The sequence below is a fragment of the Candidatus Limnocylindrus sp. genome, assembly GCF_040397215.1.
Taxonomy (GTDB): domain Bacteria; phylum Chloroflexota; class Limnocylindria; order Limnocylindrales; family Limnocylindraceae; genus Limnocylindrus.
In genome coordinates, this window is sequence record NZ_JBBAWK010000005.1 from 1 (window position 1) to 56,401 (window position 56,401).

Annotated in this window: 59 protein-coding genes, 1 tRNA gene and 1 pseudogene (1 of these 61 cut by a window edge); 54 read left to right on the forward strand and 7 right to left on the reverse strand. The window is 63.3% G+C overall.

Annotated features, from left to right (window positions below; translation table 11 throughout):
- Positions 1-45 precede the first annotated feature (45 nt).
- The 29 genes and pseudogenes from rplR to AC3LCN_RS02645 all read left to right on the forward strand — a co-directional run bounded on the left by rplR (position 46) and on the right by AC3LCN_RS02645 (position 22,986).
- Entirely contained in the window at positions 46-411 is a 366-nt protein-coding gene (gene rplR, locus AC3LCN_RS02505; RefSeq protein ID WP_488648516.1) for a 50S ribosomal protein L18, read from the forward strand.
- A 12-nt stretch (positions 412-423) separates the two neighbouring features.
- Positions 424-957 carry a 30S ribosomal protein S5 gene (rpsE, locus tag AC3LCN_RS02510; protein WP_488648517.1) on the forward strand — a complete coding sequence of 178 codons (534 nt, stop codon included), beginning with the start codon at positions 424-426 and terminating at the stop codon, positions 955-957.
- Positions 950-1,126, forward strand: a pseudogene (gene rpmD / locus AC3LCN_RS02515) (50S ribosomal protein L30); the annotation flags it as partial. The gene rpsE and the pseudogene rpmD, both read left to right, overlap by 8 nt.
- Positions 1,127-1,230: 104 nt before the next feature.
- Complete coding sequence (rplO, locus tag AC3LCN_RS02520; RefSeq protein ID WP_488648518.1) at positions 1,231-1,824, forward strand: 50S ribosomal protein L15; 594 nt, start codon at positions 1,231-1,233, stop codon at positions 1,822-1,824.
- Between the two features lie 56 nt (positions 1,825-1,880).
- The gene (secY, locus tag AC3LCN_RS02525) at positions 1,881-3,170 is read left to right on the forward strand and encodes a preprotein translocase subunit SecY (RefSeq protein ID WP_488648519.1); all 1,290 of its coding nucleotides are present in this window, start codon (positions 1,881-1,883) and stop codon (positions 3,168-3,170) included.
- On the forward strand, positions 3,167-3,823 hold the full coding sequence (locus tag AC3LCN_RS02530; RefSeq protein WP_488648520.1) for an adenylate kinase family protein: 657 nt from the start codon (positions 3,167-3,169) through the stop codon (positions 3,821-3,823). Before secY ends, AC3LCN_RS02530 begins: the two co-directional genes overlap by 4 nt.
- A gap of 2 nt (positions 3,824-3,825) precedes the next feature.
- Positions 3,826-4,581 (forward strand): type I methionyl aminopeptidase, encoded by a 756-nt coding sequence (gene map / locus AC3LCN_RS02535; RefSeq protein WP_488648521.1) that lies wholly within the window; start codon positions 3,826-3,828, stop codon positions 4,579-4,581.
- Positions 4,582-4,702: 121 nt separating this feature from the next.
- Positions 4,703-4,921, forward strand: coding sequence for a translation initiation factor IF-1 (infA, locus tag AC3LCN_RS02540; protein WP_488648522.1), 219 nt, complete (start codon positions 4,703-4,705; stop codon positions 4,919-4,921).
- A gap of 37 nt (positions 4,922-4,958) precedes the next feature.
- Positions 4,959-5,072 carry a 50S ribosomal protein L36 gene (gene rpmJ, locus AC3LCN_RS02545; protein WP_445823272.1) on the forward strand — a complete coding sequence of 38 codons (114 nt, stop codon included), beginning with the start codon at positions 4,959-4,961 and terminating at the stop codon, positions 5,070-5,072.
- A 3-nt stretch (positions 5,073-5,075) separates the two neighbouring features.
- The gene (gene rpsM, locus AC3LCN_RS02550; protein ID WP_488648523.1) at positions 5,076-5,453 is read left to right on the forward strand and encodes a 30S ribosomal protein S13; all 378 of its coding nucleotides are present in this window, start codon (positions 5,076-5,078) and stop codon (positions 5,451-5,453) included.
- A gap of 8 nt (positions 5,454-5,461) precedes the next feature.
- The gene (gene rpsK / locus AC3LCN_RS02555; RefSeq protein WP_488648524.1) at positions 5,462-5,863 is read left to right on the forward strand and encodes a 30S ribosomal protein S11; all 402 of its coding nucleotides are present in this window, start codon (positions 5,462-5,464) and stop codon (positions 5,861-5,863) included.
- 12 nt (positions 5,864-5,875) lie between these two features.
- Entirely contained in the window at positions 5,876-6,502 is a 627-nt protein-coding gene (gene rpsD, locus AC3LCN_RS02560) for a 30S ribosomal protein S4 (protein WP_488648525.1), read from the forward strand.
- Between the two features lie 14 nt (positions 6,503-6,516).
- The gene (locus tag AC3LCN_RS02565; protein WP_488648526.1) at positions 6,517-7,521 is read left to right on the forward strand and encodes a DNA-directed RNA polymerase subunit alpha; all 1,005 of its coding nucleotides are present in this window, start codon (positions 6,517-6,519) and stop codon (positions 7,519-7,521) included.
- Positions 7,521-7,877, forward strand: a complete 357-nt coding sequence (gene rplQ, locus AC3LCN_RS02570; protein WP_488648527.1) for a 50S ribosomal protein L17 — start codon at positions 7,521-7,523, stop codon at positions 7,875-7,877. The genes AC3LCN_RS02565 and rplQ overlap by 1 nt, the downstream gene beginning before the upstream one ends.
- Positions 7,878-7,886: 9 nt before the next feature.
- Complete coding sequence (gene rplM, locus AC3LCN_RS02575) at positions 7,887-8,318, forward strand: 50S ribosomal protein L13 (protein WP_445844429.1); 432 nt, start codon at positions 7,887-7,889, stop codon at positions 8,316-8,318.
- 17 nt (positions 8,319-8,335) lie between these two features.
- On the forward strand, positions 8,336-8,734 hold the full coding sequence (gene rpsI / locus AC3LCN_RS02580) for a 30S ribosomal protein S9 (RefSeq protein ID WP_488648528.1): 399 nt from the start codon (positions 8,336-8,338) through the stop codon (positions 8,732-8,734).
- Positions 8,735-8,752: 18 nt separating this feature from the next.
- Entirely contained in the window at positions 8,753-10,099 is a 1,347-nt protein-coding gene (locus tag AC3LCN_RS02585; RefSeq protein WP_488648529.1) for a phosphohexomutase domain-containing protein, read from the forward strand.
- Positions 10,100-10,108: 9 nt separating this feature from the next.
- Entirely contained in the window at positions 10,109-11,932 is a 1,824-nt protein-coding gene (gene glmS / locus AC3LCN_RS02590) for a glutamine--fructose-6-phosphate transaminase (isomerizing) (protein WP_488648530.1), read from the forward strand.
- Positions 11,932-12,471 (forward strand): holo-ACP synthase, encoded by a 540-nt coding sequence (gene acpS / locus AC3LCN_RS02595; RefSeq protein WP_488648531.1) that lies wholly within the window; start codon positions 11,932-11,934, stop codon positions 12,469-12,471. The genes glmS and acpS overlap by 1 nt, the downstream gene beginning before the upstream one ends.
- Positions 12,468-13,679 carry an alanine racemase gene (alr, locus tag AC3LCN_RS02600; protein ID WP_488648532.1) on the forward strand — a complete coding sequence of 404 codons (1,212 nt, stop codon included), beginning with the start codon at positions 12,468-12,470 and terminating at the stop codon, positions 13,677-13,679. The genes acpS and alr overlap by 4 nt, the downstream gene beginning before the upstream one ends.
- Positions 13,676-15,346, forward strand: a complete 1,671-nt coding sequence (locus tag AC3LCN_RS02605) for a hypothetical protein (RefSeq protein ID WP_488648533.1) — start codon at positions 13,676-13,678, stop codon at positions 15,344-15,346. Before alr ends, AC3LCN_RS02605 begins: the two co-directional genes overlap by 4 nt.
- A complete protein-coding gene (tsaE, locus tag AC3LCN_RS02610; RefSeq protein ID WP_488648534.1) occupies positions 15,343-15,849 on the forward strand; it encodes a tRNA (adenosine(37)-N6)-threonylcarbamoyltransferase complex ATPase subunit type 1 TsaE in 507 nt (168 codons plus the stop codon). Before AC3LCN_RS02605 ends, tsaE begins: the two co-directional genes overlap by 4 nt.
- On the forward strand, positions 15,842-16,369 hold the full coding sequence (locus AC3LCN_RS02615; protein WP_488648535.1) for a hypothetical protein: 528 nt from the start codon (positions 15,842-15,844) through the stop codon (positions 16,367-16,369). Before tsaE ends, AC3LCN_RS02615 begins: the two co-directional genes overlap by 8 nt.
- Positions 16,369-16,887 carry a ribosomal protein S18-alanine N-acetyltransferase gene (gene rimI, locus AC3LCN_RS02620; protein WP_488648536.1) on the forward strand — a complete coding sequence of 173 codons (519 nt, stop codon included), beginning with the start codon at positions 16,369-16,371 and terminating at the stop codon, positions 16,885-16,887. Before AC3LCN_RS02615 ends, rimI begins: the two co-directional genes overlap by 1 nt.
- Positions 16,880-17,998: a tRNA (adenosine(37)-N6)-threonylcarbamoyltransferase complex transferase subunit TsaD gene (gene tsaD / locus AC3LCN_RS02625; protein WP_488648537.1), complete on the forward strand. Its 1,119-nt coding sequence runs from the start codon at positions 16,880-16,882 to the stop codon at positions 17,996-17,998. The genes rimI and tsaD overlap by 8 nt, the downstream gene beginning before the upstream one ends.
- Positions 17,995-19,911, forward strand: a complete 1,917-nt coding sequence (gene rsmA, locus AC3LCN_RS02630; RefSeq protein WP_488648538.1) for a 16S rRNA (adenine(1518)-N(6)/adenine(1519)-N(6))-dimethyltransferase RsmA — start codon at positions 17,995-17,997, stop codon at positions 19,909-19,911. Before tsaD ends, rsmA begins: the two co-directional genes overlap by 4 nt.
- Positions 19,908-20,297 carry a Rid family detoxifying hydrolase gene (locus AC3LCN_RS02635; protein ID WP_488648539.1) on the forward strand — a complete coding sequence of 130 codons (390 nt, stop codon included), beginning with the start codon at positions 19,908-19,910 and terminating at the stop codon, positions 20,295-20,297. Before rsmA ends, AC3LCN_RS02635 begins: the two co-directional genes overlap by 4 nt.
- A complete protein-coding gene (gene glmU, locus AC3LCN_RS02640; protein WP_488648540.1) occupies positions 20,294-21,667 on the forward strand; it encodes a bifunctional UDP-N-acetylglucosamine diphosphorylase/glucosamine-1-phosphate N-acetyltransferase GlmU in 1,374 nt (457 codons plus the stop codon). Before AC3LCN_RS02635 ends, glmU begins: the two co-directional genes overlap by 4 nt.
- A 2-nt stretch (positions 21,668-21,669) precedes the next feature.
- On the forward strand, positions 21,670-22,986 hold the full coding sequence (locus AC3LCN_RS02645) for a hemolysin family protein (protein ID WP_488648541.1): 1,317 nt from the start codon (positions 21,670-21,672) through the stop codon (positions 22,984-22,986).
- Here the strand turns inward: AC3LCN_RS02645 and AC3LCN_RS02650 are convergent.
- On the reverse strand, positions 22,983-24,032 hold the full coding sequence (locus AC3LCN_RS02650; protein WP_488648542.1) for a polyprenyl synthetase family protein: 1,050 nt from the start codon (positions 24,030-24,032) through the stop codon (positions 22,983-22,985). The genes AC3LCN_RS02645 and AC3LCN_RS02650 overlap by 4 nt on opposite strands.
- 71 nt (positions 24,033-24,103) lie before the next feature.
- On the opposite strand from AC3LCN_RS02650, the gene recO reads away from it, so the two are divergent.
- Together recO and AC3LCN_RS02660 are read left to right on the forward strand one after the other, a co-directional pair.
- Positions 24,104-24,853, forward strand: a complete 750-nt coding sequence (recO, locus tag AC3LCN_RS02655; RefSeq protein WP_488648543.1) for a DNA repair protein RecO — start codon at positions 24,104-24,106, stop codon at positions 24,851-24,853.
- Positions 24,850-25,227: a fluoride efflux transporter FluC gene (locus tag AC3LCN_RS02660; RefSeq protein WP_488648544.1), complete on the forward strand. Its 378-nt coding sequence runs from the start codon at positions 24,850-24,852 to the stop codon at positions 25,225-25,227. Before recO ends, AC3LCN_RS02660 begins: the two co-directional genes overlap by 4 nt.
- A gap of 40 nt (positions 25,228-25,267) precedes the next feature.
- On the opposite strand, the gene AC3LCN_RS02665 is transcribed toward AC3LCN_RS02660, so the two are convergent.
- A complete protein-coding gene (locus AC3LCN_RS02665; protein ID WP_488648545.1) occupies positions 25,268-25,603 on the reverse strand; it encodes a hypothetical protein in 336 nt (111 codons plus the stop codon).
- A gap of 78 nt (positions 25,604-25,681) precedes the next feature.
- Here AC3LCN_RS02665 and AC3LCN_RS02670 point away from each other — a divergent pair, with 78 nt between their 5' ends.
- The 6 genes from AC3LCN_RS02670 (at position 25,682) to murI (ending at position 32,692) form a co-directional block, all read left to right on the forward strand.
- Positions 25,682-26,185, forward strand: a complete 504-nt coding sequence (locus tag AC3LCN_RS02670) for a DUF4446 family protein (protein ID WP_488648546.1) — start codon at positions 25,682-25,684, stop codon at positions 26,183-26,185.
- On the forward strand, positions 26,182-29,376 hold the full coding sequence (locus AC3LCN_RS02675) for an ATP-dependent helicase (protein WP_488648547.1): 3,195 nt from the start codon (positions 26,182-26,184) through the stop codon (positions 29,374-29,376). Before AC3LCN_RS02670 ends, AC3LCN_RS02675 begins: the two co-directional genes overlap by 4 nt.
- On the forward strand, positions 29,373-29,888 hold the full coding sequence (locus tag AC3LCN_RS02680) for a hypothetical protein (RefSeq protein ID WP_488648548.1): 516 nt from the start codon (positions 29,373-29,375) through the stop codon (positions 29,886-29,888). Before AC3LCN_RS02675 ends, AC3LCN_RS02680 begins: the two co-directional genes overlap by 4 nt.
- A 94-nt stretch (positions 29,889-29,982) precedes the next feature.
- Positions 29,983-31,041: an agmatinase gene (speB, locus tag AC3LCN_RS02685; protein WP_488648549.1), complete on the forward strand. Its 1,059-nt coding sequence runs from the start codon at positions 29,983-29,985 to the stop codon at positions 31,039-31,041.
- Positions 31,023-31,790, forward strand: a complete 768-nt coding sequence (locus AC3LCN_RS02690; RefSeq protein ID WP_488648550.1) for a class I SAM-dependent methyltransferase — start codon at positions 31,023-31,025, stop codon at positions 31,788-31,790. Before speB ends, AC3LCN_RS02690 begins: the two co-directional genes overlap by 19 nt.
- An 11-nt stretch (positions 31,791-31,801) precedes the next feature.
- A complete protein-coding gene (murI, locus tag AC3LCN_RS02695) occupies positions 31,802-32,692 on the forward strand; it encodes a glutamate racemase (RefSeq protein ID WP_488648551.1) in 891 nt (296 codons plus the stop codon).
- Here murI and mtnN read toward each other — a convergent pair.
- Positions 32,689-33,444, reverse strand: coding sequence for a 5'-methylthioadenosine/S-adenosylhomocysteine nucleosidase (gene mtnN / locus AC3LCN_RS02700; RefSeq protein ID WP_488648552.1), 756 nt, complete (start codon positions 33,442-33,444; stop codon positions 32,689-32,691). The genes murI and mtnN overlap by 4 nt on opposite strands.
- Before the next feature lie 23 nt (positions 33,445-33,467).
- Here mtnN and AC3LCN_RS02705 point away from each other — a divergent pair, with 23 nt between their 5' ends.
- A complete protein-coding gene (locus tag AC3LCN_RS02705) occupies positions 33,468-35,069 on the forward strand; it encodes a CapA family protein (RefSeq protein ID WP_488648553.1) in 1,602 nt (533 codons plus the stop codon).
- A gap of 16 nt (positions 35,070-35,085) precedes the next feature.
- Here AC3LCN_RS02705 and AC3LCN_RS02710 read toward each other — a convergent pair whose 3' ends face one another.
- The gene (locus tag AC3LCN_RS02710; RefSeq protein WP_488648554.1) at positions 35,086-35,502 is read right to left on the reverse strand and encodes a hypothetical protein; all 417 of its coding nucleotides are present in this window, start codon (positions 35,500-35,502) and stop codon (positions 35,086-35,088) included.
- A gap of 70 nt (positions 35,503-35,572) precedes the next feature.
- On the opposite strand from AC3LCN_RS02710, the gene AC3LCN_RS02715 reads away from it, so the two are divergent.
- On the forward strand, positions 35,573-35,977 hold the full coding sequence (locus AC3LCN_RS02715; protein WP_488648555.1) for a hypothetical protein: 405 nt from the start codon (positions 35,573-35,575) through the stop codon (positions 35,975-35,977).
- 6 nt (positions 35,978-35,983) lie between these two features.
- On the opposite strand, the gene AC3LCN_RS02720 is transcribed toward AC3LCN_RS02715, so the two are convergent.
- The gene (locus tag AC3LCN_RS02720; RefSeq protein WP_488648556.1) at positions 35,984-37,516 is read right to left on the reverse strand and encodes an aminobutyraldehyde dehydrogenase; all 1,533 of its coding nucleotides are present in this window, start codon (positions 37,514-37,516) and stop codon (positions 35,984-35,986) included.
- A gap of 60 nt (positions 37,517-37,576) precedes the next feature.
- Here AC3LCN_RS02720 and AC3LCN_RS02725 point away from each other — a divergent pair, with 60 nt between their 5' ends.
- On the forward strand, positions 37,577-39,136 hold the full coding sequence (locus AC3LCN_RS02725; RefSeq protein ID WP_488648557.1) for an aldehyde dehydrogenase family protein: 1,560 nt from the start codon (positions 37,577-37,579) through the stop codon (positions 39,134-39,136).
- A 2-nt stretch (positions 39,137-39,138) separates the two neighbouring features.
- The gene (locus AC3LCN_RS02730) at positions 39,139-40,077 is read left to right on the forward strand and encodes an aldehyde dehydrogenase family protein (protein WP_488648558.1); all 939 of its coding nucleotides are present in this window, start codon (positions 39,139-39,141) and stop codon (positions 40,075-40,077) included.
- Positions 40,078-40,118: 41 nt separating this feature from the next.
- On the opposite strand, the gene deoC is transcribed toward AC3LCN_RS02730, so the two are convergent.
- A complete protein-coding gene (gene deoC / locus AC3LCN_RS02735) occupies positions 40,119-41,054 on the reverse strand; it encodes a deoxyribose-phosphate aldolase (protein WP_488648559.1) in 936 nt (311 codons plus the stop codon).
- Positions 41,055-41,132: 78 nt separating this feature from the next.
- Between deoC and add the strand changes: the two genes are divergently transcribed.
- The 7 genes from add to AC3LCN_RS02770 all read left to right on the forward strand — a co-directional run bounded on the left by add (position 41,133) and on the right by AC3LCN_RS02770 (position 49,655).
- Entirely contained in the window at positions 41,133-42,179 is a 1,047-nt protein-coding gene (add, locus tag AC3LCN_RS02740; protein ID WP_488648560.1) for an adenosine deaminase, read from the forward strand.
- A 150-nt stretch (positions 42,180-42,329) separates the two neighbouring features.
- Entirely contained in the window at positions 42,330-43,436 is a 1,107-nt protein-coding gene (locus AC3LCN_RS02745) for a BMP family lipoprotein (RefSeq protein WP_488648561.1), read from the forward strand.
- A 114-nt stretch (positions 43,437-43,550) separates the two neighbouring features.
- Positions 43,551-45,059, forward strand: coding sequence for an ABC transporter ATP-binding protein (locus AC3LCN_RS02750; RefSeq protein ID WP_488648562.1), 1,509 nt, complete (start codon positions 43,551-43,553; stop codon positions 45,057-45,059).
- Positions 45,056-46,252, forward strand: a complete 1,197-nt coding sequence (locus tag AC3LCN_RS02755; RefSeq protein WP_488648563.1) for an ABC transporter permease — start codon at positions 45,056-45,058, stop codon at positions 46,250-46,252. Before AC3LCN_RS02750 ends, AC3LCN_RS02755 begins: the two co-directional genes overlap by 4 nt.
- Before the next feature lie 17 nt (positions 46,253-46,269).
- Positions 46,270-47,601: an ABC transporter permease gene (locus AC3LCN_RS02760; protein ID WP_488648564.1), complete on the forward strand. Its 1,332-nt coding sequence runs from the start codon at positions 46,270-46,272 to the stop codon at positions 47,599-47,601.
- A gap of 12 nt (positions 47,602-47,613) precedes the next feature.
- Entirely contained in the window at positions 47,614-48,633 is a 1,020-nt protein-coding gene (locus AC3LCN_RS02765; protein ID WP_488648565.1) for a nucleoside hydrolase, read from the forward strand.
- A complete protein-coding gene (locus AC3LCN_RS02770) occupies positions 48,630-49,655 on the forward strand; it encodes a nucleoside hydrolase (RefSeq protein WP_488648566.1) in 1,026 nt (341 codons plus the stop codon). The genes AC3LCN_RS02765 and AC3LCN_RS02770 overlap by 4 nt, the downstream gene beginning before the upstream one ends.
- 2 nt (positions 49,656-49,657) lie before the next feature.
- On the opposite strand, the gene AC3LCN_RS02775 is transcribed toward AC3LCN_RS02770, so the two are convergent.
- Positions 49,658-50,131, reverse strand: coding sequence for a low molecular weight protein-tyrosine-phosphatase (locus AC3LCN_RS02775; RefSeq protein ID WP_488648567.1), 474 nt, complete (start codon positions 50,129-50,131; stop codon positions 49,658-49,660).
- Positions 50,132-50,218: 87 nt separating this feature from the next.
- Here AC3LCN_RS02775 and AC3LCN_RS02780 point away from each other — a divergent pair.
- The 6 genes from AC3LCN_RS02780 to AC3LCN_RS02805 all read left to right on the forward strand — a co-directional run.
- A tRNA-Met gene (locus AC3LCN_RS02780) sits at positions 50,219-50,293 on the forward strand.
- Between the two features lie 36 nt (positions 50,294-50,329).
- Positions 50,330-52,300 (forward strand): ATP-dependent zinc metalloprotease FtsH, encoded by a 1,971-nt coding sequence (ftsH, locus tag AC3LCN_RS02785; RefSeq protein WP_488648568.1) that lies wholly within the window; start codon positions 50,330-50,332, stop codon positions 52,298-52,300.
- The gene (locus AC3LCN_RS02790; RefSeq protein WP_488648569.1) at positions 52,300-53,706 is read left to right on the forward strand and encodes a dipeptidase; all 1,407 of its coding nucleotides are present in this window, start codon (positions 52,300-52,302) and stop codon (positions 53,704-53,706) included. Before ftsH ends, AC3LCN_RS02790 begins: the two co-directional genes overlap by 1 nt.
- 6 nt (positions 53,707-53,712) lie before the next feature.
- A complete protein-coding gene (locus AC3LCN_RS02795; protein WP_488648570.1) occupies positions 53,713-54,621 on the forward strand; it encodes a prephenate dehydrogenase in 909 nt (302 codons plus the stop codon).
- The gene (locus AC3LCN_RS02800) at positions 54,618-55,265 is read left to right on the forward strand and encodes a hypothetical protein (protein ID WP_488648571.1); all 648 of its coding nucleotides are present in this window, start codon (positions 54,618-54,620) and stop codon (positions 55,263-55,265) included. The genes AC3LCN_RS02795 and AC3LCN_RS02800 overlap by 4 nt, the downstream gene beginning before the upstream one ends.
- A 44-nt stretch (positions 55,266-55,309) precedes the next feature.
- Positions 55,310-56,401 carry the 5' portion of a YifB family Mg chelatase-like AAA ATPase gene (locus AC3LCN_RS02805; RefSeq protein ID WP_488648572.1) on the forward strand. 348 nt of this gene lie beyond the right edge of the window, so the window shows 1,092 of its 1,440 coding nt (coding positions 1-1,092); its start codon is at positions 55,310-55,312; the stop codon falls past the right edge of the window.

Sequence of the window (56,401 nt, forward strand, 5' to 3'; positions counted from 1 at the left end):
GGTCATCCGCCGCAAGGCCGGTAAGGCCGGAAAGGTTGGTGCCAAGTGAGCCGCGCAACGACACGCGTCGCGTCGCGTAAGCGTCGCCACTTCGGAATTCGACTCACCGTTGAAGGCTCAGCCGCACGACCGCGACTCGCGATCTTCCGCAGCCTGAACCACATCTACGCGCAGGTGATCGATGACGCAACCGGGAAGACCCTGGCGGCGGCCTCTACCCTGGACGCAACGGTGAAGGGCGACGCGAAGCGCACAAAGGTGCAGGAGGCTGCCGAAGTTGGAACCCTCGTTGCTGAGCGAGCAAAGACCGCTGGAGTGGCGAAGGTTGTCTTTGACCGCGCTGGGTTTAAATATCATGGGCGCCTTAAGGCGCTCGCAGACGCTGCCCGGGCTGCCGGGCTTGAGTTCTAGGAGGGCACTGAGATGGCGAGAATTGACGCGTCGAAGCTGACCCTCGCGGAGAAGGTCGTGCAGATTAATCGCGTAGCGAAGGTAGTCAAGGGCGGACGACGCTTCACTTTCTCCGCGCTCGTCGTCGTTGGCGATGGCCAGGGTCACGTTGGCGTGGGCATCGGCAAGGCCGGCGAAGTGCCAGAGTCCATCCGCAAGGGGACCGAAGACGCGAAGAAGAACCTCATCCGCGTGCCGTTCCTTGGCACCACAATTCCGCACCAAGTTTCGGCCGAGCACTCCGCCAGCCGCGTGATGCTCAAGCCAGCCTCGCAGGGAACTGGCGTGATCGCCGGCGGCGCAATTCGCGCGATCATTACCGCTGCGGGCATTCACGACATCCTCTCCAAGGTCTACGGCTCGTCAAATCCCGTGAACGCAACCCGTGCCGCGATCGAGGCGCTCTCGCAGTTGCGCACGGCTGAGCAGATCTCAGCCGCACGCGGCAAGCGCGTCCGCATCCGCGTCGGCGGCCAAGAGTCGACGCCAGAGGTGCACCATGGCTGAGAAGTACATCAAGGTCACTCAGGTCAAGAGTGAGCTCGGGCATGTTGCGCGAAACCGCGGCACGATTCGTGCACTCGGCCTCGACCGCATCGGTGACACCAACCTTCTCCCCGACAATCCTGCCGTTCGCGGCATGGTGCGCCAGGTGAACTTCCTCGTCTCGGTCGATGAGTTGACTGGCGCAGAGGCTGCTACTGCGGCAACCGCAGTCGCAACGAAGAAGGCACAGAAGGCGAAGAAGCCTGCCAAGGTTAAGAAGGCGAAGGTGACCAAGTGAAGCTCCATGATCTGCAGCCAGCACCAGGGTCAAAGAAGAAGCGAATTCGCGTCGGCCGCGGTATTGCGGCTGGGCGCGGTAAGACTGCCGGTTACGGTACGAAGGGCCAGACCTCACGAAGCGGTGGGAGCATCCCAGCGTGGTTCGAAGGTGGCCAGACGCCAATCCATCGCCGCATTCCTAAGCTTCGCGGCTTCCGCAATGTTCTGCGCGTCGAAGTCGCGGTCGTCAATGTTGGTCGCATTCAGCAGTGGATCGACGCTGGCCGCTTGAAGGGCGAGAGCCCACTCAGCGTGAACGCCGACATCCTTGCCGCAGCGGGCCTCCTCAAGACTCGAGGGAAGCCGTTGAAGGTGCTCGGCACCGGTGAGATTTCGACGAAGATCCTCTTTGCCGCCAATTCGTTTACCGACAGTGCCGTGGCCAAGATCAAGGCTGCTGGCGGTGACATCACGGTGTACGAGAGCGCGACGCCTTCCTCTGCCGCCCCAGTAGGGGTGAAGGCGGGAAAGAACGCTCCAACACCAGGCAAGAGGGCTCCAGCAAAGCGCGCCACCAAGGCCGCAGGGGCCGACGGCGCAGGCGCCTAAGGTTAAGTCGCACGTAGGCACAGTGCGCCTACACACAGCGGTGGAGGAGACGAACGATGATTGACACCCTAGTGAACGCGTTCCGAACCCCCGAGATTCGACGCAAGCTCTTCTTCGTCGCCGCGATGCTCGTCGTCTTCCGCCTGTTGAGCCATGTACCAGTGCCAGGAGCCGATCCAGCGGCCCTCTCGAACTTCTTCAAGGACAACGCCCTCTTCGGCCTCCTTGACCTCTTCTCAGGCGGCGGCCTGGCACGATTCAGCGTCGTCGGCCTGGGTCTAAACCCGTACATCAACGCCTCGATCATCATGCAGCTCATGAGCGGCGTGGTGCCGCGCCTGATCGAACTCAGCCGCGAGGGTGAGTACGGTCGCAACAAGATCAACCAGTACACCCGCTACCTGACCGTGCCGCTCGCGGCGCTGCAGAGCTACGCCTTCCTCGCACTGCTGAACAGCCAGAACGTGCTGAAGACGCGATTCGACCTGGCCAGCCCAGAGACCCTCGTGCAGATCGTGATCCTCACGACCGGTTCGTTGCTGTTGATGTGGATCGGCGAGCTTGTCACCGAGCGAGGCATCGGCAACGGGATCAGCTTCATCATCTTTGCGGGCATCATCGGCCGCGTGCCGGGCGCCATTCAGGAGTTCTTCAGCGCACCAGATCTCGCCGTGCTGCTCGCCTTCGCCGTCGTCGGCGCTGCGGCTGTTGCAGCGATCATCTTGATCACCGAGGGGCAGCGCCGCATTCCGGTTGAGTATGCGAGCCGCGTCCGCGGCAATCGCGTCTACCAGGGTGGCCGCACCTTCCTTCCATTGAAGGTCAATCAGGCTGGCGTGATCCCAATCATCTTCTCAATGAGCATCCTGCTCTTCCCAGCACAGATCGCCGGCTACTTCACCGCGTCGGAGGTGACGTGGGTCAAGGCTGGGGCACAGTGGATCGTGGACACACTCGGGCCACAAAACAAGTTGGTCTACCTGCCGTTCTACTTCACCCTCACGGTCGCGTTCACCTACTTCTATACGGCCTTCACATTCAAGCCTGACGAAACTGCAGACCAGCTGCGCAAGAACGGTGGCTACATCCCAGGCATTCGCCCAGGGATGCCAACGCAGGAGTATCTCGGCAAGGTGGTCACGCGTATCACCCTGCTTGGATCGCTCTTCTTGGGACTCGTTGCAGTCTCGCCGTATGCGCTCGGCACACTCTTTGGCGATCTCGGCGGCCTTGGCGTCAGCCTCGGCGGTACCGGACTCCTGATTGCAGTGAGCGTTGTGGTGGAAACGATGAAGCAGCTCGAGGCGCAGATGTTGATGCGAAATTACGAGGGCTTTATTAAGTGATCCTCGTCCTTCTCGGCGCCCCAGGCGCAGGGAAGGGGACGCAAGCGGAGGCACTCTCCGCAGCAACGGGCGCAGCCCACGTTGCAACTGGCGACCTCTTCCGTGCTGAAATTTCCGCTGGCTCGCCGCTCGGCCTCGCCGCACAGCGGTTTATTGATGCTGGTCAGTTGGTCCCCGACGAGGTCACCATCAACATGATCCAAGCGCGTCTTGCCAAGGCAGATGCAGCGAACCGCGTCATCATTGACGGCTTTCCGCGCAATCCTGCACAGGCAACCGCACTTGATGCGGCGTATGCGGCGAGCGGTCGGTTGATTACCGCCGTACTGCTGCAGGTGGACGACGCGATCCTTGCAGAGCGCCTCACCGCGCGACGAGTCTGCCCGTCATGTGGGCGCTCGTATCACCTCCTCAGCCGCCCGCCGCAGAGCCATGGGGTGTGCGACGTGTGCGCCACGGCGCTGGTTACCCGGAGTGACGACGCGCCCGAGACCGTTGCGCTCCGACTGGCAAATCAGCTGGCTGCCCTTGGCTCGGTTGTTGAACTCTATCGCGCAACTGGCCGCCTTACGGAGGTGAGCGGCGTTGGAACCATTGATGAGGTCCAAGGTCGGCTAGCGGCGGCTGCCGCTTCCGTCGGGCTGACGGCCTAGCGATGGGCGCGATCACCCGCAAGAGCCCAGCCGAGATCGCGTTGATGCGGCGGGCCGGCGCCATCGTTGCCGAGATTCATGAGCTCGTACAGGCCGCGGCTGTTCCCGGTGCGAGCACCGCCGAGCTGAACGCGATCGCGGAGCGCTGCATTGAGCGCCACGGGGCAACGTCGAATTTCAAGGGCTACCACGGCTTTCCGTCCGTCATCTGCATCTCGCTCGATAGCGAGGTGGTGCATGGCATCCCCGGCGACCGCGAGATCAAAGAGGGGATGCTCGTCTCCATTGACGCAGGGGCCATCTGGGATGGCTGGCATGCCGACGGGGCGCGTAGCTTTGTGGTCGGCGAAGGGTCTCCAGAGGCGAAGCGCCTGGTTGCAGTGACCCGCGAGGCCCTGGATGCCGGCATCGCCGCCGCCCACCCAGGGGCGACCATTGAAGAGATCTCTGGGGCAATTGAGGCTGTCGCCCTGCGGGCAGGGTACGGGATCGTTCGCCCTTACGTTGGCCATGGCATCGGCCGTGCCATGCATGAAGCCCCACAGGTACCCAACTACCGCACCGGCCGCAAGAGTCTGACCCTGGCGGAGGGGCACTGCCTGGCGATTGAGCCGATGCTCACCTTCGGGTCGCCTGAGGTGGGGGTCATGGACGACGAGTGGACAGTTGTAACAATTGACGGGAGCCTCGCGGCACACTGGGAAGAGAGCATCGCCATCGTGGCGGGGGGCTCCACCATCCTCACGAGGGGGTCATGAACGCCCCGTTCGTGCGTGGATCGTGGGGCTCTGCTACTCTCTCCCCTCTCGCGTCTGCGGACTCCGTAGCGCGCCGTCTCGGTCTTCCGAGACCCAGTAACGCGTTCTGATCGGGGGTTTGTTGGCGAAGAAAGATTCGATCGAGGTCGAGGGGACCGTTGTTGAGCCGCTACCGAACACATCGTTCGTGATCGAGCTTGAAAATGGCCACCGGATCCGCGCCTATATCAGTGGAAAGCTTCGGACGAATTTCATCCGAATCCTTCCAGGTGATCGGGTGAAGGTCGAACTCTCGCCATACGATCTGACCCAGGGTCGGATCACCTACCGGTTGAAGTAGCAGCACGAGCGGTGCGCCGCTCACAGCAGGAGAACGAGTGAAAGTATCTGCGTCAGTCAAGGTTCGTTGCGACAAGTGCCTCGTGATTAAGCGGCACGGTCGCGTCATGGTCATTTGCGAAAACCCGAAGCACAAGCAGCGACAGGGTTAGCTGATGGCTCGTATTGCAGGCGTCGATATTCCGCGCGAGAAGCGTGTTGAGATCGCCCTTACCTACATCTTCGGCGTTGGCCTGACCACCAGCCAGAAGATCTTGGCGCAGACCTCCATCAATCCCGACACGCGCGTGCGCGATCTCACCGAAGACCAGGTCAACCGACTTCGCGAAGTCATCGACAAGGGCCGCAAGGTCGAGGGTGACCTCCGCCGCGAGATTGCCATGAACATCAAGCGACTGATCGAGGTTGGCACCTACCGTGGTACCCGACATCGCAAGAACCTCCCGTCACGCGGACAGCGCACGAAGACCAACGCACGACAGCGCCGTGGCGCTCGCAAGACCGTCGCCGGCAAGAAGATTGAGAAGAAGTAGGTAGAGAGATGGCTGAAGAGAAGAAGAAGCGCGCACCGAAGACTCGACGTCGCGAGAAGAAGAACGTGCCGGTCGGGCATGTGCACATCGCCGCCTCGTTCAACAACACCCTCGTATCAATCACCGACCTAACGGGCGCGGTGCTTTCGTGGGGATCGGGTGGCGTCGCTGGCTTCAAGGGCTCACGCAAGAGCACCCCGTACGCCGCATCGCTCGGAGCTGAGGCAGCCGCACGCAAGGCGATGGAGCACGGGCTTCGCTCGGTTGCCGTCTTCGTGAAGGGGCCTGGCGCAGGACGCGAGCAGGCAATCCGCGGTCTACAGACGGCGGGCCTCGACATCACCGCAATCACCGATGTGACGCCGCTGCCTCACAACGGCTGCCGTCCTCCGAAGAAGCGCCGAGTCTAGGGGAGTAGAAGCATGGGTCGAGATACCGGACCAGTCTGCCGCCAGTGCCGCCGAGAGGGCGCAAAGCTCTTCTTGAAGGGTGCGCGCTGCTATACGAAGAAGTGCTCGTTCGAGAAGCGCCCTACCCCTCCAGGCATGCACATGATGCGCCGCCGCAAGGTTGGCGACTACGGCCTGCAGCTGCGCGAGAAGCAGAAGATGCGCCGCGTCTATCGCATTGGCGAGACCCAGTTCCGCCGCCTCTTTGAGGCCGCTGAGCGTGGCACCGACGTGACCGGTGAGAATCTGCTCCGCCTCCTTGAGCTTCGATTTGACAACGTCGTCTACCGTCTTGGGCTCGCCAGCTCGCGAGACCAGGCACGCCAGTTGATCACCCACGGCCACCTCTCCATCAATGGTCAGGCTGTCAACATTCCGTCGTACTCACTGAAGCCAGGCGATGTCATCTCGGTCCGCGAAGGGCGAGCTGACATTGGGCCATTCAAGGAGGCCGCAGGCACTCTTTCAGGAAATGGCATCCAGGAGTGGCTCCGCGTGGATGCCACCAAGTTGACCGGTACGGTGGTCGCTGCTCCGCGGCGCGATCAGATGCCGGGCGACTTCAATGAACAACTCGTCGTCGAGTTCTACTCGCGGTAAGAGGGAGAGAGAATATGTCCGATGCACTGACCACCAAGATCGCCCCGCTCGAGGAGCTCGGCTCGTACGGCAAGTACGAGGCTGGCCCATTCGCGCCAGGCTACGGCGTTACCCTCGGCAACGCGCTGCGCCGTGTCCTCCTCGGATCGCTGGAAGGTGCCGCAGTCACCGCCGTGCAGATTGACGGTGTCATGCAGGAGTTCTCCTCGCTGCCAGGGGTCCGCGAAGACGTCGTGCAGATCCTCCAAAACGTCAAGAAGATTCGCCTTCGCAGCTTTGCGAAGGAGCGCATCGAGCTCACCCTTTCGAAGAAGGGGGCAGGCCCGGTCACCGCTGGCGACATCAAGCCGAACGGCCAGATTGAGATCGTCAATCCAGAGTTGGTTCTTGCAACGCTCGACTCCGACAAGGCGTCCATTGAGGCCACCCTCGTCGTTGAGACCGGAGTTGGCTACGTCTCCTCAGACCGCGTTGATGCGGACCCTGAGGGCGAGGTACGTCCGCGTGGCGTGATGAGCGTTGACGCCATCTTTACCCCAGTTCGCAAGGTCAACTTCACTGTTGAGAACACGCGCGTCGGCCAAGATGTCGACCGCGAGAAGCTCATCCTTGAGATTGAGACCGACGGCACGATTACGCCAGAGGCTGCTGTCCGCAAGGCTGCGGCAATCCTCGTCAGCCAGTTCACGGCCTTCTCCGGCCTCGGCGAGGTCCCAGCGGCTGCGCCAGCGGCAGAGGCTGGCGGCAACCTTCTTGACGTTTCGATTGAGGATCTTGATCTGCCGATGCGCGCCTATAACGCGCTGAAGCGCGCTGGCATCCTCAAGGTCCGCCAGCTCCTCACCGCCCTTGATGGCGGAGAGATGGAGCTCCTCAAGTTGCGCAACTTTGGCCAGAAGAGCCTCAACGAGGTTCGCGAGAAACTCGTTGAGCGCGGGTTCGATGTGCCTGAGAGCACCATCCCTGCCGACGCCATTTTTGACGAGGATGAGAGCGCCGACGACGAGGAGAAGCCCTAATGACCTCGCACGCGATTGGCGGACGCAAGCTCTCCCGCAAGCAGGGGCCGCGCCTCGCCCTTTATAAGAACCTCATAGTTTCCGTATTGCGGTACGAGCGTATCCAGACGACTGAGGCCAAGGCCAAGGAGATTCGTCCGCAGGTTGAGCAGATCATTACGCTCGCCAAGAAGGGTGGCCTCTCGGCCCGACGCGCAGTGATTGCAGCCCTCCCGGAAGAGCCGCTCGTCGTTGAGAAGCTCTTTGATGAGATCGTGCCGAAGTATGCGAACCGCAAGTCAGGCTACTGTCGCATCACCAAGATTGGCATCCGCCAGGGTGACTCGGCGCCGCTTGTGCAGCTTGAGTTGGTCTAGGGGGATCAGATGAACACGAAGACCTGGACACCTCGCGCCGCAGAAATCGAGCGCCGCTGGTTCGTGATCGATGCCGAGGGTCAGACCCTTGGCCGACTCGCGACGAAGGTGGCCTCAACGCTGATGGGGAAGGGGAAGCCAACCTTCGCTGACCACCTCGATTCGGGTGACTTCGTGATCGTGATCAACTCCGCGAAGCTGGTTGTTACCGGCGACCGACTCCTTTCGAAGAAGTACCACTCGCACTCTGGGCAGCCAGGTGGTTACCGCATGGAGGTCCTCGGCGACCTGCTGAAGCGCAAGCCAAACGAGGCGATTCGCCGAGCCGTTAAGGGGATGCTCCCAAAGACGAAGCTCGGCAATGCACAGATCCGGAAGTTGAAGGTCTATGCCGATGCGGATCATCCGCACGCTCCACAGAAGCCGGAGCCCCTCGCGTGAGCCCGAAGGAGAAGAGCGTGGCCAGTCTGCCGTACTACCAGGGAACCGGTCGACGCAAGACCTCCGTTGCGCGCGTTCGCCTCGTTGCTGGTGAGGGCCAGATTGTCATCAATGGACGCACCTATGAACAGCACTTTGGCGGCGCCATTCCGCAGTCTGAAGTGTTCGCGCCATACCGAGTCACCGGCACCGAGGGTCGCTTCAATGCGATGGTGAAGGTTGAGGGCGGCGGCATCTCTGGCCAAGCAGGCGCAATTCGCCACGGCATCTCACGCGCACTCCTCTCCGCTGATCCAGAGGCGTACCGACTACCACTCCGCCAAGCTGGATTCCTGACGCGCGACCCGCGCGCCAAGGAGCGCAAGAAGTACGGTCTCGTCCGCGCACGCAAGGCGAAGCAGTTCACCAAGCGCTGATCTAACGCAAGGACGCCCGTGACCACGGTTCGCTTCGGCACCGATGGGATCCGCGGGATCGCTGGCGACACACTTACCGTTGAGATGGCTGCCGCACTCGGTGTCGCCCTGATGCAGCAGCACCCGGCGGGTCTTGTTCTTCTTGGGCGCGATACCCGACCGAGCGGAGCCGAGCTCTCCGCCGCGCTCGCAGGCGCGATTGAGGCGCACGGCGGAACCGTCATCGATGTTGGCGTTATCCCAACGCCTGGACTCGCCTCACTCGTTGCAGGCGAGCCACACGCTGCCTGCGGCGTGGTGGTGACGGCATCACACAATCCCGTCGAGTACAACGGCTTGAAGGTGCTCGCACGCGATGGGCGAAAGATTCCTGATGCGCAGGAGCGAGCGCTTGAGGCAGCAATGGAGCGTGCTCTCGCAGGAGGCCTGCGGGTAGTTGCCCCATCAGCGTCACACGCAGAGGAGGCCCAGGCATATCGCGAGCGATACGAACGAACGTTGGCCGATCTTGCCCACACAGTGAGTGCCAGCGCCATGAGCGTGGTGATTGATGCGGCACACGGCGCCGCCTCACCATTTGCCGTTGCGGCACTCGCCGCCACAGGGGCAACAGTTGTGCCATTTGCGATGGGTGATGGCGTGATCAATGATCGTGTTGGTGCCACCGACCCCGCGGCACTCGGCGAGCAGGTGCGCGCGCACGGCGCCGATCTCGGCATCGCGCTTGACGGTGACGCTGATCGCTGCGTCGTCGTCGACGCGAGTGGGCGAGCCATTGATGGTGACGTCTTGATCGCCCTCATCGCACTCGATCGGAAGGGGCGAGGAGTTGCCGGATCTGACCGCGCCGTCGCCACGGTGCTGACCAACAGTGGCGTGGAGCGCCATCTTGCCGCTCACGGGATAGCCCTGGAGCGCACCCCCGTCGGCGACCGACACATCGCTGAACGACTCGCCGCTGGCGCGGGCGGATTCGGTGGCGAGAAGAGTGGTCACCTCCTCTTCAGGGAGCTCTCACCGACCGGTGATGGGCTCCTCAGCGCGATTACCGTGCTCGGGCTCGTCGCCCGCGCGGGGATCCCCGTTGGGGAGATGGCAGACGCCATCCCCCTTGACCCACAACTCCAGCGCACGGTGCCGGTGCCCCCAGGTGAGGGGGAGCGACTGCTCGCGGAGCCTGATCTTCAGAACGCCATTCGCCAGACTGAGGTGGCACTTGCACAGACAGGCGGACGCGTACTTGTGCGCCTCTCTGGGACCGAGCCCCTGCTCCGAGTGATGGGCGAGGGCCCCGATCACGCAGCGGTCAGCGCCGCCGTTGAACGCCTGCTTGAGGTCGCCGCGAGCCTCGTACGCGGGCGGTAGACTACCGCTATGTGCGGGATCGTCGGCTACATCGGCTCACGCGACGTCTCGACGACGTTGATTGAGGGGCTGCGCCTTCTTGAATACCGCGGCTACGACTCCGCAGGGATCGCCGTTGCGGCCACAGGGGGCGAGATCTCCATGCGCAAGCGTGCGGGTCGCCTAGCCAACCTTGAGGGTGTCGTTGGCGAGCTGCCAACCGGCTCTATCGCCGGGATCGCCCACACGCGCTGGGCCACCCATGGTGCGCCAACTGACCTGAACGCCCACCCCCACATGGATGAGCACGGCGAGATCGCCATCATCCACAACGGGATCATTGAGAACTACGCCGAGCTGCAGCGGGAACTGGCGGGGAAGGGGCACACCCTTTCGAGCGACGTCGACACCGAGGTGATCGCCCACCTGATTGAAGACGCCTACCAGGGGGACATTCGCCTTGCGGTTGCGGCCATCCTTCCCCGACTGCGCGGGCAGTGGGCGCTCGTGGTGATGCACCGCGGCGAACCAGGTCGGATTATTGCCGCCCGCCGCGAGGCGCCGCTTGCCGTTGGCATCGGTGAGGGGGAGCAGTTCCTCGCCTCCGATCCTGTCGCCATGCTGGAGCACACCAACAAGATCATCTTCCTTCGAGACGGCGACCTTGCCGACCTACAGCGCGACGGGGTCACCCTCTACGATGCAACTGGGGCAATGTTCGTCCCAAAGATTGAAACGATTAACTGGGATGGTGCTGCGGCGCGCAAAGAGGGGTACGACCACTTCATGCGCAAGGAGATGGATGAGCAGCCACGCGCACTCTCGGCGGCAATGCTCGGTCGAGTCTCGGCCGCCGGAATTGCCATCATTGAACTTGATCCTTTGAGCGAAGTGCTCGAGGCGACTCGCTCCATTGAATTCGTGGCCTGCGGCTCGGCGTATCACGCCTCGCTCACCGCGGCGACGCTGGCCGAACGCCTGCTGCGCATTCCAGTGCGCGTCACTGTAGCGAGCGAGTTTCGCTACGATCCGCCCGCACTCGGGTCAACTAGCCTTGTGATCGCCGTCTCGCAGTCTGGGGAGACCGCAGACACGCTCGGTGCCGTGCGCATCGCGAAGGCTGCTGGTGCATCAGTGCTTGCAATCGTGAATGCGGCCGGCTCATCGCTCACGCGTGAGGCGGATGCCGTGGTGCTGCTGCAGGCTGGAACAGAGATCTCCGTAGCCGCGACAAAGAGCTACACCTCGCAAGCGCTCGTCAGCCTTCTTGTAACGCTTGACCTAGCGCGGCGCGCGGGCGCGCTGACCGCTGCAGATGCACGCGCATGGGCGGAGGAGCTCCTCCGCGTCCCTGCGATGGCCTCAGCCGCACTCGATGCCTCAGATGCGCTGCCAAGCATCGCCGCGAAGTACTTCGGCGCGAGCGGGTTCATGTTCGTCAGTCGCGGTGCAGGGATCGCAACGGCACTAGAGGGGGCACTCAAGCTGAAGGAGATCTCCTACATCCATGCTGAGGGGATCGCCGCCGGTGAGATGAAGCACGGCCCGATCAGCCTTCTCGGTGCCGATCACCCTGTGGTGGCAGTGGTGCTGAACTCGCCAGTCCTGCCAAAGCTTGTGAGCAACCTGATGGAGTCACGCGCGCGCTCGGCGCCAGTGATCGCGATCCTCTCTGGCGTCGATGATTGGTCTAGCTTCACTACGGATGCAATCGTGATCCCTGCGGCGCGACCTGAGATTGCCGCGTTGATTGCAACGATCCCGTTGCAGCGCTTCTCCTACGAGATGGCGCTGCTCGCCGGTGCCGATATTGATCAGCCGAAGAACCTCGCGAAGTCCGTCACCGTCGAGTGATGGACGGGGGAGAGCACTCCACGAGCACGCCGGAGATCGGCATTGACATCATTCGTGTGGACCGAATTGCGAACGTCTTACGTCGTCATCCGGAGCGATTTGAGCTCCGAGTACTGACCGCCGCAGAGCGTTCATACGTTCGTGGTCGCCCTGAGACGATGGCTGGGCGTTGGGCCGCAAAGGAGGCCGTCTCAAAGGTGCTTGGCCTCGGCGTGCGTGGCATCGGCTGGCAGGAGATCGAGGTTGAGCGCCTACCTACTGGGCAGCCTTCGGTGCGCCTTCATGACCGCGCCGCGGCGCGAGCGACGCAGCTCGGCATCCAGCACATCGCGCTCTCGATCAGCCACGAGCGCGAGTATGCGATTGCGATCGCCTATGCCGTACGCACAGCTGGCGGGCGGTACCTCTTTTCGCCGCAAATCGGCGCAGACCTCGATGCCACCGAGACGGCACTCCTGGCACGGATCGAGCGCATCAAGGCACTTCGGCGCGAGGAGCTGGCCCTGTTGGCGGAGCCGGCTGGGAAGGCCCAAGGATGAGCGGGCTCCCCGAACGTATCCAGAAGGTTGGCCTGCCTGCGCTCGGGCGTGATGCCTGGGTAGAGGTGCGGCTCGACGCGATCGCAACGAATGTCCGTGCCCTTAAGGGGAAGCTTCCAGCTGGCGGCCACCTTGATGTGGTGCTGAAGGCAGATGCCTACGGCCTGGGCGCCGTGCCCGTCGCGCGTGCCGCACTCGACGCTGGCGCGCGAGCCGTTCTTGTCGCCACCTTTGATGAGGCGCAAGAGTTGCGCGACGTCGGAATCACTAGCCCCGTCCGGGTCCTCTGGCGTGTGGCGCCTGCGCACCTGCGCGACGCCGCCGCTACAGGCATTGGCGTTACCGCATCGTCGTCAGCAGTGGTTCGCGAGCTGATCGGCGCCGATCTGGCTGGGCTCTCCCCACTGAGCGTCGATATTGAAGTGGATACTGGACTCGGTCGCGACGGCATCCTGCCGGGCGATCTCGCCAACCAGATCGCTGCGCTGCGCAGTAACCCGAACATTCTGCTGCGGAGCATCTGGAGCCATCTCAGCGCAGCCGAGAACGTTGATCGATCACGACTGCAAGAGGAGGTACTCGAGCAGGCTGCAGCCCAGGCCCCCGAGCTCGAAGCTCATCTAGTCGGGTCGGGAGGGCTGCTCACCATGGGAGAGACTCAGCAGGTTGCGCGCGTTGGCATTGCGCTCTTCGGCGTTGTGCCGAACGCGCTGCGACCTACGATGACCGCTGCAACGATCGGCATTGAACGGGTATATGGACTCGCCGCACGGCCTGTGCGCATCGCGACACTCCCCGTCGGTCATGGCGTGGGGTACGGGCCAGCATTCACCGCAGAGCGCGCATCAAGGATCATCACCCTGCCGATCGGCTACGCCGATGGCATCTCGTATCACGAACGGGGAGTCGCCGAGGTGTTGATACGCGGCGTGCGCCTGCCAGTTGTTGGCACGATTGCGATGGACTCCATCACCATTGATGCCACAGATCACCCGGCCACCGACCTGACCGAAGCCGATGAGGTGGTTTTCATCGGTGACTCTGGTGCTGATCTGATTGAGCCCGTGGACGTTGCCAAACGCCGAAAGACGATTACCAATGAGGTCTCAACGAGCTTCACCAGTCGACTTGCGCGGGTGTATACGGTGAGCGGCAAACCGGTGGCGCTGCGCGACCTGCGCGGGTATCACTACGTGAACCAGAAGTGACGCGATCATCGTATCTCTTGATTCGCGAGGATCTCGATCGCAGCTTTTATGCACTGATGTCTGACGCGGAGCCTACACGGCTGCTCAGTAGCATCACGCTGCCTACGGGAGCTGATAGCAAGGCGGCAGAGACGATGTTGCAGAGCTCTGCTGGAGCGGAGCAGAGCGGTGCGATCTCTACCTCGCTTCGCGGTGATCCGAGCTCCCTCGGCCGTGCGGCGAGCCGCTGCGCAGAGGCGCTCGGCGTCCCCGTGAGAATTCTCGATATTGCGCATGATGCTGGGAGAGTCGCGTGGGCGGCTCCCGGAACGGCTGGCGAGCTGTTGCGGATTGATGAGGCCGCACTCGTCCCTGCAGATGCGACGGAGCGTCGACGCCGTTGCGATGCAGTATTGCGTTCGCTTGGCGAGCGCGATCGCGCCGCTGTTGCCGACCGGCTTGGAGACATCGCAGATCGGCCGATGTCGGGGCGTGATGAGATTGGCGACCAGACTCGCGCCGCCGCGTGTATTGATGCTATCGCGTCGATCGCGGAGCGGTCGAGCGATCAAGGTGATCCGATGAGCGGCGAGGTGTTCATTGCTACGGGTCAGCTTGCGGCGTATCTTTCTTCAGGCGTCGTGCCACTCGCCGCACTTTCGCCACTGATTCCACCTGGGCGCACCACGGTGCTGCTCGATGTTTCGGGGGTACTGGCGGCGCTTGGCACTGAGCAGCTCACTGAGACGACGGGAGCAGATTTGGTTCGCGCGACCGCGGATCAACTACTCGTGCCCGCTGGCGATCTGCTGGTTATCGCAGATCACCCTGACGAGGAGGTGCTTGTTCGAGCCGGTGCGGAGGAGCATGCGCTGTCAGCGGATGGAGCACTGGAGTTTGACCTTCAGGCGGGGGAGTTGGTCGACGTTGAGGTTGCGATTGATGGGCACCAGGTTCTGGCCTCGCTGCGCGGCGGTCTCGCCGGTGTTGCTGTTGTGCGTGGTGCCCCACTAGTTGATCTCCCACTCACGCCCGTGGCTGTGAGGCCCGCAAAGGTGCTCCCCATTGAGGCGCCACTGGCGCTGCTACCGCGATCCGCAAGCGCGACGGGTGGCCTCGGCGGGCGCCTTCTGCTTGGCGACGAGGTCGAGGGGAGCCTCTACTTCTCGGCTACAGAGCCAGACAGCCGCGGGTGGGCGGCGGCGCACGAGGCGGGAGTTCTGGCGGTTGTCTCGGCTTCCCCTGAGACCGTGCTGCGGGCTCGGGCTGTCGGCATTCGAGGTCTCGTTGTGGGCAGCCTGAGTGATGGCGAGCGCGAGGCACTCAGCGCTTCTATTGATCGACGCGTTGCCGCCGGTGTCGCCCTCGCGCCATTTGGGCTCCTGATACTTGGCGGGCGCCGCGAGAGCGATGAATGGGCTGCAGAGCTAGGGAAGGCGCTCCAGACCCTGAACGGCAGCGACGTTCGCCTTGAGCGGCACCCTGCCGGCCTCACCGCCTCGACGGCGCGTCGCGGAGGGGCGCGCCTCGACGTGGATACCGTTGTGATCGGTGGCCCCCTGGCGGGCTCTTATGGCACATGGCGCGGCCTGGCCGACGCACAGCCGTCAGACCCGCAGGGTGCAGTCGAGATCAAGGGCGATCTTGTCGTGCTCTCCATTGGTGACCTGCAGCGCCTTACAGCGTGAACGTCGTCACCATTACGCTCGGTAGCCTTGCAGCAACGACGTCGCTCGGCGCGGCGATTGGCGCCTCACTCCGTCCGGGTGACCGGGTCCTTCTTGCGGGCGACCTGGGGAGCGGCAAGACAACGCTCGCTCGTGCCATCGGAACCGCACTCCATGCGGAGCCAGAGCTCACCTCGCCAACGTTCGTCCTCATCTCTGAACATCGCGGCGACCTGCCGATCTGGCATGTTGACGCCTATCGCCTCCCCGTGGGGAGTGATGCGCTGCGTGCTGGAGTGATTGATGAGCGGCAGCAGCACGGCGTTACCCTCATTGAGTGGCCCGAGCACCTTGAAGGACTCGGGGTAGCGGGCACCGGCGTGCTGAGCATTCATCTCGAGGCGGCCGCCGACGAGGGCACACGCATCGCCGTGATCCGCGGCGCGCGACCAGAGCTCCTTGCGGTACTCGGTTCGATGTCTGACAGCACTCAACGCATCACATCGGGCGATGCACGTGAGTAGCCTACGCATCCTTGTGCTTGATGGGTCACTCGGCTTCAGCATCGTTGCCATCGTGGAGGAGCGTGGCGGCCTGCCTGTGTGCGTCGCGGAGGACAACCACTATGAGCAGCCACTCCTGCAGCGCATTACCAATCTCATTCCAGATCAAGCAGCACGCACCGCGCTCACCGGTGTGGTGGTGGGAAACGGTCCTGGAAGCTACAGCGGCGTTCGTGTTGCAGCTTCGGCTGCCGCAGGCATTGCTGCTGCGCTGGCGCTCCCGCTGCGAGAGTGCGCCTCAGATCGTGCGCTCTGGCAGGCGGCGCAGCGAGCGTTCTCTATAGCGCTCGGAACTCGTGAGTCGCTCGAGGTATCGGAGAGAGGCTCGGTTGTCGTGGCTCGGGAGGCCGCCTCCCCACACCTTACGCAGGAGGAGAGCAGAGGGGTTGCCCCGTGCGCACTCGTCCGTGAGGCTGGACCTGTAGCTTCGCATGTCACCCTGCGCTATCCAGCGCCAGCTCGCGGAAGCGAGGCGCGATGATGCGTGCACCCGTTCTGGCACCACTCACCATCAAGGACCTTGCGGAGGTTGCGGTAATTGAGAACGTCTCGTTTGCGGCCCCATGGCCTACAAGCGCATACACCACAGAGCTCTCGACGAATCGTTTGGCGCGATATGTTGGCGCCCGCATGAGTGGCACGCTCGTTGGCTTTGGTGGCATCTGGCTGATGGTCGACGAGGCGCACGTCACCACAATGGCGGTGCTCCCTGAGAGCCGTCGGTCGGGGGTGGCGACGGTGCTGCTCCTTGAGCTTCTGCAGGAGGCGCGGCGAGGCGGCGCACGGGTTGCAACGCTAGACGTGCGCGTATCGAACGCCGACGCGCAACGACTCTATCTAGCGTTCGGCTTCATCGAAGTAGGCCGCCGCATTCGCTATTACGACGATAACGGCGAAGATGCGCTGATAATGACCACCGCGGAGCTTGAGAGCCCAGCGCAGCAGGCGATCGAAGCGGCGCTGCGCGCCCGCGTTCAGGAGCGCTTCAGCCATGAATGAGCGACTACTGCTAGCGATAGAATCGAGTTGCGACGAGAGTGCCGTTGCCCTTATTCGCGGCGGTCGTGAGGTGATGGCTGAGCGTGTGGCAAGCCAGACGGCGATCCATGCACCCTTTGGCGGCGTGATTCCAGAGGTCGCAGCGCGCGCCCACCATGAGTGGCTGCCCCACCTCCTCAACGAGGTGCTGCAGGAGGCTGAGGAGCTCGGGATTGCCGGCACGATCGAGGGGGTGGCACTGACGACCGGCCCCGGCCTCGTTGGCTCACTCCTCGTCGGCGCCGGCATTGGCAGCGCCTGGGCGTGGGCGCGCGGCCTCCCCGTGCTGCCGGTAAATCATCTTGAGGGGCACCTGCGCGCCGCATGGCTACGCGAGGCGGCAGACGTCGACGCGCCGACGCTCCCCGCGATCGGGCTCGTGGTCTCTGGCGGGCACACGTTGCTGGTGCGGATCGAGCGCGATGGGGCCATGCAGCGCCTCGGCGGCACGATTGACGACGCGGCGGGGGAGGCCTTCGACAAAATCGCACGCCTCCTTGGCGCCCCATATCCAGGAGGGGCGGCGCTCTCAGCGCTCGCCGCGAAGGCGCCGCGCGGTGCCCGAATCACGCCGCTGCCGATTGCGAAGACCGAGCAACCCTACGACTTCTCGTTCAGCGGGGTGAAGACCGCGGCAATTCGGCAGGCGCTCGTCGCCAGCGGGCTCACCGATCGCAGCCCCGGCCGTGCCGCCACGCTCACACGGCAGTTCGCCGAGCATCCACTTCCAGAAGAGGGAGCGATTGCGATCGCCGCCGCAACGGAGCAGGCCATCGTCGGCGCACTGCGCGCCGGTGTGCAGCGTGCCCTGCGGGCCAACCCAGACTGCTCGCTCATCGTCGGCGGCGGCGTGGCGGCAAATGGACCGCTCCGTGCGGCACTCGCGAACGTTGCGCGTGAGGAGCGCCGAGTGCTCGTCATTCCGCCGCTCAAGTGGTGCACCGATAACGCGGCGATGATCGGCGCCGCAGGTGACGCCCTGCTGCGTGACGAACGAGGCGCCTACCAGGAACCCAGCGCGGGTCTTGAGGTTCATGCGCAGTGGCGCATCGGATCGGCGGTCCCCGCATGAGCCCGAAGTATCGCCAGGCACCGAGCCGTGGGCGTGTTGATGGCCATGCGGCAAAAAAGCGCCTCAGCCAGAACTTCTTGCACGATTTGAACGTTCGCGATCGCATTGTGCAGGCTGGTGTGCCGACTCCTGGGGAGCTCGTCTTGGAGATTGGCCCAGGGCTCGGATTCTTGACCGAGGCACTCCTTGCTAGTGGCGCCAACGTGGTTGCTGTGGAGCTCGATAGCGATCTGATCCCTCGCCTGCAGCATAAGTTCGCGGCACAGATCAGTGCGGGGCAGCTGACCCTTATTCACGGCGATGCGCTCACCGTTGATCTCAAGTCACTCGCGCCAATCAGTGGGAGCTGGCGCGTCATTGCCAACATTCCGTATCACGTCACAAGTCCACTGCTGCATCGGCTCCTGCTGCTGGCAGCGCCCCCTGCACGCATCGTTTTGCTGGTGCAGTTGGAGGTGGCGGATCGCGTCGCGGCCGCACCCGGTGACTGGTCATACCTCACCGCATTTGTGCAGGCGAGAACGGTGGCCTCTGTCGTTGTACGGGTGCCCCGCGAGGCGTTTGACCCAGTGCCTGGCGTGGACTCTGCGATCCTGCTTCTTGAGCATCGCACGGGCGACGATGCGTTCACCCTGAGCCCACACGACGAGGAGCGCCTTTGGCGACTCGTGCAGGCAGGTTTCCGTGAGCGACGAAAGAAGCTGCGCAACGCACTCCCTCGCGCACTGCCCATCCTTGAGAGCGACATTATCGCGGCGCTCGGGCGTGCCAACCTGAGCCCCGACCAGCGCGCGCAGACGCTCTCAGTGAAAGACTGGATCGCCCTCCTGTCCGAACTCCCAGAGCTTGATGCGGGTGTGCCGACGAACGCCGCTCGCGCCGCAGTTGCTCGGCGAAGTACCAGTGGGGGATTAGAGGCTCGCGAACGGAACGCGGCACGCTCGCTGCCCGCGGCAGATCCGACGGTTGAGATCGTCGCGCATGGCAAGATCAATCTGACGCTCGCCATCGTCGGCAAGCGATCAGATGGGTACCACGAGCTCCACTCCGTGGTGGCTCAGTTCGAAGCGGGTGATCGTCTCTATCTGCGTCGATCGGCGAACGGGGCGGATTCGATTCGGCTTGCTGGTGTGCCGCTATATCTTGAAGGTGAGAATCTCTGCGCAGTCGCGCTCGCGGCGTTGCGCAAAGTGTGTGAGGTTCCGCCGGTCGAGATCGTGCTGGAGAAGCGCCTCCCCGTTGCCGCTGGGCTGGGGGGTGGCTCAAGCGACGCCGCCGCAACGCTGCTCGGCGTCATCGAGCTCTTCGATTTAGATATTGATGACGAAGCCTTGAACGCAGTCGCAGCCGAAGTGGGCTCCGACGTTCCGCTCTTCCTCGTCGAGTCACCTGCGCTCATGGAGGGGCGCGGAGAGTCGGTGACCCCGCTTGGCCCCTGGAAGGGCGAGCCCCTGGGGCTCCTTCTGATCACCGCCGGTCTGCCGTTGCGCACCCCAGAGGTGTTTGCCGCATTTGCCGCGGGGCTCCGCGGCTCGGCGCAGGGGGCGGCTCTGGTCAGCTCCCAGCACCTTGCGGCGGAACTCACGGTCGGCATGAGCGGGGAGGGGCTCCTGCAGCGGGCTGCAGCCTTGGCATCGGCGAACGACCTCCTCGCCCCCGCCCGGGCGGTTGCGCCGTGGCTTCGGCCCTTCGATCACGCCCTTCGCCGCCTCCTCAATCGCCCACTCTCGCTCTCAGGCTCGGGGCCAACCCTCTTCCTCCTCTATCCTTCACAGCGAGAGGCAGAGGAGGGGGCAACCCTGATCGCCAACGCCCTCGCGAGCGGGGATCTCGTGGCGCCGGATGGCCTCACGCCCTCTGTCATCGCAACGAGACTAATTGCGCCAGGTTCTGGCGAAAGGGGAGCAGCGTGAAGCGTTCGATTACTGGGGCCGGGATCCCTGCCGCTATCGGCCCGTACAGCCCAGCAATTGCTGCGGGCGACGAACTCTTCTGCTCCGGGCAGCTTGGACTCCATCCTGAGACTGGTGTACTTGCCGACGGCGTTGCTGCACAGGCCGAGCAGGCGGTGGCGAACCTCGGTGCCCTCTTGGCCGCCGCAGGCTTTGGCTACAACGACATCGTTAAGACGACCATCTTCCTTGTTGACCTCGCCGACTTTGCCACCGTCAACGAGATCTACGGTCGGGCCTTCACCCAGCCGTACCCCGCACGCTCAACCATTCAGGTTGCAGCGCTGCCGAAGGGTGGCTTGGTAGAGATCGAGGCGATCGCCAAGCGAGGCGGCGCCGCAGGATGAGCCCGTCAAGTCGCGGGCCGGAGCGCCTTGAGGGCGTGACGGCCATCATCCTTGCCGCTGGAGTGGGATCGCGGATGCAGTCCCAGGTTCCCAAGGTGCTGCACCAACTGCTCGGTCGCCCAATGGCCGGCTGGGTCGTGGCCGCTGCCGCAGAGGCGTTCGCCGCGAAGTCCATCGTTGTGCTCTCGCCGGCTACCGCTCGGCTCGGTGACCTTTTAGGAGGCGATGTCTCGATCGCTGAGCAGGCTAAGCCGCTCGGCACCGCCGATGCTGTTCGCTGCGCGCTTGCCGCGCTACCAGCATCTGCAAAGGAGCTGCTCATCGCCTGTGGCGATACACCACTCATCACCGCCGCGTTGATGCGTGAAGTTGTTGCGGCGCGTCGCGAGACGAACGCGCCCATCGCCCTGACCGCCTTTGATGCCGACGACCCTACGGGCTACGGACGGGTGATTGAATCAAGCGATGGCACGGCGGAGTGCGTGATTGAAGAGCGTGATGCCACCGAAGAGCAGCGCGCCATCGGCACCGTGAATGCGGGACTCTACGCGGTGGACCGAGCATGGCTCACCGAGGCACTCGGTGCGATCACGCCGTCGAAAGCGAGCGGCGAGTTGTATCTCACCGATCTAGTCTCCGCGGCACACGCCGCAGGCACCCCTGCGCCAATCGTCTATGGCCCAGAGATTGAGCTGGAGGGGGTAAACGATCGACATCAGTTCGCCGATGTCGCCGCGGCACTTCGGGAGCGCATCAATGAGGGCCACCTTGACCGCGGCGTGGCGTTGATTGACCCAACGACCGCGTGGATTGACGTGCAGGTTGAGATTGCTGCGGATGCGGTGATTGAACCCGCCGTCACTCTCCTTGGGGCAACGAGCATCGGGGCACGAACTCGAATCGGTAGCGGTTCGCGGATTGAGGCGACATTTATCGGCGAAGATTGCTCCATTCGCTCTTCGGCGATTGAGGGCTCAACCATCGCGTCGCACGTTGACGTTGGGCCGTTTGCGCACATTCGACCAGGGTGCACCATTGCGTCGAACTGCCACGTTGGAAACTTCGCCGAGTTGAAAGCGACAAGCCTCGCTACTGGCGCCAAGGTCGGTCACCACTCGTATCTTGGCGACGCAGAAGTGGGAGAACGCGCGAATATCGGTGCGGGCACCATCACGGCGAACTATGACGGCATGAAGAAGCTCAAGACACTGATCGGCGCTAATGCTTTTACCGGGGTGGGAACCCTGATTGTGGCGCCAGCAGGCATTGGTGTTGGCGCTAAGACTGGGGCCGGCACGGTGGTGCTCGCCGATATCCCTGATGGCTGTACGGCGGTCGGCGTTCCTGCTCGCATCATCCGGGAGGCGTAACGATGCTCGGCACCGACATCCTGATCATCCTTTTGTTGATTCTCATCAACGGTTTCTTTGTTGGCGCGGAGATTGCCTTCGTCTCTGTTCGCCGCACGCGCCTCGACGAGCTGGCTGAAGCGGGCGATCGCCGTGCCAAGCGTGCCCAGCGGTTGATGCGCGATCCAGGGCGTTTCCTTGCGGTGATCCAGGTTGCGATCACCTTCCTTGGAGCACTCGCCTCCGCCGTTGCTGCCGTCAGCATCGTGACGGTAGTGGCTGAACCACTGCGCGGGATTGCGCTCATTGCTGACCAGGCGAACACGATCGCGCTACTCCTCGTCACCTTCATCGTCTCCGTGGTCTCCATCGTGCTTGGGGAGTTGATCCCGAAGGGGTTTGCCCTCGCCAATCCGGACCGCATCGCTCTCGCGGTTTCTGGACCGATCACCATCTTCGCCAAAATCGTGAGCCCGTTGGTGGCGGTTCTCGTGCTGCTCACCAAGATTATTTCGAAACCATTCGGCATTGATCCTACGCGCACTCCGGAGCTCTCTGCCGCTGAGATCCGCCTGATCGTGGAGCAGGGGAGCCAGCAGGGCGTACTTGAGGCCGAGGAGGAGCAGATGATCAGTGCGGTGATGTCGCTCAGCGACTCCAAACTGCACGAGGTCATGGTGCCGCGCATCGACATTGTGGCGATCGATCAAGAGGCGAGCTTCGATGACGCGGTCACGCTGGTGCTCACCGAGGGTCACAGTCGTACGCCGCTCTACAAGGAGTCGGTCGACCACATGGTTGGAATCCTCTACGCGAAGGACCTATTGCGCATTATTGCTGCGGGCGGACCGCGTCCACGGCTGCGCGACATCATGCGTCCAGCACTCTTTGTTCCTGAATCACAGGCCGTCGACGATTTGCTCAACGAACTGCAGCGTCGACGTGTACACATGGCGATCGTGCTTGACGAATATGGCGGTACTGCTGGTCTCGTGACCATTGAAGACCTGCTCGAAGAGATTGTCGGTGAGATTCAGGACGAGTTCGACGAAGAGGAACCGATGAAGGTGATGATTCGCGAGGGCGAGGCGATCCTTGACGGCCGCGCTGATATTGATGAGATGGGCGAACTTGTAGAACCGCCGCTAGAGCTTGAGGATGATGAGGAATACGACACGGTGGGCGGTTTCGTCTATCACCGAATCGGCCGAGTCCCCGTCGTGGGCGACACGGTGGCAGTGGACCCATTTAACATCACAGTGATCAAGGTGATTGGACGACGCGTCGGCAAGGTCCGAGTGATCTGGGATGCGGGGGCCGTCAAGCCCGTTGCCGATTAGGCCGAGATCACCCGGCCAATAATCTCTTCGAGTTTCGCCACGGCGCGTGGGTTGAGCTGCGAGAGGCTGCGAATCTCGCTGATCGCCTTAGCGCGCCATTCCTGCGCCTGCATGCGTGTGTATTCACGTGACCCGGTGCGCTCAAGTACCTGGAGTCCTGCGGCGACTGACTCGGCGCCTGGGTTCGTTTCGGCGTAGAGGTTGGTGAGAACCGCGCGATCGGCGGCGCTTGCCTGCTCCATAGCGTGAAGGACGGGGAGCGTCTTCTTGTGACGGGCGAGATCCGAGGCCTCTTTCCCTGTAGCGGCTTCGTCGCCCCAGATGCCGAGTAGGTCATCGTTGATTTGGAAGGCGAGCCCCAGGGCCCAGCCGAAGTTACGGAAACGGTGGATGACCTTCTCGTCGTCACTGGCAAGGATCGCGCCCGACTCTACAGATCCAGAGATCAGGGCTGCGGTCTTACGACCGATCATCTCAAAGTAGTGCTCAACGCTTTGCATCTCTGTGCGTGCGCTTGCGGCGATGTCAATGAATTGTCCCTCGCAGAGGCGCAGGCAGGTCTCGTCGTAGAGCTTCATCAGGCGAATGACCTTGGTGTCAGAGAAGCCGAGGGTCGTGAGATGGTGCAGCGCCACGCGGCTTATCGTGAAGAGCGCATCACCAGTATTGATTGCCTGAGGGACGCCATCTCGAACCCAGAGCGTAGGACGGCCACGTCGCTCGGCATCACCATCCTCGATGTCGTCGTGGACGAGTGAGAAGTTGTGTCCGAGTTCGACTGCCGCAGCGCCAGGGAGTGCGCGATCCCAGTCTGGTGAGATTGAGGCATAGGCGAGGAGGCCAAGGAGGGGGCGCATGCGCTTCCCAGGCCGCGCTGCAGGATCGGCGTAACCCAAGTGGTAGCGAATCTGTTCGTACATGGGGGCCGTAATCGGCTCCTCCCATTCGGCGAGCAGATCGAGGATGGTGCGATCGGTTGCCGCGACCAGCTCGTCGAGGTTGAGGCTGAGCAGGTCAACCCGCGCTCCATGCTGCTGTTCCACCACGCGCCCCCCTTACTACTAGCCCGGCGCGTTTGAACGCGGCGCGGTTGTAGGGCAATGCTACCCTGCGCATCATGCCTGCACGTCAAAGCACTACGTCGCTGGCCGTCGTCACCTCCCGCTTTCGCCTCGGCGAAGCCGATCGCGTGCTCACCCTCCTCTCCGCAACACGCGGCAAGTTCAAGGCGATCGCCAAGGGGGTCCGCAAGCCGACGAGTCGACTTGGCGGCGGGGTGGAGCCCTTCGCTGAGCTAGACCTTGCCCTGATCACGGGGAGAACCTTCGATACCGTGACTCAGGTGCGCAGCGTGCGAGTCTGGCTCGGTCTGCGCAGCCGACTCGGCAGCGCGGCGGTCGCCTGGTACGTCGCAGAGTTGGTCGAACGCGGAACGAGCGATGAGCAGCCCGAGCCCGAACTCTATGAGCTGCTCCTTCACGCCTGGGATCTTTTAGAGTCCGGCGCCCCCGATGCGCTCGTGGCGCGCTGGGCTGAACTGGCGCTCCTTGACGCCTCGGGGCAGGGCCCGGAACTCGACGTCTGCCTTGAGTGCGGCAGGGCGCCCGTTGCAGGCGAAGCCCTCCGCTGGGATGAGGAGGGGGCGGGCATCCGCTGCGCATCACATGCACTGGGAGGAGCGTTCTCCAGCGATGCGTTGCGACTGATGCGAGCGCTGCGACGCTTTGCGCCAGAGGAGCTCGTTGCGCTCACGCTGCCGCCCGCCCCCCAACGTGAGGTGAGCTGGGCGCTGCGTGGTGCCGTGCATCTCCTCTTCGGTGCGGAACCGAAGAGTCGCAGCTTCATGGACGAGGTCTTGGCACCATGAGCGGGGTGGAGCTGCTGCTCGTTGCCCTCGGCGGCGCGTTCGGCGCTGTGGCGCGCGCACTAATGGATCAGGCTGTTGCTCGAGCAGGTTGGCTCACGGAGTACGGCACCCTCACAATCAACCTTGTCGGCTCGCTCTTTGCTGGGTTCTTGGTGACCCTGATCGTTGAGCGCTCCATGGTGCCGTCAGAGTTGCGGCCACTCCTCATCACTGGTCTCTTGGGAGGGTTCACGACCTTCTCCGCGCTCTCCCTGCAGCTCTCACGCCTGATTACGGCGGGGGACACGGTGAGTGCGGCAGCCTATGCGCTAGGTTCTGTCGCGCTCGGTGCCCTGTGCGCGCTGCTTGGCGCAGCGATTGGGCGCGCGTTGTAGGTGCGTTGATCCCTCGCGTGGCAAGGGGTGCGGGCGCGAACTAGGCGGCGACGAAGCCGGTGGTGGTCGCGACGAACCAGATCGCGGCGAGCAGTGCGAGCATCGCGCCGTACGTCAGCAAGATGCGGCGAAGGTCGCGGCGCACGACTGGCATCTCTTCGGCGATTTCGGCGGTGAGTCGCTGTGTCGATGCGACCCGGCTACCAATTGGTGCAGAGGTGCCCGGAATGATGGTGCTCTTTGGGGCGATGAGCGTCGCCTCATAGGCGGCCGCAGCGGCCTCCTCGGCGGGGGTGAGGCCACGCTTGGGCGCGTCGGCATGCGACTTCAGCTTCGGGCGCTGGTCAGGGCGGAAGCGCTTCTCTCGTTTAGCCATGACTCCTCCTTACAGGATCGTTCGCAGAGGATACCTGACCTAGGTTGAGAGGGCGGCGAGGGCTGATAGGATGCAGCCGTGGATAGCCAAGTGCTCCTTGCAATCGGTGTCGCGGGGGTGATCGTTGCCCTGCTCGCCCTCCTCATCGCCCTGAACTCGATTCGCAACCTCCGTCGCCTGCGCGCCGACTACGCGGCGCTGGTCTCGGGGAGTGAGGCACTGACCGCCGAGCAGCGATTCGCCCAGGTTCTCGAGCGGGTTGCCCAGCAGGGGGCTTCATCGCAGGCTGCGGGGACGCGCCTCACCGCCCTTGAGGCGGCCGCTCCTGGCGCACTGAGTCGCATGGGCCTCATCCAGTTCCAGGCCTTCGAGGATGTCGGCGGCGGCCAGAGCTCTGCCCTTGCGCTACTCGATGCGACGGGGAGTGGCGTGGTGATTACGTCGCTGCACGCGCGAGTCGGGACACGGATCTACGTGAAGCGCGTCATTGAGGGTCGGGGCGAGGGGACCCTGGGCGAAGAGGAGTCGGCGGCAATCGCTGCCGCCTTGGCACAGCCCGCCTACAGCGCTCCACAACGGTGACTTCGCGCGCCTCGGGTGCGGGCGAGCGCGAAGGTGGCTCGCAGATACCAGTCTGGTCTGGAATCACACCCAAACGACCTGCGGCGACAACGCCAACCATCGCGCACCTCGTCGATGACCTCAACGACGAGCAGTACGCCGCCGTAACGCACGGTGAGGGTCCGCTCCTCGTCGTGGCCGGTGCGGGCACAGGGAAGACGCAAGTCATCACGCGCCGCGTGGCCTGGCTCATCGCCGAAAAGCGCGCCGAACCGGAAGCGATCCTGGCGCTCACCTTTACTGAGCGTGCGGCTGAGGAGATGCAAGGGCGCGTCGATCGCCTCGTTCCCTACGGCTACGCCACGACCCCAATCAAAACCTTCCACGCCTTTGGCGATGAGCTGCTCCGCGCCAATGCGCATCGGCTCGGCCTCTCCGGCGAGCTGCGTGTGCTGGGGCACGCCGAAGTCGTTCTGCTCCTTCGCGAGCATCTCTTCGAACTCGGCCTCAAGAGATTCCTGCCACTTGGAGACCCAACACGATTCCTCGGCGACATTGCCGGCTACTTCTCACGCGCAAAGGACGAGGCGCTCGGCCCCGATGAGATTCAGAAATTCGCGTCAGATCTTCACGAGCGGGCTGGAGAAGCACGAAGCGCCGCAGCGGCAACCGCCGATCTTGAACTCCAGCAGAACCTTGCCTCGTATGCCGATGCGGTAGACCTGCTTGCCACCGAGCATGGGGAGCTCAGCGCAGCGCTGCGCACCTATCGCACGATCCTGAACGAGCGTGGCCTCCTTGATTTCGGGGACCAAGTGTTGCGCGCCTATGAGCTGCTGCGTGATGACCCCCTTGTTGCCGCCCGTCTGCGGGAACAGCACCGTTGGATTTTGGTGGACGAATACCAGGATACGAACCGACTACAGGGGGCGCTGGTTGATCTTCTCTCGGATGGGCGGCGCAATCTCACCGTGGTCGGCGATGACGACCAGTCGATCTATCGCTTCCGTGGGGCGGCGATCAGCAACATCCTGAACTTCACCGAGCGGTACCCCGATGCGAGCAAAGTGGTCTTGACCAAGAACTATCGCAGCACGGGCTCCGTGCTCACCGCCGCACGACGCCTGATTCGCTTCAATGATCCGCATCGGCTCGAGGTTCGCCTCGGCATCTCAAAGGAGCTCACCCCAGAGGGGATGCCTGGCGATGCGCCTCCGGTGACGTTCCGCCGCTTCCGCACAACGGCAGATGAGGCGGATTGGATCGCGTCAGAGATCCGCGACTCCATCGCGGGAGGTCGACGGGCCCGCGATCACGCGGTGCTCGTGCGCGCGAACGTTGACAGTGTGGAGGTTGGGCGCAGCCTCAATATGCTCGGCATTCCGTGGCGCTCGAGCGGCGCCGCCGGACTCTACGATCGCCCCGAGGTACGCCTCCTCTTGGCGGGCCTGCGCCACGCGGCCGACCCAGATGCCGCGGCGCCACTCTTCCTGATCGCCGCAGAGTCGCGCTTCAAGGTGCCGCCCACGATTCTGGCCGCCGCCGTCGGCAAGTCGCGTCGCGACCACACCTCACTGCGCGAGAGCCTTGCAACGGTTGGGGCGGGGCATGAGGCTACTGAGCGGCTTCTGGAACGTCTCGCCAGCGTGGTGCAAGAGAGTGTTGAGCGCACGAGCGGCGAGGTGCTCTATCGCTGGCTGCGTGAATCAGGTCTACTCGCCGAGCTCACCCGCGAGGCAACGCCGGAGTCCGATGAGCGAATCCGTAACATCGGACGCCTCTTCGATGTGGTGCGCTCCCGCAGCCGACTCCTGGAACTTGACCGTGCCCCATTCCTGGTGCGCTACCTCGAGGAGCTCGGTGAGGCGGGGGATGATCCGTCGGCTGCCGATGTCGATCCCGACCTTGACGCGGTCGCGCTCCTCACGATTCACCAGGCGAAGGGGCTGGAGTTCCCCGTTGTCTTCGCTGCAAACCTCGTTGAGGGGCGCTTCCCAGCCAAGGGTCGACCGCCGCGCCTCCCGCTTGCTGCAGAACTTGGCGGCTCTGATGATGTGGTGCCGCGTGATCCTCGTGCCCCAGACGGACCAACAGAGGCAGACGAGGAGGCGCTACGCGAGGAGCGACGCCTCGCCTATGTGGCGCTGACCAGGGCGGGCGAACGCTTGGCACTCACCGCTGCAGAGCGGAGCAGTGGCGGTGTGCGACCGCGCAAGGTGAGCCGATTTGTTGCTGAGGCGCTCGATCTCAGCCGCGAGCAACTCGAAGAGTTTCCACTCACCGGCGAGCCAGCGTCAAAAATTCAAGGGCTCACCATTGTTGCCCCACCACTTCCGGTTCTCCCCGTGCGTGAACCTGGGGCGACGGAGAGTGCGCCGCTCACCCTAAGCTTTACGGCGATTGAGGCCTTCATTGCCTGCCCGCTGCGCTATCACTATCAGCAACGCCTCCGCATTCCGCTGCCGCCGCATCACTCTGCAACGTACGGTGCTGCGATGCACGCCGCCGTCGCTGAATTCCATCGTGGACAGATGGTGGGCACCCCACCGCAACTCGACGAGCTTTATGCCGCCCTCGAGCGCAGTTGGCAGAGTGCCGGCTTCCTCTCTCGCAGCCACGAAGAGGCCCGCCATACGGCGGCGCAGGAGGCGATTGCACGATTCCGCAGTGAGGAGATCGCAACAGGCCACGCGCCGGCTTATGTCGAGAAAGACTTCTCGTTTGAACTTGGCGGGCACAAGATTCGCGGCCGTTGGGATCGCGTCGATGTGCAGGCACTCCCACCCGAGGGTCGCAGTGCGCCGATTCCGACCATTGATGTGCCGGGTGACGTTGTGCGCCCAACCCTGCCGCTCGGCGACGATGAGTGGGTGGTGGTCAGCGATTACAAGACGGGCGGGCGCGATGATGACGACGCGAGCCGCAAGCGGGCGAAAGAGTCACTGCAGCTGCAGCTCTACGCGCTGGCCTGGCGCGCCGTAACAGGGCGACTCCCCGATGAGGTGAGCCTGCGCTTCCTTGACACCGGCCGTGTCGCCAACGTGCCGGTCGAGCCGAAGCGCATGCTTAAGGCGCGCGAACTGATTGTGGTTGCAGCGGAGGGGATCGTGGCTGGCGTCATGGATCCAAAGCCAGAACTCATGACCTGCACCTACTGCTCGTACCGTGAGCTCTGCCCAGCGTCGAAGGCTCCAGCGGGGCGGCCCGCATGACGCTCCGTGATGGAGATCGGCGCAGCGTTGCCGAACAGCTTGAGCTACCGCTCGATCAACAGCCGGCTACGCCGTTTGCGGGAAAAGTGTTGCGCACCGCCGCCGCCGCCGCTCCCACACCACCACGCATCCCCGCTGGTGATCAGCGGCTGATCCGCGCCCTCAGCGTCGGCACGTTCATTGCGGCGCTGATCACCGTCGTCGGTGCGGTAACGGTCAACCCCGCTCAAGAACCGACGCGCGCCCTTGCCGTTGCGGGTGCACTGGCTCTCACTGTGACGCTCGGGCTCACGGGGCTTCTTCTCTTGCGCTCCTTTCAGGGGCATCCAGGTGTCTGGCGGGTACGCCGTCGCCGGAGTTTGCGGCGCGGGTTGTTTGCGGGCGCTCTACTCGGTGGCTACGTTGCCCTGCGTATCATTGGCCTCGGTGGCCCAACAGGGCTATTGATCGCAGTAGCTCTCGTGGTCGTGGCTGAGGCAGCAATCTCGCGGGCCGAGGTCGACTCGGTCTAGTCCCAATTCTGCCTGAAACGGGTGTAGGATTGCCGCGCGCCCTGCTGGACGTTGGCTCGCACCGGCGGCGCATCTGAGTGAAATGGTGACCAACATGAGCCCGAATACCCCACCTTTCGCCGCCTCCCTTGCCGCGCTCGGCTGGAGCGGCACCCAAGAGCAGCGCGATCCACTAGATCGCCCCTCGTATGTGGGGCCGGTCAGCTTCGCTCAACTTCCGTGGGTTGAGGATGTGGCTGAGATCCGTCGTCGCAAGGCCGACATCGCGATCATTGGTGCACCGTTTGATGATGCCGTCACCCATCGTCCTGGCACACGCTTCGGGCCACGTGCCATTCGCGAGGCGCAGTACCAAACTGGCACCCTGCACTCACTGCAGGTGGGCGTTGAGCCGTTTACCGCCCTCACCGCCGTTGATGCCGGTGACGCCCTGGTTTACCCAGGACGACTCGAGTATGGTCACGGCGCCATCTACCGCAAGGTTCGTGATGTCGCTGAGACCGGTGCGATTCCGATCGTGCTTGGTGGCGATCACTCGATCACGTGGCCGAACGCGACGGCAATTGCCGAGATGCGCTGGCCGCAGCGCATCGGAATCCTGCACTTTGATGCACACGCTGACGCCTCCATCGACGGCTACGGATCGTTGCACAGCCACGGCTCGCCAATGCGCCGCCTGATCGAATCGGGCGCGGTGCTCGGCAAGAACTTTGTGCAGGTTGGCCTACGAGGTTACTTCCCTGACAAGGAGACGCTCGGTTGGATGCGGGAAAACGGCATGCGAAGTCACTTCATGACCGAGATCGAAGAGCGCGGCTCAGAGGCAGTCATCGCAACCGCCATTGCAGAGGCGCTCGACGGTCCAGATGCGATTTGGATCAGCCTTGACATTGATGTGGTCGATCCGGGCCTCGCGCCAGGAACGGGCACACCAGAGCCAGGCGGGATGCTCTCGCGTGAGCTGCTCCGCGGGCTCCGTCAGATTGCCGCGCAAGTCCCGATCGCAGGAATGGACATCGTTGAGGTCTCACCACCGTATGACTGGGCTGAGTCAACGGCGATGATCGCCAACCGTGCCGCCCTTGAAGTGATTAGCGCGCTGGCAAAGCGCAAGGAGTCCGGCGAGACGATTCGTTGGGAACACTCCCGCTGAGCGAAACCGCTTCCGAGGGACGAAGCCGCCTGCTCGCTGACGAACGCGACTTAACTTACGCCGCCGACGATGACCTTGTGTATTGGCGGGAGGTAGCAGCGGAATCGGACGGCCCCATTCTCGAGATTGGGTGCGGCGCAGGTCGCATCCTGACGGCCCTTGGTGCCGCCGGGCCGCAGCGCATCGGTATTGATCTCGATATGAGCGCCCTCGCCCTGGCTTCGGAGCGCGCTCCGTTGGCCGAATGGATCTGTGCAGATGGCCGAAGCTGGCGTCTTGATGAAGCCGACGCAGCCCTCGTGATCCTTGGCGGTGATCTGCTCTCGCTGATCACCGCGCCCGCGGATCTTGATGCGCTCTTACGAACAGCAGTGCTGCACTGCGCACCTGGCGGACAGGTCGGAATCGACGCCACACTCATGGACCCGCAGCTGTTCGCGGATGAGGTCGAGGGTGAGTGGAGTGTTGATCTAGAGCGGGCAGATGCTGATCTCGGCACGGTTCAACGCGAAAGCCGCATCAGGTCCGACCCGCAGGCGCGCAGCAACACCGTACTACTGGAAATTCGGCATCGGGCGGTGGGGGGAGACGGCCGCCTTACGGTGATCTATCCCGACCGACCTCCCTTCGCCATTCGTGCCTGGCAGCCAGATGAGGTGCGAGCCCTCGCGGCCGCGGCAGGCCTACGCGTGACCAGGGTTGGCGCCGACGATCGTCTGCGCTGGCTGCTACGGTCAGCGCATGAGTGACCCACGCCCAAATGAGTGATCCGCGCCCAATCGGGCTCTTCGATTCAGGGATCGGCGGTCTCACCGTTCTGCGTGAAGTGCAGGCGCGCCTCCCAGCCGAATCCACCATCTACATCGGTGATAGCGCCCGTCACCCATATGGCACCCGCAGCGATGTCGAGGTACGCAAATTTGCCGAAGAGCTCAGCGACGAGCTCGTCACACGCGGCGTTAAGGCGATCATCATTGCCTGTAATACCGCGACGGCCATCGCGCTTGAGCATCTTCGTGAGCGGCACCCAGCAACACCAATCATCGGCGTGATCCGACCAGGAGCGGCAGCCGCGGCGCTCGCGACACGTACCGGCCGGGTTGGTGTGCTGGCCACTATTGCAACCGTCCGGTCGCGTGCGTACTTCGCCGCTATCAAAGATGAGAATCCTGGCACGCGGGTGACGGAGCGAGCTGCCTCGGAACTCGTTACGCTCATTGAGTCAGGTCGCACGACTACAAACGAGATGAGCGATGCCATCCATGCGGCGATTGACCCGTTTCTTACTGGTGAGCCGAGCGAACGTATCGATACCCTACTGCTTGGTTGCACCCACTTCCCGCTGATTCGCGGCGCCATTGATGCGGCGCTCGGTGCCCCGATTGCTGTGGTTGATTCCGCCGCAGCAACGGCGAGCTTTCTTCAAGAGATCATCGCGGTGAATGGGCTTGAGGCTCCAGGATCTAGCCGCGGGACGGCGGCCGACCCCGGTCATCTCGGACACTCCGCGCCGGCCTCAGCGCCAATAGCCCCAGAGCATCAGATATTCACGACGGGGGATCCTGCGGCGGTGAATGCGCTCTCGATCCGTCTCTTTGGCGGTGCAGCACCGCGAGCGCAGCAGATGACGCTGGGTGCGAAACGCAGTTAGCGGCGCTCCAGAGCTGGCAGGATAGCGCGCACAATTTCGGCGGCGTTCCTTGAGGCGAGCGCGAGATACTCCCAGAAGCTAAGCGTGGCCTCGCCGTCACCAGAGTCGCTCACGCTGCGGATCACCAGCCAGGGGATGCCATGCGTGCGTGCCGCATAGGCGATGGCGGCCCCCTCCATCTCAACGAGGTCGGCTGAGCTGCGGGCGGCAATCGCATCGCGAACCTTCTGGTCTGCGACAAACCAATCGCCGGTGGCGATGCGGCCGCGACGGAGGTTAATCCCAAGGCGTGTTGTCGTTGGTGTGGCGGCATCGAACGCCGCGGTTACGAGCTCGGGATCGGCAACCAGAAGTGGGTCGCCTTTTGATGGAGTATCCGCGCCGTAGCCGAAGAGTCGAAAGCCATCGGCCTCTGCTGCGGCAAAGTCATGCTGCAAGACATCATCGGCGAGTAGGACGTCGCCGACGCGATATCCCGCATGCAGGGCGCCGGCGGAGCCGACCGAGATCACGCAGCGGGGCTCAACTGCCAGGGCGGCGGTAACTGCAACCACCGAGGCGACCTTACCCACGCCGCAGCGCAGAAGCGCGACCGGGTGTGTGTCGATGTGGCCGATGAGGAGCGCACCCTCTGCAAGTCCTGGAAGTGGGTGAGGCACCAGATCAGTGGCGAGCGCCTCAAGAGCGGCGCGCTCCTCGCTGAGCGCGGCAGCGATGAGTGTTGGGCCTGAAGGGCGGAAGTGTTGCTGCATGGGGGTAGGATAGCGGTGTGCATATGCCCGCTGTGACCCACGCTCCGTTGCCGCGACGTCGCAGCCTCTTCACGCTCGCACTCGCTCTCCTGCTCGCTGCCGCGTGCGGCACCTCTGCCGCGCCATCGGGGGCGAGCGGAGAGTCGTCGGCGAACCCAAGCCTCTCACCAACCAGTGATAGCCGGAGCCCACTGATCCCTGTTGCTGGATACCGCAGCACCCTCACTGCGCTCACGAACGCCGGGGTTGCGCGGCTTGCCGAAGTTGGGGGGAAATCACCGATCACCAAACTGATCCTGATCGCGCCGGAGTCAAGCACCATCCTTGCAGCGCTCGGCCTCTCGGCCACCTCAATTGCATCGCGCCTGGCACTCGTCGCGGACCGCACCGCCCTCAAGGCGGCACTCGCCGCCGATGAGAGGGCGGCAGGGTTCGTGCGGCTCGCCGCCCTTGAGCCAGCACTGCGCGCCCTAACGTGGGAGGGGGCTGCGATTGTAGGAGTACAGCACGTCGAGTCGTTGGCTGATTGGCCGCTGCGCGCCGAGCTACCCCTCGACGCATCAATTCCTGCAGAGTGGCTATCTGGTCCGCTTGCGTACGACCCTGCATCCGCATGGACCCTTGCCGCTGGTGGCGACATCCTGCTTGACCGTGGCGTTGCAGCCAACGCGAAGCGGTCCAAGCGTGGGGCAGATTCGCTCTTTGATGGCGGCTTTGCCGATATCACTGGCACAACCTGTTGCAGTCAGTTCCACGTGCCGCGGGTTGCGGCGCGCCTCGTGAGTGGTGGCGGCATCAACGGCTTGATGCGCTCGCTCTTTCAGCAGGCAGATCTCTCGATCGCGAACCTTGAATCACCAACACCGAAGAGGTGGCAACAGCACAATTCTGGTACGACCTTTACCGGGAACCCAGCACTCCTACGGGTCGTGAAAGAGGCGGGATTTGATTTCCTCTCGTCGGCGAACAACCACATCGGCGACGGTGGCATTTTGCGCATCCCTGAGACTATTGCCGCCGTTAAGGCTGCTGGCATGGGCAGCGGTGGCGCCGGGGCAAACCTCGCCGAGGCGCAGCGCCCGTGGCTCTCCGACGTTGGTGGCATCACCGTGGGCATCGTTGCAGTTGACCAGGTAAACCCGAGCACGCACGCGCGGGCAAACCGGCCGGGGAGCGCGCCGATTGGTACTCCGGAATTGCGGGCCTCAATTGCGGCGGCCCGCGCAGCTGGCGCAGACGTCGTTATTGTCTTCCCGCATTGGGGTTTGGAGTTCCAGGCGCAACCTACCGCCTCGCAGCGCCGGTTTGCCAAAGTAGCGATCGTCGCTGGCGCTGACATGGTGCTCGGTTCGCACTCTCACTGGGCGAGTGCGATGGAGATCATCAACGGTAAGCCGGTCTTCTACTCTATGGGCAACTTCGTCTTCGACCAGAACTGGTCCGTTGAAACGTCCGAGGGGCTCGTTATCGAATCCACGTTCGCGGGATCGCGGTTGATCAGCACGCGCATGTTGCCAACAGTGGTCCTCAACCAGTCACAGCCAAACTTCGTCGACGTCGCCACCGATGGCGTACCGATCATGGATCGCGTCTGGAAGGGCTCAAAAGGTCTGCCTCGCTGGTAACGCGGACCCACCTTCGCTAAGAGTCGAGCAACTCGTTCTTCTCCAAGTCCACCACGGCGGTTCGCAGGCCGATCGGCTCGCGCCCCGAAAGCAGCGCCTCAGCGATGGCAAGGTCAGGATCCTCCTCCTCGCCTTCGTCAGCAGCGTGAGCACCCACCCCCTCATGCGCGAGCAGGCGCGTTTCGCCCTCCTCAGAAGAGATGCCCACGGCGGCCACCAGGCGGGAATCGAATGATGCGGCAAAGTCGTGCTCGCGTTCGAGCTCAGCGGCGATCGCCTCAACGAGGGTCTCCTCGGTAAAGGTTTCTGTCACCCGGCTGCGGGCCGTCTCCACCATCGCCAAGAACTCGCTAGGGGCGAAGGCCTCGTCGTGGGCGAGGGTAATGCCGATGGCAAGTTCGTCCTCGGCCTCGTGAAGCTCATAGAAGTACACGCCGCGCAGGCTAGCACCCCGCGTGGCGCTCCTGCTTGACGCCAATGGGTAGGGCGCGGAAACTGGAGCCATGAGGGTCATGATTCGTAGCCGCACGAGCACCGCGCGTGGCACCCTCATCTTCCTCGGGCAGGCGCTGATCGTGGTGCTCTTCGTGGTGGAGTTCGGACGAAATCTGATCGGCGTCATTCAGGTGAATACGCGCTTGGCGCAGCTTCGCGACGAGACTGCGGCGCTCCAGACTCGGGCCGATGCCCTAACGGCGGAGCGGGTGCTTCTCGATGACGCCGCCTTCCTCGAGCTGGTTGCGCGCGGCTACAGCCTCGGCTCCACTGTGGAACGCCCGTTCGTCTTAGCGGCTGATGCGGCACCACTTCCAGAGGATGCTCCTGGCTCTGGCGCACGGCGGTTCAGCCCTGATGCGCCAACTCGATCGCCGCTCGACGCGTGGCTTGACCTGCTCCTCGGGAGCTAAGGGGAACTACCTCTTCGGATCTCCGAAGATCGTCCAGTGCCAGCCCTTCTCGGCCTCGCCAGTGATCTCAATTGCTACGTGCTTGATCTGCGTGTACTCCTCAAAGGAGTAGCGGCTGAGGTCCTTACCGAATCCCGACTGCTTGAAGCCACCATGCGGCATCTCGCTCAGGAAGGGGAGATGGTCATTGATCAGGACTGAGCCGAAGTTAAGAGCGGCCGCCATGCGATGAGCGCGCGCCACATCACTCGTCCAGCAGCTTGAGGCGAGGCCATACGGCGTGTCGTTCGCCAGGGCGATCGCCTCGGCTTCGTCGGCAAATGGAAGCGCGACGAGTACCGGACCGAAGACTTCCTGCTGCACGATCTCGCTGGACTGCTGCGCGCCGACGATGAGCGTTGGCGCGAAGTAGGCACCCTCGGCTGGGACGCCCTTCGGCTGCGCACTGCCGCCCACCACGATCCGTGCCCCTGCGGCAACGGCGCGATCAACGTAGCCAGCGACTCGATCGCGGTGGGTGCGCGAGATGAGCGAGCCGAGGTCTGTCGCGGGATCGAACGGATCGCCGATGCGCACCTGCGCGGTGAGCTCAGCAATGCGGGCCACGAGGCGGTCGAAGATCTCGCTCTGGGCGTAGAGGCGAGTGGCCGCGGTGCAGTCCTGACCAGCGTTAACGAAGGCCCCAGCGATCGCCCCTCGCGCGGCGGCCTCAATGTCGGCATCAGCGAAGACAACGAACGGTGCCTTGCCACCAAGCTCTAGATGCAGACGCTTCAGGGTTGGCGCGCCAGCAGCCATCAGTTCTCGACCAGTGGCGCTGTCGCCCGTGAGGGCGATGATGTCGATGCGCGGATCTGCGGCAAATTGCGCCCCGACCTCGGCACCTGGCCCGGTGATGACATTGACGACGCCAGCAGGGAAGCCAACCTCGCGCGCCAGCTCTGCGAGACGCAGCGCCGCGAGCGGTGTGGCGCTCGCCGGCTTCATGACGACGGTGTTACCAGCAGCCAGCGCGGGCGCCGCCTGCCAGACCGCCATCGCGAGTGGATAGTTCCACGGCGCGATCAGCGCGGCAACGCCGATCGGCTCCCGCCGAATCATCGAGGTGTGGTTGCCGGTGTACTCACCGGCGGCGATACCATCGGGGGTACGCAGGACGCCAGCGAAGTAGCGCAGGTGGTCGATGACCGCAGGAATGTCGCCGTCGCGTCGCAACTTGCGCGCGGTGCCCGTCTGCCACACCTCGAGATCGGCGAAGTGATCCGCCTCACGCTCGACCGCGTCGGCGAGGGCGAGAAGGAGTCGGGCGCGTTCGGCGGGGAGTGTCGTGCGCCAGCCTCCGGTATCAAATGCTCGTCGGGCCGCAGCGATGGCGGCGTCAACGTCGGCGGCAGCGGCGTGGGGAATCTCGCCGATCACAGCGCCAGTGGCGGGGTGGCGCAGGGTGAAGGTTCGCCCGCTGGCAGCCCCACGCGAGGCGCCGTCAATGAGCATCGTTGGGGTGAACGGGGGAGTTGCTCGTGGCGCGCGACTTGTCATGCGCGAAGGGTAGACGATGCGCTGGGCCGCTGGAAGTGGATGGCGCGCTAGGATGCACCAATGCCGAGCGATCAGTCACCGAAGGGCGCTAAACCTCGACGCACCCCTACGCGCGCCGTCAGCGTGACAACCCCCGCCCCCGCAGCAATTGTGGCGCCAGCAAGCTCTGGCCTAGCCGGCAGTAGCCCGTGGGCCTACGCCCCGGCCCCAGAGTCCCGCGAGATCGTCACGATTCGCCAGCGCTACGGCCTCTTCATCGACGGGAAGGAGCGCGCCCCCTCTGGCGGCGAGGTCACCATCACCTACAACCCGGCCACGGAGGAGCCCCTCGCCGAGATCGCGAAGGGGACCCCCGCCGACGCTGACCGCGCCATTGAGGCCGCCGACCGCGCCTACCGCAAGGTCTGGTCGAAGTTGCACCCACGCGAACGGGCGAAGTACCTCTACCGCATCAGTCGCATCCTGCAGGAGCGCAGTCGCGAGTTTGCCGTCACCGAAACGATGGACTCGGGGAAGCCGATCCGTGAGTCGCGCGACGTGGATGTACCCCTTGCTGCCGCGCACTTCTGGTACTACGCCGGCTGGGCCGACAAGCTGGAGTACGCCGTTCCTGGCCGCCGACCCGAGGCACATGGTGTCGTCGGGCAGGTGATCCCGTGGAACTTTCCACTCCTCATGCTGGCGTGGAAAATCGCTCCGGCACTTGCGGCCGGCAATACCGTTGTCCTGAAGCCCGCTTCAACGACGCCGCTCACCGCGCTCCTCTTCGCCGACGTCTGCCGCCAGGCCGAGCTGCCAAACGGCGTCGTCAACATCGTCACGGGCCCGGGGAGCACCGGCATGTCGATCGTCACCGACCCACGCGTCGCGAAGGTCGCCTTCACCGGCAGCACCTCGGTCGGCGTCACCATCGCCAAGGGGATCGCCGGGCAGGGGAAGGGGCTGACACTCGAACTCGGTGGCAAGGCGGCGAACATCGTCTTCGAAGATGCGGCGCTCGACCAGGCGGTTGAGGGCGTCGTCAACGGCATCTTCTTCAACCAGGGCGAGGTCTGCTGCGCTGGCAGTCGCCTCCTCGTTCAGGAGTCCATTGCCGAAGAGTTCCTCGCGCGGCTGCGCGACCGCATGTCGATGCTGCGCATCGGCGATCCGATGGATAAGAACACCGACGTCGGGGCAATCAATTCGAAAGCCCAGATGGAGAGCATCGGTGAGCTCGTTGCGAGCGGCGTCGCCGAGGGTGCCCAGATTTGGCAGCCCGCCTGCGACCTACCAACACGCGGCTGGTTCTACCGACCAACCCTCTTCACCAATGTGGCGCAGAGCCATCGCATCGCCCGCGAGGAAATCTTCGGACCCGTCTTGGCCACCATCACCTTCCGCACCGTGGATGAGGCGATTGAGAAGGCAAACAACACGGCGTACGGACTCTCCGCCGGCATTTGGACCGAGAAGGGGAGCCGCATCCTGCAGGTTGCTAGCGCCCTCAAGGCAGGCGTGGTCTGGGCGAATACCTTCAACCGCTTCGATCCAACTGCGCCGTTCGGTGGCTACAAAGAGTCTGGCTACGGACGTGAGGGCGGCATGCAGGGCTTGCACGCCTATCTGAGGAGCTCCTAGTCATGGGGAAGAGGTCAAAGCGCACCGAGAGGCTCAACCTCCCGCTGGCGATTGAGTCAGATGGCGCCGCGCGTCTTGAGGTGCGACGCACCGCCAAACTCTATATCGGTGGCGGGTTCCCGCGGAGCGAATCTGGTCGAAGCCAAGAGGCTCAACTCGCAAAGGGCGGCGTCGCCAACATTGCACGCGGCTCGCGCAAGGACCTGCGTGAGGCGGTGCGCGTTGCGCGCATCGCCGCCGAGCCGTGGGCCGCACGCACCGCAATGGTGCGCGGGCAGATCCTCTATCGCGTTGCCGAACTGATGGAGGGTCGTGCGGCCCAATTCCGCGATGACCTGATCAATCACGGCGCATCGAAGTCCGACGCGGCAGCAGAGGTCTCCGCCGCGATTGATCGCATGGTCTGGTACGCGGGCTGGCCCGACAAGCTCGCCGCTGTGCTTGGTGGCACCAATCCTGTCGCCTCATCGCACTTCGTCTTCACCCTCCCAGAGCCAACCGGCGTCATCGCCTCCATCGCACCTGAAGCCTCGCCACTCCTTGGCCTGGTCTCGCGTCTTGGCGGCATCCTCGCTGGAGGCAATGTGGCGATTGTGTTGGCGAGCGAATCGGCACCACTCCCCGCCGTCACCCTGGCTGAAACGCTCGCCGTGAGCGATGTGCCGGCGGGCGTGGTGAACATCATCACCGCGCGTCGGGCGGAACTGCTGCCGCACCTGGTGCGCCACGCCGATATCGATGGGTACGACCTGTGGGGCTGCCCCGACGCACTGCTCGTCGAGGCGGAGCAGGGTGCCGCCGAACACGTCGCCCGAGTCGCACGTCGCCCACATGGAGTGAAGGACCGCGCCGACGCCTTTGATGGCGAGCGCGGCGAGCGCATCGACGGCATCACCGCCTTCCTTGAAATGAAGACCGTCTGGCACCCAATCGGCTCGTAGCCGTCACGCCCGGCCCAGCGCGGGGCGGATGGGCCTAGGCGCTAGTCGAGCGTGAAGTCGTCCGGATCGGCGTAGGCGCCCGTCACCTCTTTTTCGAGCTGCATCAGCAGGTCGTTGACCAGGCTCGATGCGCCGAAACGGAAGCGGTCGGGGGTGAGCCAGTCAGGTCCAAGCGTTTCGTGTACGACCACTAGGTATTGGATCGCCTCTTTTGCCGTGCGAATCCCGCCGGCTGGCTTCATGCCAACAACCTTGCCGGTGCGATTCCAATGTTCGCGAATGGTCTCCAGCATGACGAGCGTCACCGGGAGCGTCGCCGCCGGTGTGACCTTACCGGTTGAGGTCTTGATGAAGTCGCCACCCGCGGCAATCGCCAGTGCCGATGCGCGTCGCACATCGTCGTAGGTACCAAGTTCGCCTGTCTCAAGGATGACCTTCAGATGCGCGGGCCCGCAGGCCTCTTTCACGGCGACGATCTCGTCCCACACCTTGGCGTAGTCGCCAGCCAGGAACGCGCCACGGTCAATCACCATGTCAATCTCGTCGGCACCGGCAGCAACGGCGTACTTCGTCTCGGCAATCTTGAGGTCGATCCACGAGCGGCCGCTCGGGAAGGCGGTGGCAACGGCGGCAACCTTGACGCTGCTCCCCCGGAGCGCCTCTTTCGCCACACCAACAAGGTCTGGATAGCAGCAGAGCGCTGCGACCGAGGGCATTGACGCATCGCCAGGGAGTGGGCGCATCGCCTTGGTCGCTAGTTGGCGGATCTTTCCAGGCGTGTCTCTCCCTTCAAGGGTGGTGAGGTCGCACATGCTCAGCGCCAGGCGGAGCGCCCACACCTTGGAAGTTTTCTTAATTGACCGGGTCTTTAGGGTGGCGACACGCTCCTCAATGCCCACGCGGTCGACGGGGGTCGCGTCGCGGAGCCAGGCCCCAAGCGCTCGTGAATCTGTCGCAACGGGTAGTGACGAGGTCATACGGGGGAGTATCCTCTCTCTCGCGGAGTTGCGCAGGCGGGTGCGCAGCCTGCGAGTCAACGCGAGGGGAGGGGAGCAGTGGAATTCCAGCGTGCCGATGATGCGCGTCGCCTCTTCTTTGAGATGCCGAAGCCTGAGCTGCATCTCCACCTTGATGGCTCACTGGATCCGGCCTTGGCCCTTGAACTTGCCGCAACGCGCAACGTTGATGCCCCGCGCGATTGGGCTGGGATGCGCGCCGCGCTCGTCGCCCCTGAGCGCTGCGCCGATCAGGCCGACCTGCTGCGCGCATTCGACCTGCCCATCGCCCTCTTGCAAGATGCCGAGGCGCTCGATCGCGCCGCGGAACAACTGGTGCGAACGAAGGCAGCAGAGAACGTTGCCTATCTTGAGATGCGTTGGGGGCCACACCTGCACACCGCAAAGGGGCTCACGCAGTCACAGGTGATCGCCGCGGTGGCGGCCGGGGCGCGCCGCGCGGCGGCAGAGACCGGAATTGAAGTGCGCCTGATCATCACCGCCCTCCGCTCGCACTCGCTGGAAGAGAATCGCAACTTGGCCGCCGCCGCAGCCGCCGCACAAGACCTCGGCGTCGTTGCGTTTGACTTGGCCGGTCGTGAAGCGGCCTTCCCCGACCCACTCACCTTCAAAGAGGCATTCGACATCGCGCGTGCCGGCGGACTCGCCATCACGCTCCACGCGGGGGAGTGGGGCGGCGCTGCGCAGGTGCGTCGCGCACTTGAGGTGCAGCCCGCGCGGATTGCGCACGGCGGTGTCGCGGTTGACGACCCAGCACTGTGCGCCGAGCTCGCAGCGCGCAACGTCTCCCTCGACCTATGCCCGACGAGCAACACCCAGGCCGCCATAGTTCCCGGTTACGGTGACTTTCCGATTGCCGAGCTGCGCAAACGCGGCGTGCCGATCACCCTCAACACCGACGACCTGGTGGTGAGCGACGTCACCCTCTCCGAGGAGTACCTCCATGTCCATCGTCGGCTGGGGCTCCCCGCATCAGACCTGATTGCCGTGGCGCGAACAGGCTACGACTTCGCGTTCGTGGACGAAGGAACCAAAGTTCGCCTCAGGAATGCCTTTGAGACGTGGCTCTCGCAGCGGGGTTTGTAACAAAGCCACACCCTCCTCTCGCTACCAATTTGCTTTAGGTGCGCATACCGCTCTGTTATGAGGCACAATGCCGCCACGGTCACCAAATGGCTGACCCGCTCGTCGCCGTGGGCGTCTGAGCAAAAGGAAATAGCGGAGGGCTACATACATATGAAGACGCGAATGTTCGCGCTCCTCACCGTTCTCGCTCTTCTCGCCGCAGCGTGCAGTGGCTCGACGGCTTCGCCGTCAGCTTCCGTCGATGCCGGGAAGGCCAAGTACAAGGCATGCCTCTCGTTGGACACGGGCGGACCTGCCGACAAGAACTTCAACCAGTCGGCATACGAGGGCCTTCAGGCACTCGAAGCTGAAGGGTTCAAGACGGCCTACACGACCGCTGTTGATGACGCGTCCTACGCGCCAAACATTCAGCAGTTGATCGACCAGGGCTGCAACAGCGTGATTGCCGTTGGCTACAACCAGGGCACCGCCCTGCAGGCTGCCGTCGTTGCTCCAGAGAATGCAGCGATTGCATTCGGCTGGGTAGACGCAACCTGGACGCTTGAGAATGGCACGATTCCGGCGAACTTCACCGGTATCGACTTCCAGATCGACGAGGCCTCGATGCTCGCCGCCTACTTGGCAGCTGGCATCTCGAAGACCCACGTCATCGCAACCTACGGTGGAGCACCATACCCAGGCGTAACCAAGTTCATGGATGGCTGGGTCGCTGGCGCCAAGTACTACGCCGACAAGAAGGGCGTTGCTACGTCCGTCTTGGGCTGGGATCCAGTTGCAAAGACCGGTACGTTCAACCCAAGCACCTCGCCGTTCAACGACGTGGACTTTGGTAAGGCGACAGCCGAGGCCTTCATGGGCCAGAACGCTGACGTTGTGCACGCAGTTGCGGGCACCACGGGCAACGGCACCTATCAGGCAATGATGGATGCGGGCAAGTACTCGGTCGGTGTGGACCTTGACCAGTGCGTCAGCCTTCCTGAGTATTGCGGAACACTCCTGACCTCGGCACAGAAGAACATCGGTGCTGCAGTGATCACGGCTGTGAACTCCAGCTACGCAGGCAAGCTGGGCGGTACCAACTACGTTGGCACGCTCAAGAACGGTGGCGTTCAGATCGCCACTCTTAATCGCACAGAGGCTGCATGGACTGCAACCTTCGGCACGCTCGTAACCGCTGAGCTCAAGGCAGAGGTCGAGGCCCTTATGGCTGCGATCGAAGACGGCTCGGTTGTTGTCCTTGATTGGGCAAAGAAGTAAGTACTTCTCCATCGCTTCGGCGATGAAGTAGTCGCTCTCCGCCCGGGTGCTTCGGCATCCGGGCGGAAGAGTATCTCTGGCAATACAGCGGCAGAGTAGGGGGGCCAGCGTCGTATGAGGCTTGAACTGCAGAAGATTACGAAGCAGTTCCCTGGTGTTCTCGCTAACGACCGAATCTCCATCTCTGTTGACAAGGGGCAGGTTCTCGGCCTTCTCGGTGAGAATGGCGCAGGGAAGACCACGCTCATGAACATCCTCTCGGGCCTCTATCGCCCTGACTCCGGAAAGATTCTTATTGATGGCAAGGAGCGCATCTTCCGCGATCCTGCCCAAGCCATCGATGCCGGCATCGGCATGGTGCATCAGCACTTCATGCTCGTCCCGGTCTTCGACGTCACTGAGTCGGTTGTCCTCGGTAACGAGCCAACCAAGGGTCCACTTGGCATCTTTGATCGAGCCACTGCGCGCGCGCAGGTCGTTGAGCTCTCAAAGAAGCACGGCCTCCATGTAGATCCAGATGCGAAGATCGAATCACTCCCGGTGGGTGTGCGCCAACGCGTTGAGATCCTCAAGGCGCTCTATCGCAAGAGCGACATCCTTGTCCTCGATGAGCCATCGGCTGTGCTGACCCCCCAGGAGACGGAAGAACTCTTCGAGATCATTCGTGGGCTCGCCAAGGGCGGCACCTCGGTCATCTTCATCACCCACAAACTGAACGAGGTCATCGCCGTTGCCGACAAGATCACCGTACTGCGCCGCGGCGCTGTTGCAGGTGAAACGACTCCGAAGAAGGCGACCGCCTCAAAGCTCGCCGAGATGATGGTGGGGCGCGAGGTCCAGCTCACCGTCAGTCGCTCAAAGTCTCACGTTGCCGCACCAATTTTGCAGGTCAAGGGCTTGAATGTCTTGAACGACGCCGGTGGGCGTGCCGTGAACGACGTATCGTTTGAAGTGCGCAGTGGCGAGATTCTGGCAGTTGCAGGGGTGCAGGGGAACGGTCAGACCGAGTTGGTTGAAGCGCTCACCGGTCTGCGGCTCGTTGACTCGGGAACTGTCATTCTTGAGAAGGAGCCCCTGCACGCTGGCTCTCCACGCGAGATTGCGATGGCCGGGGTCGCCCACATCCCTGAGGACCGCAATCGCGACGGCATGATCAAGGGGATGACGGTCGCGGAGAATTACATCCTCAACACATACCACCTGCCAGAGTTCAGCAAGAACGGACTGCTGAATCGCAAGGCTGTTACGGCCGCAACTGAGAAGGCCGTTAAGGACTTTGACGTACGAACGCCATCCATCAACACTGACATCGGCTCGCTCTCAGGCGGCAATCAGCAGAAGGTGATCGTTGCGCGAGAATTCAGTCGCAATGTTCGACTGGTTATTGCTGCGCAGCCAACTCGCGGACTCGACGTTGGCTCGATTGAGTACATCCATCGCCGAATCGTTGAGCAGCGTGACGCCGGTGCTGCGGTTCTAATTGTGAGCACCGAGCTCGACGAAGTGCTCGCGCTCGGTGACCGTGTAGCAGTAATGTACGAGGGTCGTATCGTTGGAATTCTTGATGCCAAGCAGGCAACGCGTGAGCGCGTCGGACTGCTCATGGGAGGTATTACCAAGTGAACGCCCTAAAGAAGTTTGGCCTGAAGATACGAGTTCCTGCACTCTCAATCTCCGTCGCGCTTCTGGTAGGCGCTCTCTTTATCGTCTTCACCGACCTTGAGGTGCTCGGTAAGTTGCTCTCTGACCCAATTGGAGCCCTAAGCCTCGGCATTGGCCGGGCGGCAGTCGCATACAGCGCGCTTTTTCGCGGGGCGTTTGGCGACCCAGCCACGATCCAAAAAGCGCTTGAATCGAATGGCGACATTTTGATCTGGGCGCGCGCCCTTCGTCCTCTCGTTGAGAGTGTCGTTGCATCAGTGCCGCTGATCTTTGTGGGGCTTGGCGTCTCTGTCGCTTTCCGCACGGGCATCTTCAACATTGGTGGCGCTGGTCAGTTCACCATGGGTGCCGTTGGTGGCACCCTAGCGGCACTCGTATTTGGTGGCGGCGTAACTCCCGCCCCCGTAGCCATCATCTTGGTGATGCTCTTTGGACTCATCGGTGGAGCGGCGTGGGCCTTCCTCCCTGGCTTCTTGAAGGCGCGTGTTGGTGCGAGCGAAGTGATCACCACGATCATGCTCAACTTCATCGCCGGGCAGTTCGTCTTCTTCCTCGTCTCCAACTTTGAATTCATCCAAAAGCCACCGCGGATTCAGCCAGTCTCGAAAGAGCTCAGCCAGTTCGTGGACTTCCCCGGCATCTTGCCAATCGCAAGCCTTCGCCTCGACATTGGCATCATCGTCGCCCTCCTGACGGCTGTGGCTGTGAGCTGGTTCCTCTTCCGTTCCACGCGCGGATTTGAGCTGCGTGCTGCTGGGCTAAACATTGCCGCCGCCAAGTACGCGGGCATGGGCGCAGCCACCTCCATCATTACCGCCATGCTCATCTCGGGAGCGATCTCGGGACTCGGTGGTGCAATTGTTGCAGTCGGCACCGTGAAGCAGCTCTCGCCAGGAATTGCAGGGAGTGTCGGCTTTACGGCCATTGCGATTGCGCTCGTAGGGGGGACCCGACCAAGTGGCGTTGTCGCCACGGCGTTGGTCTTCGGACTCCTGCAGCATGGTGGCAGCCTCATGCAGGTGCAAACGGGCATCCCGATCGAAATGCTGCTCTTCATTCAGGCGCTCGTCATCGCATTTATTGCGGCGCCAGACCTCACGTTGGGCATCCTGAAGAACCCATTCCGCCGACGCCCTCGTGCGGTGTCGAAGTGAGTACCCGAGGAGGCAACGTGAGCGCTAAGAAGAAGCCTGCGGCACCATCGCGATCAAAGGCTGCCCTAGCGGCAACCACGAAGCGTTCCGGCACATCTTTGGCGGGTGAGGGCGCAGATGCACATCAGCAACTCATTGCATCACGTGTGCGCGCTGGCCTATTTGCCTTCTTCACGTTGCTCTCCCTCGCGATTACCTCGGGCTCAGCAGGGGTTGAAGGGAAGTTCGCGTTCTGGGCCGACAAGGTCGGTGGAACAGAAATCTCGTTCAGTATCCCTGTCGTTCTTCTCTGGGCTGCCGTTACGGCGGGCTTCGGCGCTATGGCTGGGCTGCAGCTCGTGCGCGGTGCTTCGTTCAAGTGGCGCCTCGCCATCGGTCTCATATCGCCCATCCTGGTATTCGCGCTACTCGCGCGACTGCTTGATGGGACCACGGCAAACCTCACCGTCTTCTTCACCAGCACGCTGAGCTACGCTATCCCGGTTGGCATCGGCGCACTCGCGGGTATCGTGGCAGAGCGCAGCGGATTCCTGAACATTGCCATTGAAGGGAAGCTCCTCTTCGGCGCAATGATTGGCTCGATTGCGTCCAGCATCACGGGCATCGCGATAGCAGGCCCGCTCGCGGGCGCAATCTTCGGGGCCGGGGTGAGCCTCTTCCTCGCCTGGCTCGGCATTCGCTACAAGGTGGACCAGATCATTGCTGGTACCGTCATCAACATCGGCGCCGTTGGCGTGACAACGTTCGCCTACCTGCGCGTGCTGCAGCCACATAGTGAGTTCAATCGTCCGATCGGCATTAGTCCAATGAAGATTCCAGTCCTTTCTGAGATTCCGATTTTGGGACCGATCCTCTTCTCGCTGAGCCCATACTTCTACCTCTCCGTTGGCCTCGTACTCTTCTTCACCTATATGATTTATCGAACACGTTGGGGCCTACGCCTCCGTGCCGCTGGTGAGCAGCCAAACGCTGCAGGCACGGTCGGCATTGACGTGGTGAAGCTTCGCTATCGCGCCATGCTCATCGCTGGTCTTCTTGCAGGCTTTGCCGGCAGCTTCATCTCCTTGAGCGGCACTGGTGGTTTCGGCGTGAACACGAGCGCCGGTAAGGGCTTCATCGCGCTCGCTGCGGTGATCTTCGGTGCGTGGAACCCAATCTACGCATTCGGCGCGTCGCTGATCTTCGGTATGACCACCGCCGCTACGACTCTCTTGTCGGGCCTCGGCGTTTCTCTGCCACCGCAGATCCTGCTCTCGATGCCATATGTCGTGACAATCATTGTGGTCGCCGGGCTCATCGGTCGCGTTCGTGCTCCGGCGTCGGCTGGTCGACCGTACGACCAGGGATAAGGAGCGGCGAGCATGGCGTCCGTAGGACTGTTTCGTCTTCCTGAGGCTGGCCTAACTCAGCGGGTCGCTCCAGTTGGCACGCCAAATAAGCCGCTGCCAATCATCATCGATTGCGATCCTGGACTAGATGACGCGCTGGCAATTGCCTGTGCGGTGGTGAGACCAGAGTTGAACCTTCTTGCTGTTACCAGCGTTGGCGGCAACGCGGATGTTCGCCACTGCACAGAGAACGCACTGCGCCTGTTGCAGCTCTACGGTGCTGGTGATGTGCCAGTTGCTGAAGGTGCCGCCGGACCGCTCTCCGGGCCACTTGAGCGCGCAACCGATATTCACGGTGCAACTGGCCTTGGCACGACAACAATCCCAGCGGCTGCTCGCAAGGCAGATCCGGAGGGGGCGGTTGCCCTCATGGCGCGCACTCTCGCTGCATCCGCAGAGCCTGTGGTCCTTGTGCCAATTGGCCCACTCACGAACATCGCCCTGCTTATTCGTTCATACCCACACTTGGCGCCGAAGATCTCGCATATCTGTCTGATGGGTGGCTCGGTCGGCGAGGGGAACTCCTCTGCCTCGGCGGAGTTCAACATCTATGCCGACCCAACCGCAGCTGAGATTGTGTTTAACAGCGGCCTGCCGATCACGATGATTGGCCTCGATGTGACCCACCATGCGACTCTTGACCGCTCCATTCTCGAGCGCTTCGCGGCACTCCCTGGCGCATCGGCGAAGGTAGCGGCCGAGCTCCTGAAGTTTTCGTTTGACCGCTCCGCAGCATGGGGCCAAGGCGAGAAGATGGCCATTCACGACGCCGTGGCGGTGCTGCACCTTGCTATCCCAGATCTTGTGGGCGTCTCGCGCTATCACGTTGTTGTTGACGCAACGCAGGGACCGGCGCGCGGTCGCACGATTGGCGATGCGAATCCATACCGCCTCAAGCGCGACAAGCTCGAGCCGAATTGCGACGTGGGGCTGACGATCGATAGCAAGCGATTCGCAGACGAGATGGTAGATATCTACTCGAAGCTCCCATGAGCGAGCTGAAGCCGAATCCACTCCCGCTCTCAACGCCGTTTCCGCCCTCCCCGCGACGGGCCCCACTCGGCACGATTGCGAAGCCGCTGCCGATCATCATCGACTGCGATCCTGGTCACGACGATGCTATGGCGCTCGCCGTTGCCTTTGCCCGCCCGGAGCTGAAGGTGCTCGGCGTCACCGCCGTTGCTGGCAACGCCTCGCTGCCAAAGACCTACGAGAACCTGCGCCGCACCCTGGCTCTTCTTGGCGCCAACGAGGTGCGTGTTGCCGCTGGCGCCGCTGTGCCACTCGTGCGACCACTCTGGGTCGCGCCGTATGTGCACGGTGACTCGGGGCTTGACGGCGCGGAGCTGCCAGAGCCAACAGGCCTTGAGCACGCAGCGGGTGCAGTTGACCTGATTGCGACCCTGCTTCGTGAGGCGAGCGAGCCAGTGACACTGGTTCCCCTCGGCCCGTTGACGAACATTGCCATCCTGCTCCGAGACCATCCTGAACTGAAGGCGAAGATCGCCCACATCTGCTGGATGGGTGGTGCGATCGCTGAGGGGAATGTGACCGCATCGGCGGAGTTCAATTCGTATGTTGATCCTGATGCTGCAGCGATCGTCTTTGCTTCAGGGATTCCGATCACCATGGTCTGCCTCGATGCAACGCACCGCGCCCTTACGGGCGAAGCGGCGATGAAGCGGCTCGACGCGGCGGGGACGCTGCCCGCAAAGATCTTCGCCGACCTGCTGCGCTTCTATGCGATCTTCCATAAGGACCGTTACGACTGGCCAGCCTCGGCCGTTCATGATGCCGTGGCGGTGGCGCACCTTGCGGTGCCGAACCTGCTGGCGCTGGTGCATGCCGCCGTTGACGTTGAGCTCGGCGACCTTGCGCGCGGCCGAACGATTACCGACTGGTATGGCGATCGCCTGAAGCAGCGCGGACGCACTCCGGACGTGGATGTGGCGGTTGGCGTTGATGCCGACGCCTTCGACCGTGTTCTCGTGGACGCGATCCTCTCATTTAAGTAGCGCTAGAGCCGGTCTCGGAGCTCCGCGAGTAGGCCAGGAATCGCCGCCGTAATCTCCGTGGCGGTACGTTCATATGCTGTTGGCGGGTGCCCCCACGGGTCGTCGAGATCGCGACCAACTGCGGTTGGGTCAAAGTCCCTGAGCAGACGGATCTCTGGCTGCCTCTCTGCCATGCGGATGATGCTGCGCCCGTTTCGTAGGTTTGTTTGATCGGCGGCGAGCACCAGATCGAGGGTCGCAGCGAGAGCTGGCGTAAAGAGGCGCGCCTGATGGGTGCTTCGCAGGCCGCGCGCGCTCAAGAGGGCGGCGCTGTTGGTATGCATCCCCTCGCCAGCATGTTCGTTTGAGGTGCCAGCGCTTGAAACTGCGACGTGCCCAGCGAGGAGCGGGTCGGCGCTGATCGCCGCCTCGATGAGCACCTCAGCGAGAGGGGAGCGGCAGATGTTGCCGTGGCAGAGGATAAGGATTCGCAACATCCTTGGAGCCTAGCCGATCACCTGCTTTGCAGGCTCCAGGGTCGTGGTGCGTGGGGGAGCGCCGTTCGGTATCCTATGCAGAGGCACGGCGGGGTAGCTCACCGGTAGAGCAGGGGATTCATAAGCCCTTGGTAGCAGGTTCGATTCCTGCCCTCGCTACCATGAACCTTAGGGAAGACGGAGAACGGAGGGGACCTAATGATTCCAAAGGCTCTGCGAAACGGTGCAGTCATGCTGATCCTGCTCCTGGGCACCGTCGTGCTCCTCGGCAGCGTCCTCCTCACCCCTGTGCCAGCTGCAACGAAGGACTACTCGGCATTCCTGGCCGAAGTCCGTGGGGGCAGCGTCGCCTCCGTTGTGCAGCAGGAGCAGATCCTGACCATCACCAAGATCGGCACTCCACCAGAGAGCTACCAGGTGCAGGTCCCTACGCAGCTGACTGATGTCTACAACGATGTCCGCGCCGCCGCCGTTGCTGGTGGCCGCAACCCTGACAGCGTGACGTTCGGCGCGAAGAAGCCCGACGACTCTGGCCAGCTCTTCAGCCTGCTGATCAGCGCCCTGCTTCCGGTACTGCTGATCGGTGGCCTCTTCATCTTCATGATGCGTAGCGCGCAAGGGCAGAACAGCCAGGCGATGAGCTTCGGCAAGAGCAAGGCGAAGATGTTCGTTGCCCACAAGATTCCGGTGACATTTGCCGACGTCGCAGGCGTTGAAGAGGCCAAGGTTGAACTGGAAGAGGTTGTTGAATTCCTGAAGTTCCCTGAGCGCTTTGAAGCGCTTGGCGCGAAGATTCCGAAGGGCGTCCTCTTAATTGGCTCACCAGGCACAGGGAAGACCCTGCTCGCCCGTGCCGTTGCAGGGGAGGCTGGCGTGCCGTTTTTCAGCATCTCGGGCTCTGAATTTGTTGAGATGTTTGTTGGCGTTGGCGCATCACGTGTGCGCGACCTCTTTGATCAGGCGAAGCGCAACTCGCCGTGCATCGTCTTCATCGACGAGATTGATGCTGTGGGCCGTCAGCGCGGTGCTGGGATTGGCGGATCGAACGATGAGCGCGAGCAGACGCTCAACCAGGTCCTGGTGGAGATGGACGGATTCGAGACGGGCACCAACGTGATCATCATCGCCGCAACGAACCGTCCAGACGTGCTTGATCCGGCACTTCTGCGCCCAGGCCGCTTCGATCGCCAGGTGGTCCTTGACCGCCCCGACCTAAAGGGTCGCCTCGCGATCTTGAAGGTGCATGTGAAGGGGAAGCCGCTTGACACGAGTGTGAATCTTGAAGAGATCGCGCGCCGCTCGCCAGGATTCTCCGGAGCTGATCTTGCAAACCTCATGAACGAGGCGGCGATCCTTGCCGCACGTCGCAGCAAGCGCACCATCGGAATGGATGAGTTTGCCGAGGCGCTAGATCGAGTGATGGCCGGCCCACAGCGCAAGAGCCGCCTGATCACCGATGCAGAGAAGCAGATCATTGCGTACCACGAGGGTGGTCACGCGGTGGTCGGCCGCATCCTTGAGAAGTGCGATCCGGTTAGCAAGGTAACGGTGATTAGCCGCGGTATGGCACTCGGCTACACGATGAACTTGCCAACTGAAGACCGCTACCTGCAGAGCAAGAGCGAATTTGAAGACAAGATCGCTGCAATGCTCGGGGGCAACGTTGCTGAGCAGCTCGTCTTTGGCGATACGACAACTGGTGCCTCAAACGACATTGAGAAGGCGACCGATCTTGCGCGCAAGATGGTGACGCGCTTCGGCATGTCCGAGAAGTTGGGCACCGTCACGCTCGGCCGTCAGGACGAGATGATCTTCCTTGGCCGCGAGATGTCGGAGCAGAAGAATTACTCCGAGTCCGTTGCAAAGCAGATTGACGAAGAGGTCCGCGCGATCATTGATCGTGGCGCTGTGCGCGCACGCGAGGTGCTGACGAAGCATCGCGATCGCCTCGATGCCCTCGCGGCGAAACTGATTACGGAAGAGACGGTTGAGGGGGAGGCGTTTGAGACACTGTTCGCCGGACTTCCCGCGAAGCCAGCTGCCTACGCTGGCCTTCTCAATCGACTTCGTGCTGCGGGAGTTTCGATTCCGGCTGCGAGGGTCGAGCCAAAGAGCGAACCGGACGTGAAGCCGGGCCCTGGGGGCGCAGCGGCGGGGCAGCCAGCCTGATGTCCTACGCCCCAACGCTCGCCTGGAAGGGGCTAGAGGGGCCGGAGGAGGCGCACCTTGTCGCCACCGCGACCTCGCGGATGGCGAAGTATGCAGAGTTCCTGAAGATCCCGAGCGTCTCTGCCCTCCCTGAGAACGCCGCTGATTGCCGTGCCGCTGCCGAGTGGCTAGCTGGTGAACTCCGTCGCATCGGTGCAGAACGCGTTGAGGTGAGTGAAACGGGCGGCCACCCAATCGTTGTTGCTGAGAAGATCGTGAATAGTTCGCTCCCGACCGTAGTGATCTACGGCCACTACGACGTGCAGCCAGGAGATCCGCTCGACCTCTGGAAGACCAGCCCGTTCGAGCCGATCGTTCGCGATGGGCGTATGCTCGGTCGCGGCTCCGCCGACGACAAGGGCCAGATCGTGATTCACCTCAGCGCACTCGAGGCGCTGGTTACCACGCGCGGCACTCTGCCAGTAAACGTGAAGTACCTCTTTGAGGGCGAAGAGGAGTCGAGCTCCGTGAACCTCGAGTCGTGGATGGCGGCGAACCCAGAGCGCTGCAGCGGCGATGCCGTGATCATCAGCGACTCCGGCTTCTTTGATGGCAACCGCCCCGCACTGACGGTTGGGCTCCGTGGCATCACCTACCTTCAGGTCAATGTGCGCGCCTCCGATGTAGACCTGCACTCTGGGAGTTACGGCGGCTCCGTCGTCAATCCCGCCAACGCTCTCGCCGCCATGATCGCCTCGCTGCATGACGCGAGCGGTCACATCACCGTTCCCGGCTTCTACGACGATGTGATTGCGCTCACACCAGCCGATCGCGCCGCATTTGCTGCGTTGCCATTCGATGAGTCTGGCTATCTTGCTGGGATCGGGGCCACCGCTACGGCGGGGGAGAGCGGCTACTCCACGGTTGAGCGACGCGGTGGGCGCCCAACACTCGACGTGAATGGCATCTGGGGTGGCTTCATGGGCGACGGCTCCAAGACGATCATCCCGGCGCATGCGCACGCCAAGATCTCGTGCCGCCTTGTGACCGCGCAGGATCCCGCGAAGATCGGTCGACAGGTTGAGGCGGCGCTGCGCGCTGCGGCACCTGCCGGACTGCAGGTCGAGGTGCAGAACCTCGGCAACGGCGATGCCTTCCTCACCCCCCTTGGCGACCCCTACCTCAACGCAGCGGCGGGAGCCCTTGAGGCTACCTTTGGCGTGCTGCCGCTCTACATTCGCGAAGGTGGCTCCATTCCGATCGCCGCGCTCTTCCAGAAGGAGCTTGGCCTGCCAGTTGTGCTGCTCGGTTTCACGCCACCCGACGACAATGCGCATGCGCCAAATGAGTCGATGGACCTCGGCAACTTTGAGGGCGGCATCCGCGCCGTCATTCGCGCACTCGACGCCATCGCCACCGTTGGCTGACCGCCCGTGAAGGTAGCGCTGCTTGGCCTCGGCCTGATCGGCGGCTCCATTGCGCGGGCACTGCGTGAAGATCCTGCTGGGGCTGGCCCCCTTGATGAGAGTGGCCTGGAGATTGCCGCATGGACACCAACGCAGACGGGACCGCGAGAGGCGCTGGCGGCGGGAGTCATTGACACCGTTGGTCGCTCGATCGCCGAAACGGTTGATGGTGCAGCGCTCGTGGTTCTCTGCGCACCACCAATCGCCATGACCGCAATTCTCGATGAGCTGGTGATCTGTCGCCGCTCTGGTCGCCTCGCGGATGGAGCGGTTGTGACTGACGTTGCCTCGACGAAGGTGTGGATCGCGCGAGAGGCGTCGGTGCGCAACATTCGCTTCTGCGGCGGCCATCCGATGGCGGGGAGCCACGAGACTGGTTTTGCTGCGGCAGATGCCAACCTCTTCATTGGGCGACCATGGGTCATTGTTCCCGGCGCCAATGGTGGTGGAGCGGCCGCTCTCGTTGAACGACTCGCAACCAGTTGCGGTGCGCGTCCGGTGACCCTTGAGGCGGAGCTTCACGACGCCGCCACCGCCGCGGTCAGCCACCTGCCACTCCTCCTGGCTGCAGCACTCGTAGAAACGGTGGCACTCGGTGCTGCTGCCGATGCGCCTGATGGCTGGAAGGTCTCGCACCTGCTTGCCGGTACCGGTTGGCTCTCCGCCACGCGGCTCGCACGTGGTTCTGAGGCGATGGGCGCCGACATTCTTGCAACGAACGCGCGCGAGGTTCGCCGTCAGTTGAAGACGCTGCGACTCGTTCTGGAGCAGTGGGATGCGCGCCTGGCCGCCGCAGGGAACGACCCAATTATCGGTCGCACGGACCTAGAGGGGCGCCTCGCCGCTGCGCGCGCGGTGCTCATGGAGAGCGAGTGAGCGTTGACCCGTTGGCGACGGGCGCCGATGAGGAGATCCTTGGCATCCCTCGCGGCCTTGCGCTCCCTGCAGGCGCATGGACTGGGATCCGCGCCTTTAGCAGCCTGGAGGAGGGGGAGCGCGAGATCACACGCCTCGACGGGTTGGCCCAGGCGCGTCCGCGGCGCGAGCTCGAATCGGATCCCTCCTGGAAGCAGCCGATCCCCTATGCGGTGGCCCTCTATCGCCCCGAGGGGACCCCTACGGGCGACGTGCAGCTCTTCTGGATGGATCGCCTTGCTGGTGGCAGTGACAAGCGACTGCACGGTCGCGCCTCGTTCGGCGTGGGTGGCCACATCTCGCCAAACGATGGTGGCATTCGCGCCGCACTTGCTCGAGAGTGGGCCGAAGAGGTTGCCACGCCAACCCTCCCGCACTTCACGCCGCTAGGACTGCTGAACGACGATGGTGACGATGTTGGTCGCGTGCACCTTGGCGTGGTCTTCCTTGCCACGCTGACCACGCCCGCTATTTACATTCGTGAGGCGTATAAGCTTGCGGGCTCTCTCGTGCCGGTGAGCGAGGCACTCCGCCGCAGGGACGAACTTGAGGGATGGTCGGCGAGCCTGATCGACACGATCGTAAAGGCTGCAGCAAGCCTCTAGCCCTCGCTACGTGCGCGGTATGTTGCCGCTGTGATCTTCTCTCCATGCCAACCTCCGTCGCATCTACCGCGCTCGTTGGCATTGAGGGGGTTCCCGTTGAGGTCGAGGTTGACGTTGCCCCTGGTATCCCTGCAACACGAATCGTGGGACTCCCCGATACCGCCGTAGGGGAGGCGCGCGAGCGCATACGCTCCGCCATTCGTGCGGCCGGATACACCTGGCCCGCTCGTCGCATCACAATCAACCTCGCACCAGCCGATCTACGCAAGAGTGGCGGCTCGTTTGATCTCGCCATCGCGATCGGCATTCTGCTTGCCAGCGGCCAGATTCGTCATCGTGGCAAAGGGACACTGGCGGCGATCGGTGAGCTCGCGCTCGACGGCAGAGTGCGCAACGTTCCTGGCGCACTGCCACTCGCCCTGCCACTCCTATCAGCGGGGCATCGCGTGCTGCTACCGGCGAGCGTGGCGACGCTGCTAGGGCCGTGCCGCGGCGAGGCGATTCCCGTTGCAACGCTCGCGGATGCTGCATCGGCGGTCGATGGCAGAGTCGCGGGCCCGCGCTCCTTGCCAGAGATCGCTTTGATAGCAGCACCGAGCGAAGAGGTTGCATGCGAGCTCGCGAGCATTCGCGGTCAACCGATTGCATCGCGTGCAGTCTTGGTTGCAGCATGCGGTCGTTTCCCGATTCTGCTCGAGGGACCGCCTGGCGTGGGTAAGTCGATGCTCGCTCGGGCACTGCATGAGATCCTCCCAGACCTTGCTGTGGAGGAGCGCAGCGAGGTTGCATCCATCGCCTCCGCAGGTGGTCACGCCGTAGGGCTCTCCTTGAGACCGCCCTTACGGGCACCGCATCACGACATAACGGTGGCGGGACTCATCGGCGGAGGCCCGCGCATGACTCCGGGCGAGCTGACGTGGGCACATCGTGGACTCCTGCTGCTCGATGAGATCGGTGAATTCCGGCGCGACGCACTTGAGGCGTTGCGCGAACCGCTTGAGCGGGGGAGTGTTGATCTAGTTCGAGCGGGGCGCGCGGTTCGCTTCCCTGCGGATGCGATCGTGGCGGCCACGGGGAATCCCTGTGGCTGCGGCGAGTTGGAGCATCCGAGTGGCACCTGTCGCTGTCTCCCTAGC

Bases quoted from the DNA above. Each gene is read 5' to 3' on its own strand.
- rpsD (WP_488648525.1), top strand. From the start codon at position 5,876: ATGGGTCGAGATACCGGACCAGTCTGCCGCCAGTGCCGCCGAGAGGGC.
- rpsM (WP_488648523.1), top strand. From the start codon at position 5,076: ATGGCTCGTATTGCAGGCGTCGATATTCCGCGCGAGAAGCGTGTTGAG.
- AC3LCN_RS02765 (WP_488648565.1), top strand. From the start codon at position 47,614: ATGGCGTCCGTAGGACTGTTTCGTCTTCCTGAGGCTGGCCTAACTCAG.
- rplQ (WP_488648527.1), top strand. From the start codon at position 7,521: ATGACCTCGCACGCGATTGGCGGACGCAAGCTCTCCCGCAAGCAGGGG.
- AC3LCN_RS02730 (WP_488648558.1), top strand. From the start codon at position 39,139: ATGGGGAAGAGGTCAAAGCGCACCGAGAGGCTCAACCTCCCGCTGGCG.
- glmU (WP_488648540.1), top strand. From the start codon at position 20,294: ATGAGCCCGTCAAGTCGCGGGCCGGAGCGCCTTGAGGGCGTGACGGCC.
- rpsE (WP_488648517.1), top strand. From the start codon at position 424: ATGGCGAGAATTGACGCGTCGAAGCTGACCCTCGCGGAGAAGGTCGTG.
- acpS (WP_488648531.1), top strand. From the start codon at position 11,932: ATGGACGGGGGAGAGCACTCCACGAGCACGCCGGAGATCGGCATTGAC.
- ftsH (WP_488648568.1), top strand. From the start codon at position 50,330: ATGATTCCAAAGGCTCTGCGAAACGGTGCAGTCATGCTGATCCTGCTC.
- secY (WP_488648519.1), top strand. From the start codon at position 1,881: ATGATTGACACCCTAGTGAACGCGTTCCGAACCCCCGAGATTCGACGC.
- rimI (WP_488648536.1), top strand. From the start codon at position 16,369: ATGCGTGCACCCGTTCTGGCACCACTCACCATCAAGGACCTTGCGGAG.
- AC3LCN_RS02705 (WP_488648553.1), top strand. From the start codon at position 33,468: ATGCCCGCTGTGACCCACGCTCCGTTGCCGCGACGTCGCAGCCTCTTC.
- AC3LCN_RS02720 (WP_488648556.1), bottom strand. From the start codon at position 37,516: ATGACAAGTCGCGCGCCACGAGCAACTCCCCCGTTCACCCCAACGATG.
- AC3LCN_RS02750 (WP_488648562.1), top strand. From the start codon at position 43,551: ATGAGGCTTGAACTGCAGAAGATTACGAAGCAGTTCCCTGGTGTTCTC.
- AC3LCN_RS02645 (WP_488648541.1), top strand. From the start codon at position 21,670: ATGCTCGGCACCGACATCCTGATCATCCTTTTGTTGATTCTCATCAAC.
- speB (WP_488648549.1), top strand. From the start codon at position 29,983: ATGAGCCCGAATACCCCACCTTTCGCCGCCTCCCTTGCCGCGCTCGGC.
- glmS (WP_488648530.1), top strand. From the start codon at position 10,109: ATGTGCGGGATCGTCGGCTACATCGGCTCACGCGACGTCTCGACGACG.
- recO (WP_488648543.1), top strand. From the start codon at position 24,104: ATGCCTGCACGTCAAAGCACTACGTCGCTGGCCGTCGTCACCTCCCGC.
- AC3LCN_RS02565 (WP_488648526.1), top strand. From the start codon at position 6,517: ATGTCCGATGCACTGACCACCAAGATCGCCCCGCTCGAGGAGCTCGGC.
- AC3LCN_RS02745 (WP_488648561.1), top strand. From the start codon at position 42,330: ATGAAGACGCGAATGTTCGCGCTCCTCACCGTTCTCGCTCTTCTCGCC.
- AC3LCN_RS02715 (WP_488648555.1), top strand. From the start codon at position 35,573: ATGAGGGTCATGATTCGTAGCCGCACGAGCACCGCGCGTGGCACCCTC.
- AC3LCN_RS02725 (WP_488648557.1), top strand. From the start codon at position 37,577: ATGCCGAGCGATCAGTCACCGAAGGGCGCTAAACCTCGACGCACCCCT.
- rsmA (WP_488648538.1), top strand. From the start codon at position 17,995: ATGAGCCCGAAGTATCGCCAGGCACCGAGCCGTGGGCGTGTTGATGGC.
- deoC (WP_488648559.1), bottom strand. From the start codon at position 41,054: ATGACCTCGTCACTACCCGTTGCGACAGATTCACGAGCGCTTGGGGCC.
- AC3LCN_RS02770 (WP_488648566.1), top strand. From the start codon at position 48,630: ATGAGCGAGCTGAAGCCGAATCCACTCCCGCTCTCAACGCCGTTTCCG.
- murI (WP_488648551.1), top strand. From the start codon at position 31,802: ATGAGTGATCCGCGCCCAATCGGGCTCTTCGATTCAGGGATCGGCGGT.
- rplM (WP_445844429.1), top strand. From the start codon at position 7,887: ATGAACACGAAGACCTGGACACCTCGCGCCGCAGAAATCGAGCGCCGC.
- AC3LCN_RS02790 (WP_488648569.1), top strand. From the start codon at position 52,300: ATGTCCTACGCCCCAACGCTCGCCTGGAAGGGGCTAGAGGGGCCGGAG.
- AC3LCN_RS02660 (WP_488648544.1), top strand. From the start codon at position 24,850: ATGAGCGGGGTGGAGCTGCTGCTCGTTGCCCTCGGCGGCGCGTTCGGC.
- AC3LCN_RS02680 (WP_488648548.1), top strand. From the start codon at position 29,373: ATGACGCTCCGTGATGGAGATCGGCGCAGCGTTGCCGAACAGCTTGAG.
- rpsK (WP_488648524.1), top strand. From the start codon at position 5,462: ATGGCTGAAGAGAAGAAGAAGCGCGCACCGAAGACTCGACGTCGCGAG.
- mtnN (WP_488648552.1), bottom strand. From the start codon at position 33,444: ATGCAGCAACACTTCCGCCCTTCAGGCCCAACACTCATCGCTGCCGCG.
- AC3LCN_RS02665 (WP_488648545.1), bottom strand. From the start codon at position 25,603: ATGGCTAAACGAGAGAAGCGCTTCCGCCCTGACCAGCGCCCGAAGCTG.
- alr (WP_488648532.1), top strand. From the start codon at position 12,468: ATGAGCGGGCTCCCCGAACGTATCCAGAAGGTTGGCCTGCCTGCGCTC.
- map (WP_488648521.1), top strand. From the start codon at position 3,826: ATGGGCGCGATCACCCGCAAGAGCCCAGCCGAGATCGCGTTGATGCGG.
- AC3LCN_RS02775 (WP_488648567.1), bottom strand. From the start codon at position 50,131: ATGTTGCGAATCCTTATCCTCTGCCACGGCAACATCTGCCGCTCCCCT.
- tsaD (WP_488648537.1), top strand. From the start codon at position 16,880: ATGAATGAGCGACTACTGCTAGCGATAGAATCGAGTTGCGACGAGAGT.